Annotated in this window: 47 protein-coding genes, 2 tRNA genes and 1 pseudogene; 28 read left to right on the forward strand and 22 right to left on the reverse strand. The window is 54.0% G+C overall.

Going from position 1 to position 47,077, the window contains the following annotated elements; translation table 11 throughout:
* Positions 1–482 precede the first annotated feature (482 nt).
* The 4 genes from BUA65_RS11360 to csx15 all read left to right on the forward strand — a co-directional run bounded on the left by BUA65_RS11360 (position 483) and on the right by csx15 (position 5,738).
* Positions 483–2,522 carry a RecQ family ATP-dependent DNA helicase gene (locus tag BUA65_RS11360; RefSeq protein ID WP_072869770.1) on the forward strand — a complete coding sequence of 680 codons (2,040 nt, stop codon included), beginning with the start codon at positions 483–485 and terminating at the stop codon, positions 2,520–2,522.
* Complete coding sequence (locus BUA65_RS11365; RefSeq protein WP_072869771.1) at positions 2,519–3,802, forward strand: DNA-processing protein DprA; 1,284 nt, start codon at positions 2,519–2,521, stop codon at positions 3,800–3,802. Before BUA65_RS11360 ends, BUA65_RS11365 begins: the two co-directional genes overlap by 4 nt.
* 437 nt (positions 3,803–4,239) lie before the next feature.
* Entirely contained in the window at positions 4,240–5,358 is a 1,119-nt protein-coding gene (locus tag BUA65_RS11370; protein ID WP_072869773.1) for a Card1-like endonuclease domain-containing protein, read from the forward strand.
* Positions 5,355–5,738, forward strand: a complete 384-nt coding sequence (gene csx15, locus BUA65_RS11375; RefSeq protein WP_072869775.1) for a CRISPR-associated protein Csx15 — start codon at positions 5,355–5,357, stop codon at positions 5,736–5,738. Before BUA65_RS11370 ends, csx15 begins: the two co-directional genes overlap by 4 nt.
* A gap of 284 nt (positions 5,739–6,022) precedes the next feature.
* On the opposite strand, the gene BUA65_RS11380 is transcribed toward csx15, so the two are convergent.
* The 3 genes from BUA65_RS11380 to ade all read right to left on the reverse strand — a co-directional run bounded on the left by BUA65_RS11380 (position 6,023) and on the right by ade (position 9,019).
* Positions 6,023–6,475, reverse strand: coding sequence for an MgtC/SapB family protein (locus BUA65_RS11380; RefSeq protein ID WP_072869776.1), 453 nt, complete (start codon positions 6,473–6,475; stop codon positions 6,023–6,025).
* A 154-nt stretch (positions 6,476–6,629) separates the two neighbouring features.
* The gene (locus tag BUA65_RS11385) at positions 6,630–7,142 is read right to left on the reverse strand and encodes a DUF1640 domain-containing protein (RefSeq protein ID WP_072869778.1); all 513 of its coding nucleotides are present in this window, start codon (positions 7,140–7,142) and stop codon (positions 6,630–6,632) included.
* 71 nt (positions 7,143–7,213) lie between these two features.
* The gene (ade, locus tag BUA65_RS11390; RefSeq protein ID WP_072869780.1) at positions 7,214–9,019 is read right to left on the reverse strand and encodes an adenine deaminase; all 1,806 of its coding nucleotides are present in this window, start codon (positions 9,017–9,019) and stop codon (positions 7,214–7,216) included.
* 189 nt (positions 9,020–9,208) lie between these two features.
* Between ade and BUA65_RS11395 the strand changes: the two genes are divergently transcribed.
* Positions 9,209–9,736 carry a BON domain-containing protein gene (locus tag BUA65_RS11395; protein WP_072869781.1) on the forward strand — a complete coding sequence of 176 codons (528 nt, stop codon included), beginning with the start codon at positions 9,209–9,211 and terminating at the stop codon, positions 9,734–9,736.
* 19 nt (positions 9,737–9,755) lie between these two features.
* Here BUA65_RS11395 and BUA65_RS11400 read toward each other — a convergent pair whose 3' ends face one another.
* Entirely contained in the window at positions 9,756–10,937 is a 1,182-nt protein-coding gene (locus tag BUA65_RS11400; protein ID WP_072869783.1) for an amidase domain-containing protein, read from the reverse strand.
* A gap of 77 nt (positions 10,938–11,014) precedes the next feature.
* Entirely contained in the window at positions 11,015–11,770 is a 756-nt protein-coding gene (locus BUA65_RS11405; RefSeq protein ID WP_072869785.1) for an LCP family protein, read from the reverse strand.
* Between the two features lie 171 nt (positions 11,771–11,941).
* On the opposite strand from BUA65_RS11405, the gene hisG reads away from it, so the two are divergent.
* The 4 genes from hisG to BUA65_RS11425 all read left to right on the forward strand — a co-directional run bounded on the left by hisG (position 11,942) and on the right by BUA65_RS11425 (position 15,937).
* Positions 11,942–12,811, forward strand: coding sequence for an ATP phosphoribosyltransferase (gene hisG / locus BUA65_RS11410; protein ID WP_072869787.1), 870 nt, complete (start codon positions 11,942–11,944; stop codon positions 12,809–12,811).
* Between the two features lie 187 nt (positions 12,812–12,998).
* Positions 12,999–14,393, forward strand: coding sequence for an acetate--CoA ligase family protein (locus tag BUA65_RS11415; RefSeq protein ID WP_072869789.1), 1,395 nt, complete (start codon positions 12,999–13,001; stop codon positions 14,391–14,393).
* On the forward strand, positions 14,390–15,076 hold the full coding sequence (locus BUA65_RS11420) for an acetate--CoA ligase family protein (RefSeq protein WP_072869791.1): 687 nt from the start codon (positions 14,390–14,392) through the stop codon (positions 15,074–15,076). Before BUA65_RS11415 ends, BUA65_RS11420 begins: the two co-directional genes overlap by 4 nt.
* Before the next feature lie 165 nt (positions 15,077–15,241).
* Positions 15,242–15,937 (forward strand): rhomboid family intramembrane serine protease, encoded by a 696-nt coding sequence (locus BUA65_RS11425; protein ID WP_072869839.1) that lies wholly within the window; start codon positions 15,242–15,244, stop codon positions 15,935–15,937.
* Between the two features lie 257 nt (positions 15,938–16,194).
* Here the strand turns inward: BUA65_RS11425 and BUA65_RS11430 are convergent, their stop codons facing one another.
* A complete protein-coding gene (locus BUA65_RS11430; protein ID WP_072869792.1) occupies positions 16,195–16,737 on the reverse strand; it encodes a cell wall hydrolase in 543 nt (180 codons plus the stop codon).
* Between the two features lie 146 nt (positions 16,738–16,883).
* Positions 16,884–17,870 (reverse strand): inorganic phosphate transporter, encoded by a 987-nt coding sequence (locus BUA65_RS11435; RefSeq protein ID WP_242656316.1) that lies wholly within the window; start codon positions 17,868–17,870, stop codon positions 16,884–16,886.
* 161 nt (positions 17,871–18,031) lie between these two features.
* Here BUA65_RS11435 and BUA65_RS11440 point away from each other — a divergent pair, with 161 nt between their 5' ends.
* The gene (locus BUA65_RS11440) at positions 18,032–18,289 is read left to right on the forward strand and encodes a hypothetical protein (RefSeq protein WP_072869842.1); all 258 of its coding nucleotides are present in this window, start codon (positions 18,032–18,034) and stop codon (positions 18,287–18,289) included.
* A gap of 51 nt (positions 18,290–18,340) precedes the next feature.
* Here the strand turns inward: BUA65_RS11440 and BUA65_RS11445 are convergent, their stop codons facing one another.
* From BUA65_RS11445 to BUA65_RS11475, 7 genes are all read right to left on the reverse strand, one after another.
* On the reverse strand, positions 18,341–19,075 hold the full coding sequence (locus BUA65_RS11445) for a hypothetical protein (RefSeq protein WP_072869794.1): 735 nt from the start codon (positions 19,073–19,075) through the stop codon (positions 18,341–18,343).
* 87 nt (positions 19,076–19,162) lie between these two features.
* Positions 19,163–19,462 (reverse strand): hypothetical protein, encoded by a 300-nt coding sequence (locus tag BUA65_RS11450; protein ID WP_072869796.1) that lies wholly within the window; start codon positions 19,460–19,462, stop codon positions 19,163–19,165.
* A 4-nt stretch (positions 19,463–19,466) separates the two neighbouring features.
* Complete coding sequence (locus BUA65_RS11455) at positions 19,467–19,733, reverse strand: hypothetical protein (protein WP_072869797.1); 267 nt, start codon at positions 19,731–19,733, stop codon at positions 19,467–19,469.
* 12 nt (positions 19,734–19,745) lie between these two features.
* Positions 19,746–19,940, reverse strand: coding sequence for a hypothetical protein (locus BUA65_RS11460; protein ID WP_072869799.1), 195 nt, complete (start codon positions 19,938–19,940; stop codon positions 19,746–19,748).
* Positions 19,907–22,201 (reverse strand): dynamin family protein, encoded by a 2,295-nt coding sequence (locus BUA65_RS11465; protein ID WP_072869800.1) that lies wholly within the window; start codon positions 22,199–22,201, stop codon positions 19,907–19,909. The genes BUA65_RS11460 and BUA65_RS11465 overlap by 34 nt, the downstream gene beginning before the upstream one ends.
* 127 nt (positions 22,202–22,328) lie before the next feature.
* Positions 22,329–22,670, reverse strand: coding sequence for a hypothetical protein (locus tag BUA65_RS11470; protein WP_072869802.1), 342 nt, complete (start codon positions 22,668–22,670; stop codon positions 22,329–22,331).
* 90 nt (positions 22,671–22,760) lie between these two features.
* Positions 22,761–23,837, reverse strand: a complete 1,077-nt coding sequence (locus BUA65_RS11475; RefSeq protein ID WP_072869844.1) for a hypothetical protein — start codon at positions 23,835–23,837, stop codon at positions 22,761–22,763.
* Between the two features lie 123 nt (positions 23,838–23,960).
* Here BUA65_RS11475 and BUA65_RS11480 point away from each other — a divergent pair.
* Together BUA65_RS11480 and BUA65_RS11485 are read left to right on the forward strand one after the other, a co-directional pair.
* Positions 23,961–24,043 (forward strand) — tRNA-Leu (locus BUA65_RS11480).
* 305 nt (positions 24,044–24,348) lie between these two features.
* Positions 24,349–24,537 carry a hypothetical protein gene (locus BUA65_RS11485; protein ID WP_131821491.1) on the forward strand — a complete coding sequence of 63 codons (189 nt, stop codon included), beginning with the start codon at positions 24,349–24,351 and terminating at the stop codon, positions 24,535–24,537.
* Between the two features lie 177 nt (positions 24,538–24,714).
* Here the strand turns inward: BUA65_RS11485 and BUA65_RS11490 are convergent, their stop codons facing one another.
* The 4 genes from BUA65_RS11490 to BUA65_RS11510 all read right to left on the reverse strand — a co-directional run bounded on the left by BUA65_RS11490 (position 24,715) and on the right by BUA65_RS11510 (position 27,923).
* A complete protein-coding gene (locus BUA65_RS11490; protein WP_072869805.1) occupies positions 24,715–25,365 on the reverse strand; it encodes a class I SAM-dependent methyltransferase in 651 nt (216 codons plus the stop codon).
* Positions 25,366–25,409: 44 nt separating this feature from the next.
* Positions 25,410–26,204, reverse strand: coding sequence for a DUF169 domain-containing protein (locus tag BUA65_RS11495; RefSeq protein WP_072869806.1), 795 nt, complete (start codon positions 26,202–26,204; stop codon positions 25,410–25,412).
* A gap of 257 nt (positions 26,205–26,461) precedes the next feature.
* Complete coding sequence (locus BUA65_RS18855) at positions 26,462–26,713, reverse strand: ADP-ribosylglycohydrolase family protein (RefSeq protein WP_242656317.1); 252 nt, start codon at positions 26,711–26,713, stop codon at positions 26,462–26,464.
* A gap of 1,121 nt (positions 26,714–27,834) precedes the next feature.
* Positions 27,835–27,923 (reverse strand) — tRNA-Leu (locus tag BUA65_RS11510).
* Between the two features lie 197 nt (positions 27,924–28,120).
* Here BUA65_RS11510 and BUA65_RS11515 point away from each other — a divergent pair.
* From BUA65_RS11515 to BUA65_RS11575, 12 genes are all read left to right on the forward strand, one after another.
* On the forward strand, positions 28,121–28,717 hold the full coding sequence (locus tag BUA65_RS11515) for an RNA polymerase sigma factor (protein WP_072869809.1): 597 nt from the start codon (positions 28,121–28,123) through the stop codon (positions 28,715–28,717).
* A gap of 14 nt (positions 28,718–28,731) precedes the next feature.
* The gene (locus BUA65_RS11520) at positions 28,732–30,081 is read left to right on the forward strand and encodes a zf-HC2 domain-containing protein (protein ID WP_072869811.1); all 1,350 of its coding nucleotides are present in this window, start codon (positions 28,732–28,734) and stop codon (positions 30,079–30,081) included.
* Between the two features lie 104 nt (positions 30,082–30,185).
* Positions 30,186–30,407, forward strand: a complete 222-nt coding sequence (locus tag BUA65_RS17920; protein WP_013821630.1) for a NifU family protein — start codon at positions 30,186–30,188, stop codon at positions 30,405–30,407.
* Between the two features lie 59 nt (positions 30,408–30,466).
* A complete protein-coding gene (locus tag BUA65_RS11535; protein WP_072869814.1) occupies positions 30,467–31,300 on the forward strand; it encodes a carbon-nitrogen hydrolase family protein in 834 nt (277 codons plus the stop codon).
* Between the two features lie 36 nt (positions 31,301–31,336).
* Complete coding sequence (ychF, locus tag BUA65_RS11540) at positions 31,337–32,428, forward strand: redox-regulated ATPase YchF (protein WP_072869816.1); 1,092 nt, start codon at positions 31,337–31,339, stop codon at positions 32,426–32,428.
* A 153-nt stretch (positions 32,429–32,581) separates the two neighbouring features.
* A complete protein-coding gene (locus BUA65_RS11545; protein WP_072869818.1) occupies positions 32,582–33,475 on the forward strand; it encodes a radical SAM protein in 894 nt (297 codons plus the stop codon).
* A 165-nt stretch (positions 33,476–33,640) separates the two neighbouring features.
* Complete coding sequence (locus BUA65_RS11550; protein WP_013821634.1) at positions 33,641–33,862, forward strand: YvdQ family spore coat protein; 222 nt, start codon at positions 33,641–33,643, stop codon at positions 33,860–33,862.
* 32 nt (positions 33,863–33,894) lie between these two features.
* The gene (locus BUA65_RS11555; protein WP_072869820.1) at positions 33,895–34,197 is read left to right on the forward strand and encodes a spore coat protein; all 303 of its coding nucleotides are present in this window, start codon (positions 33,895–33,897) and stop codon (positions 34,195–34,197) included.
* A 434-nt stretch (positions 34,198–34,631) separates the two neighbouring features.
* Positions 34,632–36,179 carry an acyl-CoA carboxylase subunit beta gene (locus tag BUA65_RS11560; RefSeq protein ID WP_072869821.1) on the forward strand — a complete coding sequence of 516 codons (1,548 nt, stop codon included), beginning with the start codon at positions 34,632–34,634 and terminating at the stop codon, positions 36,177–36,179.
* A gap of 14 nt (positions 36,180–36,193) precedes the next feature.
* Positions 36,194–36,973 (forward strand): enoyl-CoA hydratase-related protein, encoded by a 780-nt coding sequence (locus BUA65_RS11565; RefSeq protein ID WP_072869823.1) that lies wholly within the window; start codon positions 36,194–36,196, stop codon positions 36,971–36,973.
* Between the two features lie 36 nt (positions 36,974–37,009).
* A complete protein-coding gene (locus BUA65_RS11570) occupies positions 37,010–38,029 on the forward strand; it encodes a hydroxymethylglutaryl-CoA lyase-like TIM-barrel protein (RefSeq protein ID WP_072869825.1) in 1,020 nt (339 codons plus the stop codon).
* 147 nt (positions 38,030–38,176) lie between these two features.
* Positions 38,177–38,806 (forward strand): ATP/GTP-binding protein, encoded by a 630-nt coding sequence (locus BUA65_RS11575; RefSeq protein WP_072869827.1) that lies wholly within the window; start codon positions 38,177–38,179, stop codon positions 38,804–38,806.
* An 86-nt stretch (positions 38,807–38,892) separates the two neighbouring features.
* Here BUA65_RS11575 and BUA65_RS11580 read toward each other — a convergent pair whose 3' ends face one another.
* Positions 38,893–41,031 carry a heavy metal translocating P-type ATPase gene (locus BUA65_RS11580; RefSeq protein ID WP_072869828.1) on the reverse strand — a complete coding sequence of 713 codons (2,139 nt, stop codon included), beginning with the start codon at positions 41,029–41,031 and terminating at the stop codon, positions 38,893–38,895.
* Positions 41,032–41,044: 13 nt separating this feature from the next.
* Positions 41,045–41,308, reverse strand: coding sequence for an ArsR/SmtB family transcription factor (locus BUA65_RS11585; RefSeq protein WP_439328941.1), 264 nt, complete (start codon positions 41,306–41,308; stop codon positions 41,045–41,047).
* A gap of 303 nt (positions 41,309–41,611) precedes the next feature.
* Here BUA65_RS11585 and BUA65_RS11590 point away from each other — a divergent pair, with 303 nt between their 5' ends.
* From BUA65_RS11590 to BUA65_RS11600, 3 genes are all read left to right on the forward strand, one after another.
* Entirely contained in the window at positions 41,612–42,988 is a 1,377-nt protein-coding gene (locus BUA65_RS11590) for a DNA recombination protein RmuC (RefSeq protein WP_072869832.1), read from the forward strand.
* A gap of 303 nt (positions 42,989–43,291) precedes the next feature.
* Entirely contained in the window at positions 43,292–44,749 is a 1,458-nt protein-coding gene (locus tag BUA65_RS11595; RefSeq protein WP_072869833.1) for an amino acid permease, read from the forward strand.
* Positions 44,750–44,960: 211 nt separating this feature from the next.
* Positions 44,961–45,734, forward strand: a complete 774-nt coding sequence (locus BUA65_RS11600; protein WP_072869835.1) for a carbohydrate deacetylase — start codon at positions 44,961–44,963, stop codon at positions 45,732–45,734.
* On the opposite strand, the gene BUA65_RS18290 is transcribed toward BUA65_RS11600, so the two are convergent.
* Together BUA65_RS18290 and BUA65_RS19350 are read right to left on the reverse strand one after the other, a co-directional pair.
* The gene (locus BUA65_RS18290) at positions 45,731–45,871 is read right to left on the reverse strand and encodes a hypothetical protein (protein ID WP_165613244.1); all 141 of its coding nucleotides are present in this window, start codon (positions 45,869–45,871) and stop codon (positions 45,731–45,733) included. The genes BUA65_RS11600 and BUA65_RS18290 overlap by 4 nt on opposite strands.
* A 47-nt stretch (positions 45,872–45,918) precedes the next feature.
* A pseudogene (locus tag BUA65_RS19350) lies at positions 45,919–46,041 on the reverse strand (methyl-accepting chemotaxis protein); the annotation flags it as partial.
* Positions 46,042–46,331: 290 nt separating this feature from the next.
* On the opposite strand from BUA65_RS19350, the gene BUA65_RS11610 reads away from it, so the two are divergent.
* Positions 46,332–46,889 (forward strand): hypothetical protein, encoded by a 558-nt coding sequence (locus BUA65_RS11610; RefSeq protein WP_072869837.1) that lies wholly within the window; start codon positions 46,332–46,334, stop codon positions 46,887–46,889.
* The last annotated feature ends 188 nt before the right edge of the window (positions 46,890–47,077 follow it).

Here is a 47,077-nt window from a genome sequence, read left to right on the forward strand (position 1 = left end):
ATTGGTGGTTTTGGGTTTTGGCATTTACACCATACCAGGATTTTTTCTTTCCCTCAAGCCCCACTACTCCTGATTACAGGAATGCTACCTATGAGTTAAATGGCAAAATCGACTAAAGGAAGGAAATCTCTTCTTATTATACTAAATTGTGTGATCTGAGTTAACAAGAGGTATTGGGTGAACTTGTTTTGACCTCTAGTGTAAGTCTTGATTTTTAAGGATTACGAATTTTGCAGGTAGCACAGGTTAAGAATAAAATTTTCCTGGTACCAGCAGGAAAGCGAACGTCTACTCGGGAAAAAATAAATATGCTGGGTCACGGTTGTTTGGTATTGGGTTCTTAGTTAGGAAAATGACGGTTTCAGTGGCTTTGCTCTTGCGAACATCTCACGTATCTTAACCCTGGACGTTTAATTAAGTTTAAGGAGCGGTAATAAAAAAATGGGGTAGATAAACAACAGGCTGAACAATTATTAAAGAGAATGCTTGGGCCGGAAGCTGGTTTTCGAGATGGCCAATGGGAAGCAATTGAGGCCATTGTTTGCAAGAAGAAGAAAACGTTAGTTGTTCAGCGCACAGGTTGGGGGAAAAGTATCGTTTACTTCCTCGCCACCAGAATGCTCAGAGATCAAGGAGCAGGTCCCGCTGTCCTGATCAGTCCTTTATTGTCGCTTATGCGCAATCAGATCGAAATGGCTGCTAAAATTGGCATCCGGGCTAAATCCATCAATAGCACAAATGAAGAAGAATGGACGGTTGTCGAGAAGGAGTTGCAAAATGGTGCCTGTGACGTACTCCTTGTTTCGCCGGAGCGACTGGCCAATCCCCGCTTTTTATCCGAAACGTTGCCCTCGATAAAGGGTGGCATCGGGTTGTTTGTGGTTGACGAAGCGCATTGCATTTCCGATTGGGGGCATGATTTCCGTCCTGATTACCGGCGGATTGTCCGGATCGTTAAAAACCTGCCGCCAAATGTTCCGGTTCTCGCCACAACGGCAACAGCAAACGAACGCGTTGTAAAGGATATCCAGGATCAGCTTGGCCCGGACCTCACCATCTTGAGGGGTCCCCTGGCACGGGCTTCTTTACGGCTGCAAAATATTCAGTTAAACGATCAGGCGGAAAGATTAGCCTGGCTTGCGGAAAATCTTCCGAAGTTGCCCGGTTCCGGGATTATTTATTGCCTGACAATAGCCGATTGCAAAAGAGTGGCCGGATGGTTGCGCACGCAAAAAATAGAGGCGTGGGAATACCATAGTAAACTTACCAATGAAGAGAGGGAGGCGCGGGAACAAAAACTTTTACAGAATCAAATCAAGGCGCTGGTAGCAACTGTAGCTTTGGGGATGGGTTTCGACAAACCAGATTTGGGTTTCGTTATCCATTATCAGCGGCCGGGGTCGTTGGTTTCTTATTATCAACAGGTAGGCCGGGCGGGGCGCGCTGTGGACAACGCTTTTGCCGTTCTCTTAAACGGGCGGGAGGACGATGAAATCCAGGATTACTTTATTAGAACAGCTTTTCCTGGTCCGGAGGAAATACGTGGGGTGCTGAGGGCTATCGAACAATCAGACCGCGGGTTGACAATACCGGCCATGTTATCCCGTTTAAATATTTCTAAGGGGAGAATTGAAAAGTGTTTGAAGTTGCTGGAGGTGGAGGGAGCGGTTGCCCGGAATGGTGGCATTTATTTCCGGACCGCAAATCCCTGGGTTCTGGATACAAAGAGAGCAGAAAAGGTTACGGGGCTTCGCTATCAGGAACTAAAGAGAATAAAGGAATTTGTCGTTACAAAAAAATGTTTAATGGAGTTTGTTGCTCGTGAATTAGACGATCCGTATGCTGGCCCTTGCGGCAAATGCGCAAATTGTCAATCCCCTTTCTTTACGAATAGTTTAAATCCTGACCTGGTATTAAGGGCCGTCGAATTTCTGCGTCGTGATTACCAGATAATTGAACCAAGGAAACAATGGCCGCCTGGCGGTATTGGAAGATGGCGGGGGCGTATTCCGGATAATCTACGAAATGAAGAAGGCCGGTGTTTGTGCATTTATGGTGATGCCGGCTGGGGTCGCCAGGTTGGAATCGATAAATACCAGAATAACCGGTTTGGCGACGAACTTGTGTCAGCAGCCGTAGATTTAATTAAAAACCGGTGGCAGCCGCAGCCGCCTCCAGCCTGGGTTACTGCTGTCCCTTCTCTGCGGCGGCCGGAGCTGGTCCGAGATTTTGCCCGAAGGTTGGCCGAAGGGCTCGGTCTGCCGTTTTATCCTGTCCTGGTTAAGGTTAAGGATACTCCTGAGCAAAAGAACATGCAGAATAGCACTCAACAGGCCCTCAATGTGGCGGACGCTTTTCGAGTAAAAGGTTCCTGTCCGGATGGACCCGTTTTGCTCGTAGACGATCTGGTGGATTCCCGCTGGACCCTGACTGTCTGCGGAGCTCTTCTCCGGGAAGCCGGCAGCGGCCCCGTTTATCCGTTTGTACTGGCGACTGCAGCTGGAGGAGGTGACCTCGAATGAATATTTCCCCTGACAGCCAGGCAATAATCCTTTTGTGTTCCAGTTTGGCCATCTCAAGGAAGGGCGAGAAAGACGAAGATGAGACGATTCCTTTTACATTGCCGGAATGGAATGTAATCGCCAGAAAATTATCCGGTTCGGTGCTGAAGTCCCCGGGGGCGTTTTTCCATGCAGATCCTGAACAATGGCAGAAATATTTGGGTCTTTCAAAGAAAGAAGTGAATCGCATCGCAAAACTTTTGTCGCGGAGCGGTCAGCTGGCGATAGAATTGGAAAGACTGGAGAGTCTGGGAATCTGGGTGGTAACCAGGGCAGATCCCCTTTATCCTTCCCGTCTAAAGGCCCTGCTTAAACAGCGCGCACCGCTGGTCCTTTTCGGGGCGGGGGATCCTGGTCTTCTTGAGGTTGAGGGAGTGGCCGTTGTCGGAGCGCGCGATGTTGATGCGGAGGGAGTCGACTTCACGAATCGCCTGGCGCAAAGATGTGCAGAGGAAGGGCTCATCGTTATTTCCGGCGGGGCGCGCGGAGTTGATCAGATAGCCCAGGATTCGGCTCTTGCTGCCGGGGGTAAAGCGGTAACTGTTCTGGCGGACAGCCTTGAAGCGCGGCTCCGCCAGCGGAAAGTGAGAGAAGCCGTCTTATCCGGGTGCCTTGTGTTATTATCTTCATATCATCCCGGCGCTCATTTTACCGTCGGTTCTGCGATGTGCCGGAACAAGTACATTTACGCCTTATCAAGATATGCCGTGGTTGTTTCCGCTTCCTTCAACAAGGGCGGTACCTGGGCAGGGGCTGCAGAAAATCTCAGGTATAAGTGGGTACCTCTTTTCGTTCGGGACGGTGAAAACATACCCGAAGGCAACCAACGTTTAATTGAGAAAGGCGGAATTCCCCTGAAGCCCCAGATGCTGGACGATGAAAGCGGGCTGCGCGCCACGCTGGAATTTTACGGCGCAAAAGCCTTTGGATACACCCGGCCGGATGCGTGTGAGGCCGTGGTAGGCGAATCTTTAGAGAAAAAAGATCCGGATCTCCAGCCGGCTGAGGAGCACGATTTGTTCGATATCGTCTGGCCCTACATAGAGAAAGAATTGGATACGCCCAAGACTGAGCAGGAACTGGCGGAAAAGCTGAAAGTTCGCCGGGGGCAAATGCAAGACTGGCTCAAGAAGGCGCAGGAACTGGGCAAAGTGCACAAAATGACCAGGCCGGTAAGATACATCAGCCCTTTGCAGTTAAAGAAAAGCAGCCAGCTGTCGCTGTTTGAGGGCATTAATTGAACACCGGAAAAAAGGAAGTGGAACAGTTTCATAGCAGCAATTTCGCCAAAGTGGATATGAAGGATTAGCAGGAAATAACCGATATGTGTCGAACACATAACCTGGTAAGACTTTCATGGTCAGGATGTGGATGTCATTAGCCCGGCAACTCCTCAAAGAATACATCAAAGTATTAAAAAGAATATTGAGAAGAAGGCCGGAAAGAAATGCTTGCGAAAGGATGGCAAAAAGCAGGGATGCAAACAGGCAGGAGTAGAATTCCCTGCTTTTTATTTCGCCTTTTTCGACACTATTCGCATTAAGCTTTGAAGGCGGATCACTTGATTAGACAGATTCAGGCATTAAGAACCGCAGAAGTAGCTGGACGCATCTCTTTCCGCGCCTATCAGAGAGGATTAAAAACGTAAAGGGAAAATTGCCGGTGGGGAGGTTGAGCGATGTCGCGTGTTATGATCGCACTGGCCAGCGAGCAACGTATGCAGAACGTCATTCCGGTATTCCAGAAGGGGCTGGGGTTCGAAAAGGTGTACCTGATCCGTTCAATCGATGCGGACCAACCGGGGTCGCACTTTGCCCGGGCCGTGTCGGACGTTAAGGAGACGTTGGAGTCCCTGGCACACGTGGAGGTCGAAGTGTGGAATCGCGCCGTCGATGCCTATGCTTTTGAGGAGACGCGCCGCGCCGCGGCTGAGGTCATAAGACGAGAATCACCCCGGGAAGCGGTGGTGAACCTTACGGGTGGAACCAAGTGTATGTCTATCGCAGCTTTCCTGGCAGCCCAGGAAAACGGTGCTAAATCTCTCTATGTGGATACCGCCAACGAGAAACTGGTCTGGTTTAAACCCGACGGCAGCGTTCAGGAAGAGCCGTTTGAGCTTGGGGGTCGTCTCACCGTACCGGTCTACTTCTACAGTAACGGCAGGCGTATCGACGGACAACGTACCCAGAGGCAGGCTCTACCCGCGGCGGCATACGAGCTGGCCCGTGAGTTGCTAAGTTTATGGCCGCAGAGTGTACCGACCCTGGAAGAGTTCGGGCGGTCCATAAGCCAGGGACAGAAGCGACTTTCGAATACCGGGCTAGACGTCCGGGTAACAGAACTATTGCAGAGATACCATTTTATCGCCGCGGCGGCGGACGGTTCGTGGGAAGTAGCCCCGCAAGGGCGGGCGGTCCTCACCGGAAAGTGGTTGGAGGCCATGGTGTATGTGTTGCTTAAAGACAGTGAGTATTTTGACGACGTGATGGTTAACGTCTGCCTTTCCGGCATTGAGAACGAGCTTGACGTTGTCGCCGTACGCAACGGGCAGCTTGCGGTCATCGAATGCAAGTCGGGGGATCTCGGAGGTCAGACGACTCTGAACAAGCTCCAGGCGATTCGAACCACATTGGGCAAATTCACCCGTGGGTTTTTTGTGACCAGCCGCACGGCGGAACAGGTAGATAGTAATTTTCGGGCCAGGGCGTCCGAGTATGGTATTCGCAGTATTATTACGGCAGAACAGTTGCTTCAAGCGGCCGACGAAATAAGAAAAGGGATGCGTGGAGCCTCGTGATTCTTCTCAACTTTTCCCACCCCTTAAGCGCGGAGCAGTTGCGACAGGTGGAGGAGCTTGCCGGGAGAAAGATAGAGCGTGTAATCGAAATCGACGCCCAGATCGATCCCCGGCAGCCCATTGTCCCCCAAGTGGTGGCCATGGCGGACCGGGCCGGGCTTACGCCGTTCGAGTGGCAGACGTTGCCGGTACTGATCAATCCACCGTCTCTGAACTTCAGCGCGGTAACGCTCCTGGCGGAGCTCCACGGGCGCTGCGGTTATTTCCCGGCCGCGGTGCGCCTGCGGCCCGTGCCCGGCTCCATACCGCCGCGTTTCGAGGTGGCCGAAATAGTGAACCTGCAGGCGGTGCGTGAGGAAGCCAGAGGGCGGCGGGGATAAAATCGGGACCTGCCAGGGAAAAAGAAAGTGCCACGTTTACATAAGCGAAGGCGCTAAACGCCTGCGGGCGGAGTCTGTGGCCAGGGGGCTGGAGCAATACCGGAATATTTTTTATGAGTAAGCTAGAACGCCCGGAAATACCCAGTAGAACGGCCATAAAAGATACGCCCCCGCCTTCATGTTACCTGTTCCACCTGACAGGGCAATACATCAAGATAAGTGGGCACTGGCAACTATTTGTGTATATTTTTTACCAGTTTCCATGCGGGGCATTACTGATGGACTCACTCCTCCCCTGAATTATCCAAGCCCCACATCTGAAGAAGGCGATTTAGTTTCAGGGTGATGTACCCTAAAGCTGCGGCCACCAGGGTGGGCACGTAAAGGCCGGCACCTATGCCCGTGCCCAGGCCGGCGGTGAGCCAGATGCTGGCGGCAGTGGTGAGGCCGCGGATGTGGTCCCGGTCCTTGAAGATAATGCCGCCGCCGATAAATCCAACACCGGTAACAATCTGGGCGGCAATGCGCGCCGGGTCTCCCGGCTGGTACGGGTTCCTGCTTGCCAGGGATGTGAACCCATAGCTGCTGATGAGAGTGAACAGGGTCGAGCCCAGGCAGACCAGGGCATGGGTGCGCACTCCGGCGGGCTTGTGGCGTATTTCCCTTTCCAGCCCGATGAGAAATCCCACTAAAAAGGCCAGCAGCAGCCTGGCAATCATTTCTTGCAGACTGAGCACCGGGGTTCACCCTTTAGATAAGTGTTTAACTGTATTATGATCGGCCTTGCCCGCCGGTTATGCGTGGATACCTTGTTTAATCCGGGGCCGGGTTGAAAAAATCAATGAAGCCTCCGGGATCATCCCCCGGAGGCTTCATTAAGATTATGGTCAATCACTGCCAGATTTTTATGGCTACACTGATGCTAACAGCCAGAGCGGCCAGCGCAATGCCGACGGTAGCCCAGAAAAACCCTTTTATTTCATGCCTTAGCGAGTTTATCTCCTGCCTTAAATTTGATTCAAAAGTTATCATTTCCTTTCTGAGGCCTTCTTCAACGGTTTTGATTTCCTTTCTGAGGCCTTCTTCGACGGTTTTGATTTCCTTTCTGAGGCCTTCTTCAACGGTTTTGATTTCTTTCCTCAGGCTTTCTTCGACGGCTTTAATTTCTTTTCTCAGGCCTTCTTCAACGGCTTTGATTTCCTTCCTCAGGTTTTCTTCAACAGCTTTGATTTCCTGCCTTAACCCGTCTTCTGTCGAGGATAATTCTTTGCGCAATTCCCGCATTTCGGCCCGCAGGTCCCGTATCTCACCCTGAACCCAGCTTCCCAGAAAGAACATCTGTCCGGCCTGGCGGTATTCCTGTTCATCGGAAGTGGCTGCTATTTCCCTCTTGACCTCTTCCACGGCTGCCACCTGCCTTTCACTTCCAGCATAGCAGGTAAGGGCGTTTCAGGCAAGGAAAAAGTAGGGCAGTATCACACCGTTTCCTCAATCACCAGATCCACAAAGCGGAAGTTCACCGTATCCACCAGGCCCCGGTTGGTTACTCGCAGCTCCGGTATGACCGGCAGGGATAAAAGGGCCATGGTCATAAAGGGGGAGACCAGGGGGCAGCCCAGTTCCTTCCAGGCTCCTTCCAGGGCGGTCACCATTTCCCGCACTTCTTCCACCGGCCGTTCGGACATCAACCCGGCTATGGGCAGGGGTAAAAGGGCCAGCACCCGGCCGTTTAGCACGGCCACCATGCCGCCACCGCATTCCGCCAGGGTGTTGGCGGCTAGAGCCATGTCGGCGTCGTCCATCCCCACCACCAGCAGGTTATGGCTGTCGTGGGCCACGGTGGAGGCTACGGCGCCACCTTTAAGATGAAAGCCCCTGACCAGGCCCAGGCCCATGTTTCCCGGCCCGCCGTGCCTTTCAATACAAGCTACTTTGGCCACATCCAGCTCCACGGAAGGCCTGATTTCCCCGTTTTCCACGGGCATCTCCACCTGCCGGTGCAGGGTGCCCACCCTGGCTTCAATTACTTCCATTACCCGTACCAGGGCTTTTTTTCCCCGGCGGGCGGTAATGGTGAAATCGCCGGCGGCCAGGGGCCGGCGCAGGTGCACCGAATGACGGGCTTTTTCAGGGTAGTTAAAGGGCGCCAGGTCAAATAACATCCGCCCTTTTTCGGCTACCACCACGCCGTCCACCATGACTCGCTCCACCTTCATGTCCGCCAGATCCTGGATGAATAAAATATCGGCACAGCGCCCTGGGGCAATGCTGCCCAGATCTCGGCTTACCCCGAAGCACTGGGCGGTATTGATGGTGGCCATCTGGATGGCACGTACCGGGTCGACTCCTTCCTGGATGGCCCTCCGCACCACGTGGTTCAGGTGACCCAGGGTAAGCAGGGTTTCCGGATGGGTATCGTCGGAAACCAGGATGGCGTAGCGGGAGTCTACCCGGTTTTCGGTGATGCTTTTTATCGTAGCCTTAACATCCTGCCAGGCCGAACCCTCTCGCATCTTGGCGTACATGCCCAGGCGCATGCGGGCCAGGGCATCTTCTGACCGGGTGGATTCATGGCAGGAAGATATGCCCGCGGCAATGTAGGCTTGAAGCCCAATTTCCGTTTCCGGAAGGGAATAATGTCCTGTGACGACCTTGTTGGCTTTCAGGGTGGCCTGTATTTCCCCGTGCACCAGGGGATCCCCCGCCAGCACCCCGGGGAAATTCATCATTTCCCCCAGGCCGGTGATCCCCGGCCAGGTCATGGCTTCACGAACTTCCGCCGGACCAATGCTGGCTCCGGCATCCTCAAAGCCCGGAGCGGCCGGGACGCAGGAGGGCATGGTGGTAAAAACTTTTAAAGGCAGCCTTGCCCCTTCTTCCATCATCAGGCGGATGCCCTCCATACCCAGGACGTTGGCGATTTCATGGGGATCCATGAAGATGCTGGTGGTGCCGCAGGGGATTACCGCCCGGGCAAACTGGGTGACGGTAACCATGCTGCTTTCCACGTGAATATGCCCGTCCAGAAAGCCCGGTACCAGGTAACAGCCCCCGGCATCGATCACCCGGGTATTCCTGCCGGTGGCATGGTCGGCCCGGCCCACCAGCACCACCCGCCCGTGTTTAACAGCCACATCCAGGCCGGCCTGGATTTCGGCGGTATGCACGTTCACCACCCGGCCGTTTTTGATCACTACATCCGCCGGTATTTTCCCCTGGGCGGCCAGGGCCAGCTCGGCGGTAATTTTCCATAGGGGACGCCGGTTTGGTTGGTAGGTCATTTTTTTTCACCTCGCAAGATGAATGGTTTCCCACTATATTTACCGTGGGAAAGGGAATAATACCTGCAGGTAAGGGGGAAAAACTGCACTTAATTTTTAGTTGGGGCAGTTTTTCCTTATAAAGGGTTTGGTGGTATTTGGAGAGCCTTACATAAACTTTATTTTTTACTGATGCAAGGAGGGGTTGTTTTGTCGTCAGAGCGGGACGAAATTTTAACACAAAGGGTGCAGGCCGTCCTGGACAGTGACGTGCGTACCAGGGAATACGGATTGAAAGCCGATGTGGTCGACGGCAAGGCCCGCATTACCGGTATCGTGGATACCCTGGCCGAGAGGGAACAGGTGCGCCGGATTGTTTCGGCCATCGAAGGCATCCGGGCGGTGGAAAACGGTGTGGCCATAAGTACCGACGGAGCCATCACCGACGATGATGTGGCCTTTGAAGTAGGTGAAGAGCTGGAGGCGGCAGGTGTCAACCGCCGTCATGTGGGGGTAAAAAGCGTTAAAGGAGTGATTTTTCTCCAAGGGCGGGTGGACAGTCCGGAAGAGATTGAATTAGCCAAAGCTGCGGCTGCCAGGGCCCGGGGGGTGAAGGAGGTGATTAGCCAGCTCAAACTGCGTCCCCCGGGTGGTTACGACGATGAGAGCCTGGAGGCTATCTTCCACCACCAGGTGAACAACGACCGGGAGGACGAGGGGGAGGCCCGGATGTTTTAAGGGGGGTAAGTCCGGCGACTTATCCCCGCTTATTTTCCCTGGCCTCTGATAGTTGCTTTGTGCCGTCATTGATTCGGAAGAGGTGGAAAACGGTCTTCTTATCCCATCCCATATCCCAGGGACAGTGGTAGCGGTCCACCGTATGGGCGTCCACCACCGGGTAACCCCGGGAGTCCGTTCCGACCACAATGGCAAAATGCTCGATGCGCCCCTTTTCCTCGTAGCCAATTACATCCCCTTTTTGCAGTTCCCGTACGGCGCCCCGGGGGAATTTGGGGTTTGGCTGGTTCAGTTCCGTGAAGGTGCCCCGGGCTATACGCCGGGCATGGCCGCTGTACAGAAGCCAGCTGGCAAAGGCCTCGGTTTGCACCCAGGCCCGGCTGCCCGAACCGCCGTTGCGGTCGTAGCGGTAGTACCAGGTGCCGTCCATGGGGAGCCTGCCCCCTTCCTGGTCCCCCAGGCACTGGGACACAAAATTGGTGCAGTCTCCGCCGTTGCCGTTGAGGTCGCGGTACCGGGGGTTGTATTTGTGGTTGTTGCCGGCCCCCCAGGCCAGGCCGGCGTAATTATCCGCGTACCGGGCTGCCCCCTCCCGGTCGAAACCCCCCTTTATGTAGTTTTGAATGGAATCAGATTTTACGGCCGTTCCTATATAAGCAGGGCCATCAGCGGGAGTGGGTTTGGGTACCAGGGTGTCATCACCCAGGCCGTCGGTGTAAAAGTCCTTACGGATAAGCCATTTGCCGTCCCTTTTTGCTAGTTCCATCCAGTGCCGGGTACCAATACCAAAGCGGTTGACGGCAGGATCGTTGGCGTAAGCGTACCCCAGCTGGAGGGTCTGGTGGACAACAAACTCAGCGGTATCTCCCCGTACGCGGGACCAGGGAATGCGTATTTCCGGTTTTGCTTCAATAATCTGCACTCCTCTTTTCCTGGCCCAGGACTGTACAAAATTCAGCTTGTGTTCCTCATGGGCCTGGGCCCAGCGCCCCAGCCTGGTTCCGGTATCGTAACAGGCCAGGACCTGGGTGGGATCGGCTCCGGTAATAATGGCCCGGGCTCGGATATCAAAAATTTGCTTCACCGTTGCTTCCAATTCCTTTTTTGAGACGGGTGGGTCGGCTGCTCTGCAATTTGAAGCTCCAAGAATGCCGGCCGTGCTGATAATTATCAGTGGTAAAAAAATTTTTCGTAATAACATAAGCCCCTCCTCCAGCTTTTAAACTTAACATTTTTCCCAGTAGCAACCCTGCCTGAAACCGTGCGGTCGTCTTGTCTTTAAGTGCAGGTCACTTCCCGCAACACCCGGTTCCAGGCGTCGGGGGATACCTCGCGGTACCTGGTGGGGCCGACAAAATAATCGCGCCCGGGGAGGGCTTGCTTGCGCAGGATTTCCGGGCCGTTTCCCTGCAGGGCTTGGTAAAGAGCCAGGATAGAACCCATACCCAGGTTTGTCTCTACTCCGCTGGTAAAAATCCACAAAAGGCGCGGGAGTTTAATCAGTACGGCTGGCTCAATCAACCTCGCCGCCAGGGTCCGGATTTCTGTCTGCAGGTCCATGCGCTGGTTGGTATACGTTCCCTCAAATACTTCCAACAGTGAAGTTTGTTTGCCCGCCATCTCCACCGGTCCCAGTGCCTCGCTGGTACGAGTCAGGGTGGCCTGGCTGATATCCACGTAGTGGTTGATGGGTATGCCGAACCGTTTTTCCAGGTAGGCCGTGGTTCCTTCCCGCCCCGTATGATGGTAAAGTTCCTCCAGTGTTACCACGCCCCTGATCTCGTGGATGCGGGTATTTATGGGGATGGAAACAATGCCCACCGGTTTCTTGCGCGGGGTGATGGCCATCAGGGTAACGGCTTTCAATTTGGGGCCGTCGGTCCAGAAAATGAGAACGTTTTCCGTAGCCGCAGTCAGGTTTTGTTTGTTTCCCAATTTGCCGGGTTGTTGTTGCGCACAGGCTTTGGGGTTTGAGAAAATAAATACTATAAACACTGCAAGAAGGGTGTACCAGAGCAACTTCCGGGAACTCATGCCCGCAACCTCCTTTGCCGTGCCAGATTTATTCTGGCACCTGGTTTTCCCTTTTATGCTTTTGCAATTTGGCTATTGACACGGGGGAGGGGCTGAGCTATACTGGATGATGGTTTTCCTGAGCAGTGCTTTAGCATATTAAAGTAAGGAAGGATTGTGGGGGTGTTTTATATGAAGTTGCGTTTGGGCTTACCAAAGGGGAGCTTGCAGGAGGCTACCTTTCATTTATTCAAAAGGGCCGGGTTTAACATAGCGGTCAAGAGTCGTTCTTACTTTCCCAGCGTTGACGATCCGGAGCTGGAAATAGTGCTGATGCGTGCGCAGGAAATCCCCCGGTATGTGCATGAGGGTGTGCTGGATGCGGGCATCAGCGGCCTGGACTGGATCATGGAAAATGAAGCCGACGTGGTGGAGGTGGCCGAGCTAATTTATTCGAAGCAAACCACCAACCCCATCCGGCTGGTGCTGGCCGTGGCCAATGATAGCGATATCCGGACGGTGGCTGATTTACAACACAAGCGCATTGCCACCGAGCTGGTCCGGGTGACCAAAAAGTTTCTTGCCAGCCACGGTGTGGAGGCTTATGTGGAGTATTCCTACGGTGCTACCGAGGTAAAGGTGCCCCGCCTGGTGGATGCCATAGCCGATCTTACGGAAACCGGTAGTTCGCTGAAAGCCAACAATTTAAGGGTAATTGCCACCATTTTGGAATCAACCCCCCGCCTCCACGCCAATAAAAAGGCCTGGGATGACCCATGGAAGAGGGAGAAGCTGGAAAACCTGGCCGTACTGCTGCAGGGGGCGCTCCGGGCCGACGCCAAGGTGGGTTTAAAGATGAATGTGCCCAGAGAAATGCTGGACAATATCCTTGCCCTGTTGCCGGCTATGAAGCACCCCACCATTTCCCAGTTGGTAAATAGCGACTGGTGTGCGGTGGAGGTAATTATGGATGAGAAAAAAGTACGGGATTTAATCCCGGCCTTAAAAAGGAACGGTGCACATGACATCATTGAGTATCCGTTGACCAAGGTTATTCCCTGAAGCGGAATAGACCAGACAAAGTTTGGAATTCCGCTGAAAACGTACATTTTCACATGTTCTCTAGACCTCTTGATTTCTAAACTTCCCCTCGGGGTGGGGAGGTTTTTTATTTACCGGCCGGCAGGTCAATCAGAAAGTTCTTAGAATTTAAACGTAACGGGAACATTTTTGTGGGGAGGGATTGCGATTGCCCGGCAATAAGCTGGAGGTGCTGGACGTTATTTTTTACCCCCGCAGTGTGGCTGTAATAGGAGTTACCGGATCGAGCGACCGGGTGGGTTACAACCTTCTGCAAAGCCTTATCCACTCAGGGTTTCAGGGCGAGATCTATCCGGTACATCCCCGGCTGGAGAGCTTGCAAGGCCTGCCGGTGTACCGTTCTCTGGAAGAAGTGCCTGAACCCGTGGATCTGGCGGTAATTGGCGTAAATCAGTATGCTACCGTGGAAGTGGTGGAGCAGTGCGGGAAAAAGGGAGTCAAAGGGGTGGTTTGCGTAGCCGGCGGCTACAGGGAAATGGGGGTGGAAGGAAAGGCCCTGGAGGAACGCCTGATTGCCGTAGCCCGGCAATATAACATGGAAGTGGTCGGTCCGAACACCCTGGGGCTGGTCAATACCCGGGCCAATTTGAACGCCACTTTTTACCCCCTCCGTTTGCTCCGGGGCAAAGTTTCGTTTATCACCCAGAGTGGTGGCGTGGGACTTACCATACTTCATAAAGCCATGGATGAGGGTCTGGGTATTAACAAGTGGGTGGGGGTGGGCAACCGCAGCACCCTGGAGTTGAGCGACTATCTGGAATACCTGGCCCGGGACGACAGCACGGCGGTCATTGGTGTTTTTGTGGAAGGCACCGATGATGCCCGGCGCCTGGTACGGGTGGCCGGGGAGGTGGCCCGGCGTAAGCCGGTGGTATTTTATAAGGTGGGTCGTTCGGATGCGGTGGACCTTGCCGCCCTTACCCATACCGGCAGCATGGCCGGCAGTTACCAAATGTACAGGCAGATACTGCAGCAGTTCGGCCTCCTGGTAGTTGATAGCGCTTTGGAAATGGTGGCTGCCTGTAAAGCCCTGGCCATGGCCCCCATTCCCCGGGGAAACGGGGTGGGGGTGGTGACCCATACGGCTGGTCCCAGTATCGTTCTGCTGGATGAACTAAACCTACGGGGCGGGGTATTCCCTCACTTTGCTGGGAGTACCATGGATAAAGTTAAAGAGGTTCTGGGTCAAAACCCCGCGGTGGTGCTCAAGAACCCCCTGGATGCGGCCGGGCGGGGCATGCAGGCAGCCGCCTTTGGCCGGCTGGTGGAAGCGGTGCTGGATGATCCGCGAATAGATCTCCTGGTGGCCATCTACTGCCTTCACCTGAACTGGCGTGGTCCCACTCCGGAACTCCTGGCCGCACAAAAGCGGAGTGGCAAACCGGTGGTGGCCCTGTACATTTCCACCGTGGAAGAAGTAAAGAAAGAAAGGGAGAGCCTCCACTCCCGGGACATCCCCGTCTACACTACTCCCGAGGAGGCGGCCTGGGGAGTCTCCGCCCTTTTACATTACGCCTTGCAACGAGGAGGGAACAGCCGGTGAACGTGGCGGAATTTTTAGCATCGGCCCGGGCTGCGGGGCGGCGGTATTTATGTGAGGACGAGGCAAAGGACATTCTGGGTAAAGCGGGAATACCCGTAACCCCCTGCTTCCTGGCCCATAATGAGGAGGAAGCGGTAGAGCGGGCCGGAGAATTGGGTTACCCAGTGGTGTTAAAAGTGCGGTCCCCTTTAATCGCCCACAAGTCGGATACAGGTGGGGTGGCTTTGAACCTTGTGGACAGCCGGCAGGTGCGCCAGGCCTACCGGGAGATCATGGGCCGGGCGGGGGCAGCAGATCCCGCGGCTGCAGTAACGGTGCAGCCCATGGCCCCTCCGGGCAGGGAAATGATTGTCGGGGTTACTACCGACCGGCAGTTCGGGCCCGTGCTCATGTGCGGGCTGGGTGGGGTGTTTGCGGAAATTTTGGGGGATGTCAGTTTTCGCTTAGTTCCCGTGAGCCACGGTGTGGCCCGGGACATGATCCGGTCTTTGCGGGGATACCGGTTGCTGGCCGGTTACCGGGGTGCCCCGCCCGCGGATGAAGAAGCCCTGGTCAACATACTGGTTAAGGTTTCCGATCTGGTTGCCAGTTATCCCCAAATCCGGGAGATGGATTTAAACCCGGTAGTTGTTTATGACCGGGGGGCGCTGGTCCTGGATGCACGGGTGGTGCTGGCAGAGTAGGATTTTTGCCGGGTTATGAAGCAGCCCGGCTTTTCTACGAATACCAATAAAATCCTTGTCAGAAATGGCCGGAAAAGTATATCCTATATTGGAGGAACGGCTCCAACCTGACGCTCTTTGCGTGTGGCAGTTTCCGGCAAAAAACAGGAGAAGAGGGTTGATTTAGTGATTCCTTTACGCGATAGTATCCGCCCGCGGCGCAGGCCCTTTGTAAACTGGCTATTAATTTTGATTAACCTGTGGGTTTTCTTTTTTAAAGAACTGGGTCTTTCCCAGGCACAGCTAAGCGAGCTTTTCTATAACCTGGGTGTTATTCCCGCCCGGGTAATCCATGCCCTCCAAACCGGGGCGCCGCTGGACCCCCTGTTGCTGCCCTTTATTACGGCTATGTTCCTGCATGGCGGGTGGGTACACCTCGGAGGCAACATGCTCTACCTCTGGATCTTCGGGGACAATGTGGAGGACCGGCTGGGCCATTTTCGTTTTCTACTCTTCTATTTGCTCTGCGGCATGGTGGGAAGCCTGGCCCATATTCTGGCCAACCCTACTTCACCCGTACCGGTTATCGGTGCCAGCGGGGCAATCGCCGGGGTTCTGGGCGGTTATTTTATTACCTTTCGCCATTCAAGGATCCTGGCTCTGGTGCCGGTGTTCTTTTTCCTCACCCTGATGGAAGTGCCGGCGGTAATTTTCTTGGCCCTGTGGTTTGTCATCCAGCTCTTTAACGGGGCAGCTTCCCTCGGCGGGGTGGTAAACCCCGTGGCCTGGTGGGCCCATGTAGGCGGTTTTGTAGCGGGAATGATCTTAATGAAGCTTTTGACTCCCCGCAGCCGTTTGCGCAACGAGTACCCCTGGTGGTAAGAGTGTCCATATAAGGCAAGTGTTCAGTAGAACCGTACTGGCGAGGGTACGGTCCTTTCCGGAGCTTACGACTTGCGAAGCGCGGTAACAGCACCCGGTGAACCCAGCACCCACTCGGATACTAGCTCTTCCCAAAACCGGATGTTTCAGATTAAAACTGAAACACCGGGGCAGCGTCATATTTGGGTGAGTGCTGGGGCCAACCGGGTTCGTTGAACATTTGCTGTATTAACAGAGGCCTGCCCGCCTCTTGTTTTTTACCGGGCAAAAACGTGGTTGCCGATTTGCGTGATTATCGGCCGGGACCAGACCCAGGTGCTGCGGGCCTTGGCCGGGTTCCAGTAGTAAAGAGCCCCGCCGGTGGGATCGTGACCACTGGCTGCTTCCCTGGCCGCGGCGATGGATTCCTGGGTGAGGGGCCGCAAATACTGGCCGTTGGTTACGGCCTCAAAGGCATCGGGTTGATAAATCACCCCCCGGATGGTGTGGGGGAAATCCCCGCTCCGGGTGCGGTTCAGGATCACAGCCCCAACTGCTACCTTGCCGATATATGGTTCGTCTGCAGCTTCACCCTCAATCACCCGGGCCATGAGGATCAGGTCGTCCCGGCTGATGCTGGATCCGCGGGATACCTGAACATCAGCCACCATCATTTTGCTCGCCCTTGAATTTCCCGCTAGCCCCAGGGCGGCATCCCCGTTGCCCGGCAATACCGCTAGGGCAAAGATCAATACCACCATGACCGCGGAAGTTGCCATGACAGCTGCTTTGTTTTCTTTAAACCAAAGAAAAAAAGCCATGGTTTCCACTCCTTTCGTCGTTTCCCCCAGGCTAGTGGCAAGTATAACGTAAGTTGATTGAACAATCAACCGTAAATTTTTCCCGGGCACATGGCTAAAATTGCAAACCATACTTTAGACCGGTCGGGGTATAGTGTCACCCCCGCTCAGGGCAATGACCAAGGGATATAAAACAGCGCCCCCAGAACGGTTGTGGCCGGCAGGGTGAAAACCCAGGCTAAAAGAATTCTGGCCACTGTGGACCAGGATACGGCCTTTGCTCCCCGGGTGAGGCCCACTCCGGTGATGGAAGAGGAAATGACATGGGTGGTGCTGACGGGTAATCCCAACAGGGTGGCCGTGAAAATCACCAGGGCCGAGCCCATATCCGCGGCAAAACCTGCGGGCGGGTCAAGATGAGTGATGCCCCTGCCCACCGTACGGATGATCCGCCAGCCGCCGCAGGACGTTCCCAGCGCCAGGGCCAGGGCCGAAAGGATCTTGACCCACAAGGGAACCACAAAGCTTTGCTGGTATCCGGTCAGGATCAAGGCCAGGGTAATTACCCCCATGGTTTTTTGCGCGTCGTTGGTGCCATGGGAAAAGGCCTGGAGGGCGGCGGTCAGGCGTTGCCAGTGTCTAAAATGACGGTTTAGACGGGAACTGGCCCGGCCCCTGGTCAGGGAAAAGACGATGGACATGACTGTAAAACCGGCGGTTACGGCCAGGAGTGGGGACAGGACCAGGGCTTGAAAAATATTGGCCAGTCCCGCCAGGTTAACTCCCATCAGGCCTGCTGCGGCCAGGGTGGCGCCGGTTAAGGCACCCACCAGGGCGTGGGAAGAACTGCTGGGCAACCCGCCAAACCAGGTAAAGAGGTTCCAAACAATGGCCGCCAGCAGGGCGGCCAAAATGGTTTTGGGATTATTGAAAAGAACGGCGGTATCAACAATGCTTTCGGCAATGGTCAGGGCTACCTCGGTAAATGTGAGTGCCCCCAGAAAGTTCATAGTGGTGGCCAGAAGGATGGCGGAGCGGGTTGTCAGGGCGCCGGTGGCCAGGGAGGTGGCTACGGCGTTGGCGGTGTCGTGGAAACCGTTAATAAAGTCAAAGGCCAGGGCCAGGCAAATAATCAGCATAAGGACTTCACACACTGGACTAGCCCCTTTGTATTTTTAGTAAAAGCATATTATCCAGAGCTTGGAGCAATTACCTCATTCTGCTCATCCTTTGAAATAAAAACTACCAGCGGGGTAAATACTAGGATAGGTCCTCATGTTCAGGGAAAGAAAGTCAAGGAGGGAGGATGGTGGTTATGCAAAAGGATATTTGTGTGGTGGGGATTTTGGTTGATGGGCGGGCAGACAGGGCGCCGGAGGTGCAGCAGGTGCTTACCAGGCACGGTTCCAGGATTTTAAGCCGGTCGGGGATTCCGGATCCCAGCCGCAGGCGGGGGATTATCACCCTGACCATGGAGGCCGATGAAAGCGAGCGCAAGACTCTGGAGCAGGATTTGCAGCAAATCGAAGGGGTAGTGGTAAAATCGGTTGCCCTGGGACCGGCGTTAACGTAAGTTTCTAAATAAAAAATCCCGGTTAAGCATGCCGGGATTTTTGGCATAGCTCTAAACTCCTGCTATGAGCATGTTCTGCCGTACCTGTTCTTCCGCGTACTTGAAAAATTCCTCCAGGTCCGCTTCCACGATATGCCGGGCCGTGGCAATAAGCCGAGCTGTCCGCTCGATGTCGATGTGGATGCGGTGTTTGTAAAACATTTGCACATCATACTTGGTTGCCAGAGTGCGGGGGGTAACCCTGGCAATTTCAATGTAGTGGGGAAAGTTGTGGATGCGCTGGTAGAGCCGGCGGGGCTCCACTCCGTATAGCGGGGCCACTTGTCGGCTGATTTTGTCGATCAGGACGGCATTGCTAAAGGCGGCGGCCAGGGCCCGGCCGTAAAAGCCACCCTCGCCGGTGATGAGTTCAATACCCATCTCCACGATGTTATGGCTTTTCCACCAGCCCATGGCCGGAGGCAGGTTGCATGCCCGGATGGTCTCCTCTACTATAGGGCGGCCCTTTTCAAAGCAGTAACCCCGTTCGTAGTGAAGGTATTTTTCGTCCCCGTAGTAATCCAGGCCCTCCGGGGTTACCCCGTGGGTCAGTACCCCCCGGGCAAAATCCCTCAGCTGGGGGTCGTCCTCCAGGGTGGCCAGCAACTCTTTCCCCCGTCCATGACTTTCTTCGCGGCCGGGGGCCAGGGCGGCAATCATATCGGGGAAAATGCTGCCTAAAACCAGAGCATCGGAAAGTTCCCCGCAGACTCTTTCCGCGAAGTAAACGTGGGTTTGAGGATACAACTTGAATACCCCCGCCGGGCAGATTGGATTGCTGGATATTCTTCTATTTCTGTATTTCGTTTTCCTACCGGAAAGGCAAATTTTCGTCTACCACCCTCTGAGGAACAAAAAACTGGCTCCGGCCAGGAGCAGGGCGAGGGCAATGGCCAGTCCCCGGATTTGCTTTTCTGCCTGGGAAAGTTCCTGTTCCAGGCGGGTGACGCGTTTTTCCAGTTCCTCCATGGCCGAGCGCCACTCCTGGTATCTATCGTGCAGGGCGGCGTTCAAACTGGTTACCTGCCCGTTGAGCTCCTTAAACCGCCTTTCGGCGGGGGTGACGATCCGCTGGCGGATGGTTTGGGCCAGGGAGTCCACCACCTCTTTTTCCTTGCCCTGTGCGGCGGCCATGGTGTTAACCCTCCTTTGCCTGCTGAATGGCATCCCGCAGGGCAGTGAGTGTAACCAGGGGGGTTTCCGTAACCCGGTTTTCCAGCTGGTTGATTAATTCCCGGGTTTCCCGGTAAAAAGCAGTTTGCTGTTCCTGCAGTTCACCTATGGCACGGGACAGCTGGTTTATCTCCTGGACGAAAGATTGCAGTAATTTTTCCCGCAGGGCCATCAGGATTTCTTTCATCAACGCCTGAATCGCTTCATCCTGGGCCGTTTGCCTGACGGACATGAAAATCCCTCCCTAAATTTGATGAATGGCCCCTTTGAGCAGGGTTAGGAAGCGGGTTATTTCCTGGTGGGAATTCTGGCGGACGATAGTTGCCACTTCTTTTTCCAAATCCGACAGCAAGTTTTGTTTGATTTCATTTCCGGTTTGATTGCTTACCTCGCGGATAATGCGCTTTAACCTTTCCTCAAGGATGCGGGCATTTTCCATAAGCGATAACCTCCCGGTTGCTTGAGTATCTGCCGGATTTCCTCCAGCTCCCGGCAATATTTCTCCAGCACCCGCCCGGTTGGGGATGATTCGTAACCCTCCATGGTTAGCAGCTCCTTTATTTGCTCGATGCGGCGCAGGAGTACTTTCTCGCCCCGTTGGGTGAGGATAAACCACTCCAGGCGGCGCAGAAACTGGTTAAAGGCGAAGTTGTGTTTATCCCTTAGAGCATCCAGGGCGGAAATGAAATGGATTTCCAGGGGCGCTGGCGGGGCCAGTTCCCGCCGCAGGAACGCCGCCATCCGCTCTTTTTCATTTCGGTTTAAGGTATCAGCAAAATTAATCACGCAAAAACAGTTCTCCCGAAGTTTTTCCGGGAAGGCCGTATGCCGGAGAAAATCCCGGTGGGCGGGGGAAAGCATATGCCGGCCGTTAAAAAAGACCAGGTGCACGTCACTTTTGTTCAGCCATCCTGCTACAGTTTTTGCGTAGCGGGTGTGCACCGAGTCTATTCCCGGAGTATCTATAAAGGTGGCCAGTTTGAACATTTCAGCGGGATGGTAGATGTCAATTCCGTCCACAAGCATGGCCTCTTCGGGGGTGACGGTCAAGTGTTTAAATTCCGCCAGTTCGCCAGGATCCGCCAGGCGAAAGGTTTTCTCCCGGGCGTGATAAAAGGAAAGGCGAACTGCCGTTACCGCCCGGATGGCCCGTTTTGCCGGTATGGAACGGGTAATGGCCGGAATGTGGCTGTTAATGCCCGCCGGGAAGGTCCGCGGGCGGAAAAGGTTTTGGGTTTGGGCCAGGAGTGTTGATAACTCTGCTATGTTCACCCTCAGAAATTTACCGCCGGTGTAGACCTCAATTTCCCTGAGATTTTTCAGGAATTGGGGGTTGTTCAGCCAGCGGTTCAGGGTGACCAGCTCTTCCCGGCATAAGAAAACTTCCCCGTCCCTTTCATCCAGAAGGAAGAGGGTTGCCTGCAAGGGGTAGTGGGCTACGGCCAGCTTTTCCGGCCCGTGGTTTAACCGGACAAGGGAGGAAGTGGTGGATTTATCCTGGGCCGGCAGCAGGACTTCCTGCATCAGGGCATTGAGAAAAGTGCTTTTCCCCGAGGAAAAGGGTCCCCAGAGGGTGATAAAGAAGCGGTCGTTGGCCATGCTTTTGGCCAGTTCCCTCAGGTGTTCCCTGGTGGGAAGCGACTGTAGAGCCGGGTCTTTTAGTAAACGCTGCAGTAAATTGAGCAGGCGCTCCTTAATCAATGAAAAATTGACTGCCTGCCACGTTTCCCTTCTCACAGCGGGGGGTAACGGTGCCGGGAGCACTTTTTGATTATACGCGGCCAGTCTTTCCCGGCTCTCCGAGCGCATTTGCTGCAATATCGCGGATAGTTGTCCGGTTTCCAGTGCGGTTCGGGCGCGTTCGTGAATATCCCAGAACATGTTGAGAAACAGCCCGTCTTCCTTGATGGAAAGCGTCCTGGCCAGCTGGCGGGGAATATGCTTGTCTTCTTCTTTGAACAACTTTTCAAGTTCCTTTAATGCCAAAGAGGCCAGCTCTGCCTCCATAAACAGCCGCAGGTTTTCGACGCTTTCTTTATTTTTAGTGTTCAGGTAGTTGACCGGTACCTCCCCGCCGAAAATTTCCCCTACAGCAGTCCGGGCAGCAACAAGAGCACTACCGTCCGGATGGCCGCAGTTGCTGTTGACCCAGAAGGAAATACGATTAAAGCTGTGGAGGAACGGGCTCCCCTTCAAGCGATACAGGAAATAACGATCCTGTTCGTCAGGGCCCCGCTGATGGAACAGGTAGAGGATAAAATCTGCCGCGGGAACGATTTTTTCAAGCAACCGGTTCTGGTTGGCGGTATCCAGCCCCGGGGTATCAATTAAGGTGCACTTTTTTAGCCAGGGGTTGGGCAGGGTGATTTCAACCCGGTTGACGCGGATGTTTTTTTGACGCAGCAGGGAGAACAGTGCTTGCCCCGATTGGCTGTGTTTAAACCTGCCGTCTGCGTACACGGAAAAAGTTTCACCGTAAGAAAAAAAGAGAGGACAGGGGGTGGCCGGCAGGATGTCCACCGGTGAAATTTCTTCCTGCAGAAGAGCGTTGATCAGAGTAGATTTTCCCGCGTTACATGCTCCAACGACAGCCAGTGTAGGTACCGGGCGGTGCAGAAGGTACCTTTCCCGCAATTCATGGATGTGATTGAGAAGAAGGGGCATTTGCCGCCGGTGTTCCGCAAAAAGTATCCTCGTCATTTTAAAACACGCTCCCCGAAAGGTCCGGCCAGTTTTCGTCCGGCCGGGGAATACCGTCCACCTGCCTATTTGCTATATATTAGCATTGGGGGACAAATATGACATTCGGGAAGGTGCGGGTAACTAATCAACCAGCAGTGGAACTACCGCTTTGTAGATTGCTGGAGTCCATTTTATGCAAAACCTCGAGGACATGTTTTGCCCGGCGGTCATGCTGTTGTATCCTGGTAAAGAACTCGATTAAAAAGCGCCGCACCTTTTCATCCCTGGCAACGGGGGGGTGACGCAGGTGCCGGATGAGTAGAATCATGGACTTTAAATGCTCCACCAGAGCCCGATCGGGATCGCCGGTTAGCTCCATGCAACGGATTTTCTGCGCGCAGGCCTGGCTTATTTCCGGCACCGTTTTTTCTTGCAGGTTTTGTAAAAAAGCGAGCAAATTAAGTACATCTGGGCTCATGTCGTTCATCATCAACACTCCTTTGTGTACGTTTTCCTGTTCTTAGGCTGGTATTTCAGATTATTTTCGGTAAAAAGTTTACGGCCCTCCAAAGTAAAGCTAGTGGATAAGGGAAGGAAGGGTAAGAAAGATTTCCAGCAGAAAGAGCAGCACGATGGCCAGTTCCAGCAGAACGGACTGCTGATTCACCAGCCGGTTGCTGAGCATGGTATAATTTTGCATTATTACCGAGAGTTTGCGTTGGATGCTTTCCACCCAGGCCCTGGTACGGAAAACGGATAAAGCGGCCCCGTACACCCGGGCATAGAAAACGTCTTCCGTTACTTTAAGGGAGTTTTGAATCCTTTCCAGGATTTCATTTATGTCAACGACCAGTTCCATTAAACGGTTCATAATGTGCCGGTAGTGTCCCAGGCGCCGCAACTGGGTAACCCTTTCGGCTTCTTCAATGTCATCGTACATTTTGCCCATTTCTTCACTGAGCAGGTTGTCGTAGTAGCGGAGTTCCAGCAGTTGTGTCAGGGCAAACTCCAGCAAGTCGGGGATGTCATGGCTGCCGGCTGCGTCGTATACCAGAGCTGAGGCCCAGGTAATGATGGTAAGATCATCCGGGCCATAGGAAAAGGAGTGCTGCAAGGTTTCCCTGCGTACCTGGGGGCTTACCGGTTCCGGTTCGGCCAGTAACAGAGGTACGGGATCCCACTCCTGGTTCCATTCCTGGAAGAAAAACAAAATATAATCTTCCTCGGCTCCCTTTAGTCCCGGGTGAATCATGGCTATACCCAGGCTTTTTATTACTTCTTCGAGCTTGTTCTGGAAAATCCCTTCTGTTATCCCTTCCATTTCCTCGTTTTCACATAAATACAGGGCCAGATCTCTGATCTCCTGATAACTGAATCCCATAGGAAGCAAAATGTGCATGCTCAGGCTGATTACGCCCAGGTCGTAAATCTTTCCGGTGAAACGAATGCGGAAATCCCGCTGGCCCAACTTGATCCATTCTTCCCCCAGTTCCACGGTTACGGGAGGATTGGGGATATGTATGGATTTCAGCCGCGCCCGGGAAAGGCGCAGCCTGGAAGTGGGTTTGGTATGGGCCAGCGTTTGTTCCACGATGTCCAGCTTGATTTCCTCCGCCACGTCGTACAAACGATAAAGCCATATAGAATTGGGCATCTCCATTCAACCCTTTCCGGTAAGATTCCGGGCGGGTTTCCCCCGCACCCGTGGCCGCGAGCTGTAAAAATTATTATACCCTTGACAGAAGAGCTTTGTAAGTCGTATAATAAAAAATGCGATGTCGGAGTGGCGGAACTGGCAGACGCGCACGTTTGAGGGGCGTGTGGGAAACCGTGCGGGTTCGAGTCCCGCCTCCGACACCACAAATTTGCCGGGAACCGGGCTTCTGTGAGGTTCGCGACACAGGGGCCTTTTGTTTTGCAGGTGTGTCGTGGGCAATTTAGTCCACGATTTCTTTTCTGCTGTGGTATTGCTCCGGTTTGTGTGTATTTTAAGCGTGGTGGCCGGGGTTTGTGAACAGTTCGCCTAAGTATTTGGTATATTTTCTGAGGTTGTGAAAAACTCGCCAGGCTAAACAGTCCATTGGCGGAAAAATTATTTTCCGCCTTGCCGGACCTTTGTAAAATTAAATTAATCCCGCTGAGGTGATCCGAAAGGGGTGGTTGAAATGCGGGAATGGATAAAGCACTTGGTGACGAGATACCTGGAAGAACCATTCTGCCAGGTCGAATTGATGCGTGCCGAGATGCTTAAAAATGATCAGGCCAAGCCGAAGCTGCGCCTGATCCGGGGCCATAAAAAATCTTACGCGCGTAATTTACCGGAGGAAAGCCATTCCCTTCCCATAAATGGCTAAAATTACATGACAAACATGATGGTACCTTATGTCTTCAACAAGAGGCCTTTTAATTCATAAACCTTTTCGCAGCCTGTTTTGCACCAGGCTTCCTTTTCTCAGGAAAGTTCAGGGGCTCGCCAATTAAGGGGAGCCCCTGAGCTTTTGGGCTGCTTGCAAAAAGGAGCCTTCACACTGCTATGCCCGCATTGCATAGTGATGTATGAATATGTCGTAGTGGGGGAAATAGGGATCTTCGATGGTTACGGGCATTATTTTTTCGGCTAACATATGGAAGTTTTCCTTAAGCCGTTCCTTCAAAAAGTCAAAGGTGGCCGGTCGTCCCGGATGGGAGACAAGGAGCTGTCCGCCAGGCCTCAGGCAGTGGCAAAAAATCTCGGCCAGAAAAGGGTGAAACTTTGGATCGTAGAGAATGTCTGAGCCAATAATCCAATCAAATTGCCGGTCTATTTTAAAATCCCGCCAGTCAGCCAGCAGGCAATCTGCTTCCTCTACGCCGTGAAGTCTGGCGTTGGCCAGGCAAAGCTGCAAAGCTTCGGGCTTGTAGTCGGAAAAAGTTACCCTGGCTCCTTTAAGTCCGCAGACCAGGCCCGGCAAACCAACCCCGGCACCTAATTCTAAAACGGTATCGCCGGAGAAGGTAATGTTTTCCCAGATGTACCGGGCCAGGCCTCTGGCTGCGGGCCAGATTTCGGCCCATAAAGGGATGTTATCCTCATCCGCGGGGTCTGTGATTAACTCTTCCACATTTTTGACCACCAAAAAGGATAGGGTTAACCCAGGCAGGAAAATAGTGATTTCTCTGGTAGGAACGTTTAAACCATGCATGTGTTCGGCCTCTTTGAGTATGGATCTTACGATTTCGTCTCAAATCACTTTGACAACTCTAGCTGGTTTCTTTCCAGCACCTGCAGCCAGTTTTCTTTTTCCAAAAAGCTGCCCTCGACATTGCTTTCCATCTGCAGGAACATCTTGAAAGGCACGGCAAAGGATAGGAGGTCCCTGTCCACATGCTTGCGTGCTGATATATCGGTCAGGCCGATTACCGCCCGGGGATATTCCGACTTGCTTTCGCCATAGGGAATGAGGAAGATGGTATGGCAGCCGGCCCCAAAAGGTGCGATGACGTTCAGCCTGCCGCCGCTCTCGTAATTGGCCAGCACAGTTAAGGCCGATAGTTGGTCGGGATTGGCCAGGAAAACGATAATGGCGGGAGTTTCTCCGGGGGTTACTTCTGCCAGAGGTTTGAATACCACGTAGGTGGTGGGAACATCAGTTATGGGCAGGGCGTCCACGAACTTCTTTGCTATTTCCGGTGATTTAAAGTAGCGCTCCCCTTCTTCCAGGGCTGGCAGGTTGCGCACCAGGTTTTTCCCTATCTCGCTGCGGCAAAAGTCCTTGTTGCCGGTGGAGATAAAGTATTCTATGCCACCGGGAAAATTAACATACTGGTTGCCGAATCCCAGTCCGACGCCACCGCCAAGGCAACCAAAGGTTTTCCGGTCAAACACCGCCGTACGTCCTCTGGCGGCAGCGGTGAACATGGCTACCACGCAACCCCAGCGCCCTTCCTTGAACTGTAGTGCACCTTCAGGTTTTTCGTTAGTTAATAGGATCGCCACCGGGGAATACTTGAGCTTCATGGCCGCGGCAATTTTACTCTGCATAATTCTCGCCCCCCAGATAAAGTTTAAAAAAGCTTCTCCGCCGGCAGGTAAATTCCTGCCTGGCTGGCGATACCTCTTTTTAGGCCATTCCTTAGACCGGTCCGGTTAGGAGTAGGGGAGCTTGTGAAAATGAGTGACCCGTTGCCGTTACTCATCTCGTCTTCCGGGCCGGCCAGGACGGGATCGACTCCGCTCTCCAGCCGCAGGATCGCCCGCCGGGTGGCACCGTCGATGTCGAAAGCCCTGCCGTAAGGTGTTCAGTAACCTTCGCGGTACCACCGGACAAACCTCTTCCCGGCGTCCGCCAGATCGTACCCGGCCTCGACCAGGCTCTGGGCTAGACACAGCGTCAAAGAAGTATCGTCCGACCACATCCCCGGGGGCTGGTGGTGAGTACCGTAGCCGGTCATCTCTTGAACCGGTTTCCCAGGCGGGCGTTCACCTGCACCGCCCCGTAGCCACAGCGGCAGGCGAACTACCGCTCCCAAAAGTAATCGCTTAAGGCGCACGCCCGCCCAAGTATTGAAAACCAGACGGCAGGTATTGGTCCGATGGTGGTGGAATAATAACCCAGGAAATGCTGGCAAGAGAACAAGCCGGTGCCGCAGTCCGCGTGTATCTCAATAACAAGCAAAAAGTCGTGGCCTTTTAATAACCAAAGTGAATTTGCATAATAACGAGGAGGACAAGAGAGATGTGTACCTTACAAGAATATCTGGACAAAAATATTAAAAAAACATGGTTGACAGAAATCAAGGAGGATTATACCAGCAATTTTCTGCTAGGCGAAGATTCACTCAAGTGCTCTTTTTACTTTCATCTCATCCTATTCCACGCCCGCGAAAGATTTCCTGCATCGCTTAAAACCAGCTCGAGCAGTGACGGAATGTTCACCAGGCGATTAAAACCATTACCGGGCACATCAAACCGGGATTTACGGCTGTATATGACGCCGACCTAACCAGATGCTTATTACTCAACAAGTTAGACCAGGCCTGGCACCGCCCTGGCGATCCCAGGGAAAAATATAATGCGTTTCAGGGGACCATTGTCTGTCTCTCAGATCTGGGATGGGTTTAAAAGTTTAGCAAAAAACATAAAAATCTCTTAGCAGGAAAATTGTAGTATCCCAGCGAAATTTATGAAAAAGCCAGAGTATTTTTTACTCTCTATTTGCGACCTTGCACTTAAATTATCCGCCGGATGCCTTTGCCTGTACCAGCGAATGAAATGCGAAAGTTTTGTCCGCCTTGACAGTGGAAGCAGTAGTACAATGGATTGGAGCGAGGCGGTTCCTTACCCCCATAATGCTCCCCATCGCCGTTGCCTCGCCCGGTGTATCACTACACCGGCTGCTGTCGGTTCCTGTCAAGGCCGAGCGAAGCGAGCCAGGCAAAATTATAGCATAACCCACTTGTCCCCTTGAGGGGTCAAAGGTAAAAATGGCCAACACGACCTACCTGCATCGAGTAATACACGAGTAATACACGAGCGGGTGTTATTAGTGGAATTCCAAATATATAGAAGGCAATAGACTATTGACATTGAAATGTTAGCAAAAATGCTGGCAGCTACCCCGTTGTTAGATAAAAAATAAAAGGCTTCCATAACTCGGAAGCCTTGATTTTCCTGGTGCCGAAGGCGGGAGTCGAACCCGCACGGGGTGTGAGCCCCACCGGATTTTGAGTCCGGCGCGTCTGCCAGTTCCACCACTTCGGCATACAGTAATTTAAATACTAGCATATCGCCGGTGAATTGTCAATGCCCCAACCTTTTCCTGTGTAATCCGTCTGTGATATTGTCAGGGTAAAATCCGTCATTTTCCGGGGGTGAGCAGGATTGGCTTTCCTTTTTATAGAAGAATATATTTCATTAGGGCAAAAGCGCCATATTTTGCCCGGTGGGAGTGAATCCTGTTGCACCCGGATGATCGGGAATTAATAGACCGTTCCGTTGCAGGCGATCTGGAAGCCTTTTCAGAACTGGTACGCCGTTATGAGAAGAAGGTTTTTACCGTTGCCTTCCGTTTTACCGGCAATTACAGCGATGCCTCCGACCTGGCTCAGGAGGTTTTTATCAGGGTTTACCAGGCTTTGCCCCGCTTCCGGGGCGAAGCCAGTTTTACTACCTGGCTTTATCGCATTACCGCCAACCTGTGCCGGGACGAATTGCGCCGGCAGAAACGCTATAAAAAAACCTCGCTGGATGAAATGGCGGTTAATCCGACCGGTCCTCTCCCTCCCATTGAAGATAGCCTTTCTCCTGACGACGTTTTGACGCGACGGGAGTTTCAGGAAATGGTGCAGGCTTGCTTGAACGAACTGCCCGAGGAGTACCGGCTGGTTCTGGTCATGCGGGAGATCCAGGGTCTTTCCTACGCTGAAATAGCTGCGGCCCTGGACATTTCCCCGGGGACGGTTAAATCCCGCCTTAGCCGTGCCCGTCAGGCCTTCCGGCAGAAAATATCCGGACGGCGGGAACTTTTTGTGTTCCGGCCACGTCTCGTTAAGTAAAGGGGGGATGACATATGCGTTGTCAGCAGATCCAGGAACTTCTCTCGGCATACCTGGACGGTGAAGTGGAACCCTCCCAGCAAGCGCAAATAAAAGCGCATTTAGAGGACTGTGCAACCTGCCGGTGCCAGTGGGAAGATTTAGTGGCCAGTGTTACACTGCTGCGCGGTCTCCCCGAGGTGTCTCCCCCGGAGTTATTTAGGGAGCAGTTGCTTCATAAGCTGGAAGGCCAGCGTCTCTACGCTCCACGGCGCAGGTTCCGGTTGGGCTGGCCTAAATTTATTGCTGCTGCAGCCATACTGGTGGTCGTCTTTTCTTTGACCTCGGTTTGGGCCGGTCATATCCTTCCGCAGAGCCTTTGGCCCTGGCAGAAGGGCCGGGATACCGCCCCATCGATAAACGTGGCTAACCGCTCCCTTAAAAAAGAGGTGAGCACCGCCCCTTCAGGGCTCCGGCCGGAAACTCTTGAACCGGGAACCGGGTCTTCTAAAGATGGGGATGGTTACGGGGAAATTCAGGCAGGAGGACAGGAAGATCGTGCCGGGACAAATTTTACACTGCGCGAAGGTGACGGAAAGGGCGGGGAGTTATCCCAGCAGGCAAATATGCGTACTGGTAGTCCTGCCGGCCGGCATCCTCAATCCGGCGGCGTCGTAAAGGAAAAAGTTCACGCTGACCCGCCCCCCGCGGCACCCCGGCAAAATGCCCCAAAATTAATGGCCTTTAGTTCGCCGGAAACAACTGCCGGGGAACAAAGTAAATGGGCCGCGGGCACCAGCCGTTCTGGTTCAAACGGAGAACTGCGGGCCAAAGCCGACGAAAAAAGCGCATTAAATGCTCCCCAGGCTGAAATGGCGCAAGAGCCTGAGGATTCCCCGGGTGGGGACGATGTCAAAACCGGTGTCAAAACCATTAAAGAGGTCGTGCTTATTCTGGAAGTACCCGATATCAGTAAAGCCAGAAAAGAAGTATTAAACCTGGTGCAAAAATATAACGCCCTGGCGGGACCGGAAGAGCCGCAAGGGCAGTCTAAAGTGGTCATCGTTATCTCCAATGAATACTGGCCAGGGTTTCAGGAAGAACTTAAGAGTTTGGGACAGGTCAAGGGACCCCGGACCAACTTCCGGAATGTCACCCTGGAATACAACGGGTTGGTAAAAAACCTGAACCTTTTAAAGGAGAAGGAAAAAGAACTCCTTTCCTCAACTGGTTCCGATTTAACAGAACTGGAGCGGGTGCAGGGCGAGATTAGAAAAATAACGGGTCAATTGCACGCCCTGTCCGAAGCCGCCCAAAAGACCACGGTGGAGCTTGTATTGTGTGCAAATTCTTCTTGCCAGCAGGACCAATTGCAGGTAAAATAGGGTAGGGCAAAACGCTGGAGAATAAGTTTTCACGGGCAAACCTATACTAGCTTTAACCATCTTTAAAAATCAGGAAAGAAAAATCAAGAAAGGGGGGGAGGGGATTGCGGGAAAAAGTTGAGGAAGTACTCAATAAAATTCGCCCTGCCCTGCAGCGGGACGGCGGCGACGTGGAACTGGTAGATGTCGGTGCCGATGGGGTGGTAAAGGTCAGGTTAAAAGGTGCCTGTGGCGGGTGACCCATGTCCACCTATACCCTGAAAATGGGGATTGAGCGGTCGCTCAAGCAGGCAATTCCGGAGGTTAAAGAAGTTATTCAAGTTTAAAGCTGTGAAAAAAGCCTCTGCACGAGCAGGGGTTTTTTCTATAAAAGGGGGTGGCCCAGGTGCAACGGTACAAGGTGGCCGTATGCCAGATGATCATACACCAGGAAAAAGAAAAAAATCTTGTTCGCGCGCGGGAAATGATTGGCCGCGCCGCGAAACGGGGGGCCAGGCTGGTGGTTCTGCCGGAAATGTTTAATTGTCCTTACGTAGCCAGACTTTTTCCCCAGTATGCAGAGAGTTACCCGGAAGGGCCCAGTTTACAAATGCTGTCCCGGACAGCCCGGGAGGAAGGGGTTTACCTGGTGGGTGGCTCCTTGCCGGAACGGGATGGGGATCAGGTTTACAACACCAGTTTTATTTTTGCTCCTGACGGACGGTTACTGGGGAAACACAGAAAGATGCATCTTTTTGATGTGGAGCTGGCCAGCGGATTAACGGTTAAGGAATCCAGCACCCTCGGTGCCGGAAATCAGGTTACGGTGATTCCCTCTGAACTGGGCGACCTGGGTGTGGCCATCTGCTATGATATCCGTTTTCCCGAGCTCATGCGGTTGATGGTGTTAAAAGGAGCCCGGGTGGTGGTGATCCCGGCGGCCTTTAACATGACTACTGGCCCGGCCCACTGGGAGCTGATTTTCCGCATGCGAGCCATTGATAACCAGGCCTATTTCATCGGGGCGTCTCCGGCCCGGGATCCCATGGCACCCTATGTGGCTTATGGTCACTCCCTGGTAGTGGATCCGTGGGGGAATGTGGTCAGCATGGCCCGGGAAGGGGAAGAGATTATCTATGCCGAGATAGATCTGGATTTGGTTGAGAAGATTCGCTCGGAACTGCCTTTGTTGCGTCACCGGCGTACGGATGTCTATGCCCTGGAGTTGCTCGCCCCGTAATCCCTCTGATAGAATAGAAAAGAATGGGGTGAGTAGATGTTAAGTTTTGGCATTGTGGGCCTGCCCATGGTGGGCAAGACAACCATCTTTAATTTGGTCACCGAAAGCGGTGTACAGACTTCAAACTTTATGACCGGCAAAACCGAGACCAATGTAGGTATAGCCCGGGTGAGGGATCCCCGGGTGGATTTTCTTTCCCGCCTGTATAACCCCCGCCGCACCATTTACGCCCAGGTACAGTGCAGCGACGTGCCCGGTCTGGTGCGGGGAGCCAGTGAGGGCAAGGGAGTGGGAAACCAGTTTCTAGAAGGTATCCGGGGGGTGGACCTGCTGGTTCATGTGCTCCGGGCCTTTGCCAACCCGGATGTTCCCCATGTGGATGGGGAAATTGATCCCCTGCGGGATCTGGAAACAGTTAGTTTGGAGCTGCTCCTGGCCGATATGGAGTTGCTGGAAAAGCGTATTGGCCGAATTAAATCCGGTAAAAAGATTAATAAAGAGGGCGCCTTGGAACTGGAAGTATTGGAAAAGTGCCTGGCTGCTCTGGAAAACGAGGTGCCTTTGCACCGGGTGGAGCTTACCGGAGAAGAAAGGGCGGTACTGCGCCACTATAATTTTTTAACCGAAAAACCCGTGATTCTGGTAGTGAATACCGATGAAGAGCAATTTAAATCGCGACGGTATTCAGGGCGGGAGGCCCTGGAGGAGGCGGCATCGGCTCGGGGGCTAAAAATCATTGAAATTTGCGGTCAGTTGGAGATGGAAATCAGCCAGCTGTCGCCGGAAGACCGGGAACTGTTCATGGCTGATCTGGGGGTCAAGGAACTTGGCTCGGACCGGTTGGTACGTACCGCTTACGAGGAATTGGGTTTAATTTCCTTCTTTACCGTTGGGGAGGATGAAGTCAAGGCCTGGACCATTCGCAAGGGTATCGATGCCAAAAAAGCTGCCGGTAAAATCCATTCCGATATAGAGCGGGGGTTTATCCGGGCGGAAGTGGTGGCTTTTAATGACCTCTACCAGCTGGGTTCCATGGCTAAGGTCAAGGAAAAAGGTCTGGCCCGCCTGGAAGGCAAGGACTACATTGTTCAGGATGGGGACATTATCAACTTCCGGTTTAACGTGTAAGGTAAAAACGCAAACCTCCTCCGGACTATTTCTTTAAAAAACTATCCCCGGCAGTCCGGCAGGAGGTTTGTCTTTTTATTATCCCAGTGTCCGAATTGTCTCCTTCCGGTTCGGGGGTATAATAGGAGAAATTGGCAATTGGGGGGTTGAGCTATGGGTTACCGCGATCTTTTTCCGGACGAACTGGCGGCCCGGGTGGAAAAGGCGGTGGAGCTCCTGGCTGACTGCACGGTTTGCGCACAGTACTGTCACGTCAACCGGTTGGAGGGAGAGAGGGGGTTTTGCCGGGGTGGCCGGCTGGCGGCGGTGAGCAGTTGGGGACCCCATTTTGGGGAAGAGGATGTCCTGGTGGGACGGCATGGTTCGGGGACCATTTTTTTCGCCCACTGCAACCTGGCCTGCCGCTTTTGCCAGAACTGTGACATAAGCCAGTACGGCGAAGGCAGCGAACTGACTGCCCGGGAACTGGCCGCTGCCATGCTGGAATTGCAGGACATGGGCTGCCATAACATTAACTTGGTCTCCCCCAGCCACTATGTGCCGCAAATACTGGAGGCCTTGTATATTGCTGCGGGCGATGGCTTAAATCTACCCCTGGTTTACAACACCGGTGGATATGACGCCCTGCACACTTTAAAGTTACTGGACGGGGTAGTAGATATTTACATGCCCGACATCAAGTTTGGCGATGACGAGATTGGTGAGCGCTATACCCGGGCGGTCAACTATTTTACGGTGGCCAAACAGGCGGTTAAGGAAATGCACCGCCAGGTAGGGGACCTGGTGGTGGATGAGCGGGGCATTGCCGTGCGGGGGCTTTTGGTGCGTCACCTGGTCATGCCCGGAGACCTCGCCCGTACCGGGGAGGTGATGAAATTCCTGGCCGGGGAAATATCCCCCAACACCTTTGTAAATATCATGGATCAATATTACCCGGCCCACGAAGCCCGCCGTTATCCGGAACTTTCCCGACGGATTACCCGGGAGGAGTTTCGCCGGGCGGTGGAAATTGCCCGGGAGTGCGGCCTGCGACGGATTTACGCGTAAAATATGAAAATCCTCTTCACCGCTTAAGCGGCGGTCGTTCCTGATGCGGCAAGGGGTCCGGAACGACCGTCCTTTTTTATTATGGGGTTTGACAACAGTGTTTTAAAAAGGTGGTATAAAATACTTTTCCTGTGAAATACTAGGCCGCGAGAGGAGGTGGAACAAATGCATCACTGGCGGATGACCGAAATGGAGAAGCTTCACATTATGGAGCAGTTAAGGGCTGAGGAACTGTGCACCAAGAAAGCCCGCTTTTACCTCAATCAGACCAGGGACCCGGCCATCCAGGGCCTGCTGCAGCAGTGCATTGACAAAGGGCAGCGGCATATCAGCACCCTGAACAACCTGCTCCAGGATGCCGGATTGCCGCGCATGGCGCAACACTAATTTCCAATTTCCATACATAGGAGGTGTTAGCAATGCAGTTTTCCGACCGGGATATCCTAGCCGATATGCTTACCGGAGCCAAGATGATCTCCACGGGCTACCACATGGCCGTGCTGGAAGCGGCCAATGACCGGGTGCGGAACACCCTTATCCATATCAACAATGAGGAAATGAACACCCAAAAGCAGATCTTTGATCTGATGCACTCCCGGGGCTGGTACCCTCTCGATCCTGTTTTCACGGGTACGCCTATGGGACCGGAAGCTACCAACATCCGTGGGCCCGAGGGTCCTATGGGGAGAATGGCCCCTGGAATGGGTCCCGCGCAAATGTAAACCGGTTCGGGACTCCCGTAAACGAATACGGCCAAAGCTACAGCGGGTACCTATAGTTAAAAACAAGAAAGGGAAGACCGGGGATAAAGGGGCCCGGTCTTTTTCCTTCTGCCGGTCGCCAGCTTTGTATCGTGTAAACAATCAAAAACAGTGGCCGGAAGGTTGCTTAAGAATGCGGGTTGAAAGGGGGATGGTGTAAACCGTAGGAACAATACTTTGCCGGAAGGCTACCATATGTATAAAGCGGCAAGTTGCTGGTAGGCTTGCTTTTCCTGCATCTGGGGAAGAGTTTTTTACGTTTCAGGAGCCAAAACGTGCACCCCGCAGCCCTTTTGCAATGCCGGAATCCATGAAAATGGCCAGTATTGAAGTAAAAACAGCTTATGAAAGCTGGTAGACAGGTGATAGCAGGAGGAATGTGAGGAGATGAGAGCATGGATGGCGTGGATTTAAAAAGCCTGGATGCGGAACTGGTGGAAAAGGAGTCACGCATAAAAACCGGCGGGGCACCCAAATATCACCGGAGCAATGCCGAGAAGGGCAAACTCTTTGCCAGGGACAGGCTAAAACTTCTCCTGGATCCCGGCGCCTCTTTCTGCGAGGACGGCCTGTTTGCCAATAACCTGGCGGAAGACCTTCCCGCCGACGGAGTGATCACCGGTATAGGCAAGATCCACGGGCGCACCGTCTGTGTGATGGCCAATGATTCCACGGTGAAGGCCGGCTCCTGGGGTTGGCGCACGGTAGAAAAGATCCTGCGCATCCAGGAGACGGCCATGGATATGAAGGTCCCCATGATCTATCTTGTCGACTCTGCCGGGGCCCGCATTACCGACCAGGTGGAGATGTTTCCCGGTCGCCGGGGTGCCGGAGCCATCTTTTACAACGAAGTGAAAATGTCGGGCATGGTGCCGCAGATTTGCCTGCTCTTCGGTCCCTCTGCTGCGGGTGGGGCCTATATCCCGGCTTTTTGCGACGTGGTTTTCATGGTGGAGGGCAATGCCAGCATGTACCTGGGCTCCCCCCGCATGGTCGAGATGGTCATTGGGGAGAAGACCACGCTGGAGGACCTGGGGGGCGCCCGCATGCACTGCACGGTCAGCGGCTGCGGTGACCTGCTCTGTAAAACGGAAGCGGAAGCCATTGAAGCCTGCCGCCGCTACCTGACCTATATGCCCCAGAACTATTTGGGCCGGCCGCCCATGGCCATGGAAGAGCCTCCCATAGAAGGACGGGATATCGCCGATATTGTACCGGCTCGGGAAAGCGAGCCCTTTGACATGTACGAGGTAATTGACCGGCTAATTGACCGGGGTACCTGGTTTGAAATAAAGAAACTGTTTGCTCCGGAGCTGATTACCGGCCTCTGCCGCATTGGCGGCCGGGTGGTGGGCTTGCTGGCCAACCAGCCCCGGGAAAAGGGGGGCGTGCTCTTTGTAGACTCGGCCGATAAGGGTGCCCGGTTCGTTACCCTTTGCGACGCCTTTAATATTCCCTTGCTTTTCCTTGCCGACGTCCCGGGATTCATGGTCGGCGGATATGTGGAGCGACAGGGCATCATCCGCCACGGGGCCAAAATGATTTCCGCCGTTTCCGAGGCCACGGTGCCCAAAATTTCGGTCATTGTACGCAAGGCCTACGGTGCAGGCCTGTACGCCATGTGCGGCCCGGCCTTTGAACCCGACTGCTGTATGGCCCTGCCCAGCGCCCAGGTGGCCGTGATGGGGCCCCAGGCGGCAGTAAAGGCCGTTTACGAGAACAAGATCAATGCCCTGCCTCCGGAGGAAAGACCGGCTTTCATCCAGCAAAAACAACGGGAATATCTTAAGGATGTGGACATTTACCGGCTGGCTTCGGAACTGGTGGTGGATCATATTGTGCGGCCCGGGGATTTACGGGCGGAATTGATCGCCCGCTTCAATCTTTATGAATCGAAAAGACAGCATTTTTCCGAGCGCAAGCATCCGGTTTATCCGGTATAGGGGAGGTCGGGGAAATGAATTACGAAACCATCAAGGTAGAGCGGGGGCAAATCGGGATCATTTTCTTTAACCGGCCCCAGGCCCTGAATGCCCTGAGCACGCAGATGGCCCGGGAACTGGTGGCGGCTCTGGAGGAGCTGGAACTGGACGACCAGGTGTTTGCGGCGGTACTTACGGCCGAGGGAGACCGGGCGTTTTGTGTGGGGGCAGATTTAAAAGAAAGAAAGAACATGACCAAAGCGGAGGTGAAGAAACAAAGGACCCTGTTTATCAAAGCCTTTGAAGCGGTGGTCATGTTTCCCAAGCCCCTGGTGGCGGCGGTGAACGGCTATGCCCTGGGCGGGGGGTGCGAATTCGCCCTGGGTTGCGATTTTATCATCGCCTCGGAAAAGGCATTCTTTGGCCTGCCGGAAGTAAGCCTGGCCGTTATTCCGGCTGGGGGAGGGACCCAGCTGCTGCCGCGGGTCATTGGACGCGCTAAAGCCAAGGAACTCATTTTTACCGGGCGGCGCATATCCGCGGCTGAGGCCTACCGGCTGGGCATGGTCAACTATGTGGTCCCGGCGGAAAACCTGATGGCCAGGACCATGGAGATTATGCAGGAAATAGTCCAGAACGGCCCCATTGCCCTGCAGCAGGCCAAACGGGCCATCAATTTGGGGTTGGAGCTGGATCTGCATACCGCCTTTGCCCTGGAGGCGGAATGCTACAACGTTTGCCTGGCTACGGAAGACAGGGACGAGGGCCTGCGCGCCTTCAATGAAAAGAGGAAGCCGGTGTACAGGAACAGGTAATTCCTCAAGCATTGATAAGATTGAGGAGGAATGGGTATGGCGGAGTTAAAATATCCTAAAAAGGTGGTTCTGGGCGAAATCACCGTGCGGGATGGCTTCCAGCACGAAGAAAAATTCATCCCCACCCTGGCCAAACTGTGGGTGCTGGAGCAGTTGATTCTGGCCGGTTTTAAACGTTTAGAGGTAACCAATTTCGGTAACCCCCGGGGAATGCCCCAGTTTGCCGATGCGGAGGAGCTTTTCAAGCTCATCCGCACCAGCAAAAAGGTGCAGGATAAACTGCCCGGGGTGGAACTGACGGCCGTAACCATCCGGGAAAAGGCGGTGGACCGGGCCATTCGCGCGCGGCAGGAGGGTTACGGTCCGGACCGTATTCTCATGATGGTGTCCACTTCCGAGCCCCATCAGATTAAGAACTCCGGCCTGGACCACAAGGCCTACTGGGCGGAAGTGGAGCGCTGCATTAAAAAAGCCCACGATGCGGGGATGAAATTTAACGGCACCGTGAGCACCATCTGGGGATGTCCCATTGAAGGGCCTACGGACATGAAGGCGGCTATCGAGGTAACCAGGCGCTTTCTGGAGCTAGGGGCCGACGATATTGAGCATGCGGACCATGACGGTTCCGCCCCGCCCAACAGGGTGTACGAGTATTTTTCCATGGTTCTGGATGCTTTTCCCAACCCGGACCTGCACATTGCCCACTTCCATGTGACCCGGGGTTGGGGACTGGCCAATGTGCTGGCCGCCCTGTTGGCCGGCATCAACCATTTTGAAAGTACCATGGGCGGTATTGGAGGCCAGCCGGCCAACTTTGTCGACGGCGTCCCCGTCGCCGGTACCGGTTCATATTACTACCAGGATCCCAACATTGTTGGCTTGGTCTGCACCGAGGATATGGTGGTGATGATGGACGAGATGGGCATTGACACGGGGGTTGATGTGGACCGGGTGCTGGAAATCGGGCGCATGGTGGAAAAAATTGTCGGCAGGCGGCTGCGCAGCGAATGCATCCGTACCGGCCGCATTCCCAAAGGGCCCACGGGGCATAAGTAAACAACGGGGTTTGACCATTAAAGGCCCCTCGCGCCGGGCTGGCGGAAGGGGTCTTTTTTATCTTATGCATTTTACCGGCAAAAGGAAACCTGTGGTCCTCCGGCGAATGTTTAAAGTACGAACATTGGAGAAGGGAGGAGTGAGAATATGGCCGAGGGTAAAAAGACCAGAAAGATTGCCATTCTTGGTGGTCCGGGTACGGGTAAAACAACGTTGTGTAAACAGTTAGATGTGGATTACAGCATGGCCGGTTATATAAGTGACGTTTGCCTGGAATTTGCCCGCTCATACATTGCCTGGTACGGGGTGCCCAGGAGCATTTTTGAACAGTTTCTGCTATACGAGGGGCAAAAGCGCCGGGAAGAGGAGCTTTCCTACTGCGACATTATTTTCTGCGACAACGCCACCATTTTGAATTACGTGTACGGCTTGTTGAGCTGTGATTTCAAGAACCCGAAGGAAGTTTACGCCTTGATGAAACTATACGAGTGGGCCATGCGCGACCTGCCCGAGTATGACATCTTTTACGTGCCCCGGGAGTTTGATGTGGAAAAAGACGGCATCAGGTACCAGGACAGTGATTTTGCTGTAGTCGTGGATGCCAAGATAAAAAATTTCCTGGACATCATGAATGTACCCTACACCATAGTAAAAGGGGACCTGGAAACCAGGGTAAAGACGGTTAAGGAAAAAATCGGGTTTGTGGAAAAGCGCAAGCGCTGTGCTGACATCCATGAGGTGGCTTTACGGAACGAAAATGGAAGCTGTTCGGTTTAATGACTACTCGATGGAAAGGGCGGCCGCCCGTTCCGGAACGACCGCCGCCCAATTATTTATGTTCGTACAGGTCCGGCGCCCTGGGCCTAGGCCTTGATGGCCCGGCCATGCCTGACCGGTTGTGCCTTTTGCTCCACCGGCAAGGAAGGGGCTTGAGCCCGCGTGGCATTGAGGGTGGCCAGCAGGGCGACCCCCACGTCGGCAAAGACGGCCTCCCAGATGGTGGCCAGCCCCAGGGTTCCCAGGCCAAGGAAGAAGGCTTTCATGCCCAGGGCCAGGATGATGTTTTGTTTGACAATTGTCCTGGTGTGACGGGCAATTTCCATGGCCGTGGCCAGTTTGGAGGGAGCATCCTCCATGAGCACCACGTCGGCGGCTTCAATGGCCGCATCGGAACCCAGCCCACCCATGGCCACCCCCACATCGGCCCTGGCAATGACGGGGGCATCGTTGATACCATCACCGACAAAGGCCAGCTTCTGCCGGGCAGGCAGGTTGGCCTTAAGTTCTTCCACCCGTTGTACCTTGTCCTCCGGCAGGAGCTGGGCGTAATACTGATCCATGCCCAGCATTTCGGCCACCCGGTGGGCAGTCCTTTCCTCATCGCCGGTTAACATGATCACGTTCTTTACTCCCAGGGCTTTCAGCCTGGCAATGGCCTGGCGGGCATCGGGTTTAATTTCGTCGTTAATGACGATGTACCCGGCCAGGGTTTTATCAATGGCTACAAATACCGTGTTGTCTTCTACGCAAGAGATGCCATGGGAAATCCCCTCCCGGTTCAGGAGACGGTTCCCCCCAACCAGAACGTTTTTACCCGCGACCCGTGCCAGGATCCCGTGCCCCGGGATTTCCCGGTAGTCGCTCACCCTGTCCGGGGGAATTTCCCGACCCCAGGCCTGCCGGATGGACTGGGCCACGGGGTGGGTGGAGTAGGCTTCGGCCGCCGCAGCGTAAGCCAGCACTTCCTCCGGTTGGAAGCCGTTTTGAGCTACCACTCGGCTGACCTGGAAAACCCCTCGGGTGAGGGTTCCTGTCTTATCAAAGACCACCGTATGCAGGTTGGCCAGTGCGTCCAGGTAATTGGCCCCCTTGACCAGAATGCCCTGGCAGGAGGCCCGGCCGATGCTGCCAAAATAGGACAGGGGTATGGAAATGACCAGTGCACACGGGCAGGAAATGACCAGGAAAATCAGTGCCCGGTAGAGCCATTGGGACAAGGTGGCACCGGGAACCACCAGCGGGGGTATAAAGGCCAGCGCAAGGGCTCCCAGCACCACTGCCGGGGTATAGTAGCGGGCAAAGGTGGTGATGAACTTTTCTACGGGGGCCTTTCTGGCCGCGGCATTTTCCACCAGTTCCAGGATCCGGGCTACGGAGGAGTCCTTAAAAGGCCTGGTTACCTTTATGGTCAGAAGGCCCTGGCCGTTGATCATGCCGGCCAGGACTCTTTCTCCCCTTTCCACCTTGCGTGGTACGGATTCTCCCGTCAGCGCCGAGGTATCTACGAAGGACACTCCTTCCAGAACCTCGCCATCCAGGGGCACCCTTTCGCCCGGGCGGACCACAATGATCTGGCCCGTTACCACTTCCTCCGGTTTTACCTGCCTGGTTTCGCCGTTCACCAGCAAATTGGCGTAATGAGGACGGATATCCAGAAGGGCGGCTATCGAGCGGCGGGATCGATTAACGGCCCTTTCCTGGAAGTACTCCCCGATGGAATAAAAGAGCATTACCGCCACCGCTTCGGGCAACTGGTGAATGGCTATGGCCCCGAGGGTGGCCAGGCTCATGAGGAAATTCTCGTCAAAAACTTTTCCGCGTCCGAGATTTTTCAGGGCTTGCCAGAGGATTTCCCTGCCCGCCAGCAGGTAGGCGGTAAGCAGGACCAGGTACTCGGCCCAGGAGTAAGGGGTCTGGTGCAAAGGTTCCTGGAAGAGAAAGCCAATAACCAGAAGGACGCCCGAGATGCCGGTTATGAGAAGGTTTCTTTTACCGTTTGTATTTTCTCCTGCCTGTTTGGCTTCACTGGATTTCACCAGCTTTACTTCGGGTTTAACGCGGTAAATAGCCTCCTGGGCCCGCCTTGCCAGTTCCGGGGGCAGCTCCAGAGTGCGGTTGGCAAAGTTGATGGCAACATGTTCCAGCCCCTTAATCTGTTGCAATTCGTGTTCTATTTTGGCTGCGCAACTGGGGCAGTCCAGACCAACCAGGGTGTAGCGCATGGACATACTCCTTTCACCGCTCTTCCGCAAAGTGCGCCTGGGCTTCACGGATCAGGTTGACGATATGGTCGTCATCCAGGGAATAATAGACCATTTTCCCTTCCCGGCGGTACTTCACCAGACGCATTGCCTTCAGCAGCCGGAGGTGGTGGGAAACGGCAGGCAAACTCATTTCCAGGATTTCCGCCAGATCGCATACACAAAGTTCCCTGTAGGACAGGAGGTAGAGGATCTTGGTGCGGGTTTCGTCTCCCAGCACCTTAAAAAGTTCGGACAAACCGGCTACTTCCAGCACTTTGCCCTTGAGATCTTCGATTGCAGTGGATACACAAAAGGTATCACAGACGTCGTTATTGGGATAATATCTGGTCGTATGAATTACCCCCTTTAAGTGAGGATTAAATGATTAAGTAATTACTTAATTGAATTATATTTTAATTGCTCACCCCTGTCAACCTGCTAAAAGTGTTTTAGATAACCACTTTTGGGACCTGCAGATGCATGTCCGCAGCTTGTTACTTACCCTGCCCGGACTGGAGTAAAATGGGGGTATTCGGTGGAAAGGAGGGACCTAAAGGACATGCTTGAAGCTTTGTACCTGCTGGCAGGGTTAACTGCCGGGGTGCTGGCCGGTTGGCTGTTGGCCGGCATCCGTATACGAGCCCTGTCGGCTGAGGTTGTGGCCGCCCGGAGCAAGGCGATGGCGGCGGAAGGCATTAATGCCGAGCTGCGCCAGCAGCTAAACCAGATGCAGCAAGAATTAAATGATCTCCACCTGCAGGTGGTCCGGGAACACCAGGCCCGGGTTAGGGCGGAAACTTCCCTGGAAGAGGCCAGAAATAGCCTTACCGAGCAGAAAAAACTTCTTGCCGAAGCCACCCAGCGCCTCAGCGATACCTTCAAAGCCCTCTCTGCCGAAGCTTTAAAAAGCAACAATCAGGCTTTTATCGAATTGGCCCGCCAGGTGCTGGAAGGCGTGGTTGTGGAAGCGCGGGGGGATCTCCAAAAGCGGCAGGAAGCCATCGATGCCCTTATTAAGCCCCTGAAAGAAGAGCTCGCCCGGTATGAGGCCCAGGTGCGGGCCATGGAAAATGCCCGCCAGGAAGCTTATGGAAGCTTAAAAAGGCAGTTGCAGGAGCTCAGCCAGACCCAGCAGTTGCTGCACAGGGAGACGAGCAACCTGGTAAACGCCTTAAAAGCCCCCCAGGTGCGGGGGAGATGGGGAGAAATAACCCTGCGCCGGGTGGTGGAAGTGGCGGGCATGTCCCCGTACTGCGACTTTGTGGAACAGGTTTCGGTGGAGACGGAAGAGGGGAGGCTGCGTCCCGACCTGGTGGTAAAGCTTCCGGGGGGCAGGACGGTGGTGGTGGATGCAAAGGTCCCGTTAAAGGCCTACATGGAAGCCACCGAATCTACCGATGAAAACGCGTGGCGCCAGGCCATGCAAAGACATGCCCAGGCCGTGCGGGCACACATGCAGTCCCTGGGTTCCAAGGCCTACTGGAGCCAGTTTACGCCCGGCCCCGATTTCGTAGTTCTTTTCCTGCCGGGGGAATCCTTTTTCAGTGCCGCCGTGGAGCAGGACCGGCGGTTAATTGAAGATGCCCTGGCCAGCCGTGTGCTGCTGGCCACCCCCACCACTTTAATTGCCCTTTTACGTACGGTGGCCTTGAGCTGGCAACAGCATCAAATGGCCGAAAACGCCCGGCAAATTGCCGAGGCGGGCATGGAGCTCTACGAGCGGGTGTGCAAGTTTGCCGGACACCTGGCTAAAATAAAGGATGGCCTGCAGAAGGCCACCCAGTCTTTTAACAATGCCGTCGGTTCCTGGGAGAGCCGGGTGGTGCCGGGGGCCAGGCGCTTAAAAGAACTGGGAGCCGCCATGCCGGGCAAGGAACTTTTACCCTTAAGCCAGGTGGAAATCGCGCTGCGGGAATTGCCCCCGGAACGGGAGTAGGGCGTGAGGAGCAGCCGTGCTTGAATTCCTGCAGGGTGCCGTCCCGCCTGTTCTGCGAGCAAAACGCGGGTGGAACACGGTACAAGTGGGGGTGCAGCCGCGTGCTGCTCACCGAACCTGTTTTGTCAGCGTTCCATGAAACTTAGAAATTTCTGTTCTGGAAATTCGCTTTTCGTTTCGTCCTGTTAAACGGCACGGAACCGGGTTTTTTTATTTTTCCGGGAGGTGTTTACGTTGCAGGTCGGTTTATGATAGCCCGGAACTGGTCCGGTTAAAATAACCTAAAAAGGGCAGGTGAACATTTTGACCGGAAAAAACCTGCAGCAGTTTTGCACAGAACTCGGGGCAGATGAGGGGGCTTCGGCGGAACTGGCCGTGGATCTAAAACTGGCCGCTGGTACAGAGGCGGTACGGATGGGAGTGGCCGCTAGGGAGATAGGCACACTGGAAATCATTATGATTGGCCTGGCCGGCGTCATTGGTGCCGGTATCTTTGTGGCCAGCGGGATTCCCGTACGCATAGCCGGGCCGGCTGCAGTTCTATCTTATCTGGCTGGTGCTCTGGTGGTTATACCGGTAATGCTCTACCTGGCCGAAATGGAGGCTGCATGGCCTTCCACAGGGGCTTTTAGCGACTACGCAAACCGCTATCTGGGTCCCCTGATGGGTTTTGTCACCGGCTGGATGTACTGGTCTTCAGGTGTGCTGGGTATGGCTACGGAAGTTACGGCTTCCGCTCTGCTGATGCACTGGTGGCTGCCCGGATGGCCGCTGTGGCTATTCAGCCTGTTTTTTTCCCTGTTAATCACCGGTATTAACCTGCTGGATATCCGCGGGTTTACCCGTATTGAAGGGTTGTTTTCGGGCATAAAAATAATGGCCTTATTTCTATTCATTCTGGTCGGCTTGACCGTTTTATCCGGACTGTGGCCCGGTCTGGCGCCGGTTGGAACTGTCAATTATTTTGCCTACGGAGGATTTTTCCCCCAGGGTGTAAAAGGAGTTTTTGCCTCTCTCCTGCTGGTTATATTTGCCTATTCAGGTATTCAGGTGGTGTGTATGACGGCGGCACAGGCCACCAATCCCAGGCATACCATACCCCGGGCCGTCATAGGTACCGGCCTGACAGTGACCTTTTTATATACCGGTGCCATTTTCGTGCTGGTCGGTCTTTTGCCCTGGTTCACCGTTCCGGTCGCTTCCAGTCCCTTTGTCACGGTTCTCGAAAGGTTGCGCATCCCCTTTGGGAGTCACCTGTTAAACGCCATCATAATCACGGCTGTACTTTCCAGTATGAATACCACCATGTTTGGAGTGACCAGAATGCTTAAGTCCCTGGCCGAAAGGCATGAGGCTCCCCGATTTTTATTAAAAACAGACCGGCGGGGCATACCTACCCGGGCGCTGGCCGCCAGTAGTATTTTCTTAAGCATTGCCGTCATTCTGGCTTACTTACTCCCACAAAAGGTTTTTCTCTATGTGGCCAGTGCCACCGGCTTTATTTCCCTTTTCAACTGGGCGGTGATAACTATTACCTATATCCGCTTCCGCCAGAAGTTACCCCGGTTCAAGGCGCCTTTTACCGTACCGGGTTATCCCTACCTGCCCTATACATCTCTGTTACTTCTGCTGGTTGTGGTGGCTTCGGTCCCCCTAGCCCGCGGCCAGATCCCTGGAATGGTTAGTGGATTGTTGCTGGCCATCGCATACGCAATGGTATTTTTCCTTTTTGTCAGACGGCGCTATAAAGCGACCGCATAAATAAGAGCAGCGCAGAACTCGCCTTAAACAGGCCTGAAAATCCGGCTTGTCAAGCGTGAATGAAGCTATCAGGTAAAAGCTCGTCAGTGCCTATGGATTGACGCTCTCTAAATTTATTGGCGGGAGGATTCATTAAGGTACAGAACGGTGCGTTTGCAAATGTTTGCAAATACGCTATCCTGTGCTCTGAAATGCAGGAGGGACAAGGGCTGTGTTGCTCATCGTCAACGCCGACGACTTCGGTTATACGGTGGGAGTAAACCGGGGGATTATTAAAGCCATGGAATGCGGGGTGGTCACCAGTACCAGCATGATGGCCAACCAGCCGGGTACCGGGGATGCTCTGGCTGTTTTATGCCGGGGTAGGCTAAAGGTCACTGGGGTACACCTTTGCTTGACGGCGGGCAGGCCCCTGTGCGACCCGGCAGCCGTACCTTCACTGGTAGATGGCCGGGGATGGTTTAAAAAAAGGGACGCCCTTTTCGCGGGGCCCTTAAACGCAGAGGAAGTGAGGCGAGAATTCCTGGCCCAGGTGGAAAAGGTCATGACGGCAGGGGTATGGATAAGCCACCTGGATACACACCATCATGTCCACACACATCCCGTAATATTGGAAGCCCTGCTGGATGTGGCCCGGCGCTACGGGCTGCCTGTGCGGAGCCTGGACACTTCCATGCGCCAGAGGCTTATCCGGCAAGGTGTGCCTACTACCGATTACTTTTGCGGCGACTGGTTTGGTGAGCAGGTTTCCGGGGAATCGTTTCGCCGGTTAGTTACTACCGGGCTGCAGAGCAGTGCCGTCGTAATGGAGTTGATGACCCATCCCGGTATAGTGGATGAAGAACTGAGGCAGCGGAGCAGCTACACCTGGCAGCGGGAGAGGGAACTGGCCATACTCTGTGACCCGGGCACCAAGGAATGGCTGTTCGATCAGGGAGTCAAACTGGGGAGTTATCTAGATCTGGCAGGTTTCCCCCCTGGTTAGAGTTTGCCGGCCACTTCATGAAGGTGGGAGCCGGTTTGCTGCAGTTTCTCCACCATTTCAGCTATCTTTTCCATTGTCCTCGCCTGCTCCTGGGTTATGGCGCTATTTTTTTCAATGGCGGCGGTAAACCCCTTCAATGGAATTCTTGAACTGGTTTAAAATCTTCTCTATCTCTTCTGGCGCTGCTTTCTTCGGCCAGCTTGCGTACTTCCTGGGCTACTACCACGGCAAATCCCCGCCCCACCTGGCCGGCCCGGGTCGCTTCAATGGCGGCGTTCAATCCCAGGAGCTTGGTTTGGTCGGCCACATTCTGGAAGTAATTCGGCAAAAATTAAACTTTCCTTGCCGGGGTCCGAAAAAATTTCGTGTAACTTGAAATAACAAAGGCGGCCGGTGATCCCGCAATAAGGAAAACAAGGGATACCGCCGCCCGGGTGGGCCATGCGAGACCTGCTCATATGACATCTTTTAAGTGTCCCATGAGTTTTAAGCGGAAAAAGACGGCATCAGAAAATTTCCCGTCTTAAGTTTCGCGGACACAAGTGTGTCCTTTCCTCCTGCTATCCTGAGGCAAAAACAAGCAGGGAGGAGGATACCGTGAAAAGGAAGGGTGTTGTGCTCGCACTGGTGGTGCTATGTGTCCTGGGGTTGCTGGCTGCGGTTGGCTCTGGGGAGAGGGCCAGGAAAACCAGGAACCTGGAGGATTACCTGAAGAGCATGATGCCGGTCATTGACGAGACGGAGAAGCTTGCCGCAACGTGGGACGAACTGCGCCAGCAATCAGCCGCCGGGCGCATCAGCGACCTCGAGTTTGGCGCGCGGGTTCTCAATGACCTGATGCCCAGGACACGCGACCTCGCCGAAAGGGCGGAGGCCCTTTCCGCAGACGTGGCCCCGGAACTGAGGGATGCCCACGAAGAGCTGATCAACGCGCTCAACCTGAATTTGCAGGCGTTCTCCGAAGTTGTGGCAGCCGTTGACACCGGGGACTATTCAAGAATCACTTCGGCGAACAGGCTTTTGTCCGATGCCCGAGCTGCGGAGCGCCGCTACGTGCAGAAGCTCGACGAACTGGCAGCAGAGTATGGTATCAAGCTCGGGGGTGTCAATTCTCACTTTAATTTAGCCCAACCCCTGCCCATTTTCGCAGACTAAACAATCTGCAACTATTTCCGATACCAGAATAATCTGCAACTGCTTCGCATATTGTTTTGGTATTTCAGGTCAGTCAGTCCGTCTATTCACCAGAATATGACAACCAGTGATTGACCCCTTTTCTTCCGGCTGTGGAACAGGTAGAATATTTGCTGGAAGTGACCGCCATGCAGCAGATATTTTACACG

The organism is Desulfofundulus thermosubterraneus DSM 16057 (assembly GCF_900142025.1).
Classification (GTDB): Bacteria; Bacillota; Desulfotomaculia; order Desulfotomaculales; family Desulfovirgulaceae; genus Desulfofundulus; species Desulfofundulus thermosubterraneus.

Excerpts from the sequence above, each read along its gene's own strand:
- BUA65_RS11490 (WP_072869805.1), bottom strand. The coding sequence starts at position 25,365 with ATGCATGGTTTAAACGTTCCTACCAGAGAAATCACTATTTTCCTGCCT.
- BUA65_RS11570 (WP_072869825.1), top strand. The coding sequence starts at position 37,010 with ATGGCGGAGTTAAAATATCCTAAAAAGGTGGTTCTGGGCGAAATCACC.
- BUA65_RS11565 (WP_072869823.1), top strand. The coding sequence starts at position 36,194 with ATGAATTACGAAACCATCAAGGTAGAGCGGGGGCAAATCGGGATCATT.
- BUA65_RS11495 (WP_072869806.1), bottom strand. The coding sequence starts at position 26,204 with ATGCAGAGTAAAATTGCCGCGGCCATGAAGCTCAAGTATTCCCCGGTG.
- BUA65_RS11555 (WP_072869820.1), top strand. The coding sequence starts at position 33,895 with ATGCAGTTTTCCGACCGGGATATCCTAGCCGATATGCTTACCGGAGCC.
- BUA65_RS11440 (WP_072869842.1), top strand. The coding sequence starts at position 18,032 with ATGCAAAAGGATATTTGTGTGGTGGGGATTTTGGTTGATGGGCGGGCA.
- BUA65_RS11590 (WP_072869832.1), top strand. The coding sequence starts at position 41,612 with ATGCTTGAAGCTTTGTACCTGCTGGCAGGGTTAACTGCCGGGGTGCTG.
- ychF (WP_072869816.1), top strand. The coding sequence starts at position 31,337 with ATGTTAAGTTTTGGCATTGTGGGCCTGCCCATGGTGGGCAAGACAACC.
- BUA65_RS11450 (WP_072869796.1), bottom strand. The coding sequence starts at position 19,462 with ATGGCCGCCGCACAGGGCAAGGAAAAAGAGGTGGTGGACTCCCTGGCC.
- BUA65_RS11560 (WP_072869821.1), top strand. The coding sequence starts at position 34,632 with ATGGATGGCGTGGATTTAAAAAGCCTGGATGCGGAACTGGTGGAAAAG.
- BUA65_RS11430 (WP_072869792.1), bottom strand. The coding sequence starts at position 16,737 with ATGGCTTTTTTTCTTTGGTTTAAAGAAAACAAAGCAGCTGTCATGGCA.
- ade (WP_072869780.1), bottom strand. The coding sequence starts at position 9,019 with ATGACCTACCAACCAAACCGGCGTCCCCTATGGAAAATTACCGCCGAG.
- BUA65_RS11460 (WP_072869799.1), bottom strand. The coding sequence starts at position 19,940 with ATGGAAAATGCCCGCATCCTTGAGGAAAGGTTAAAGCGCATTATCCGC.
- BUA65_RS11485 (WP_131821491.1), top strand. The coding sequence starts at position 24,349 with ATGCGGGAATGGATAAAGCACTTGGTGACGAGATACCTGGAAGAACCA.
- BUA65_RS11550 (WP_013821634.1), top strand. The coding sequence starts at position 33,641 with ATGCATCACTGGCGGATGACCGAAATGGAGAAGCTTCACATTATGGAG.
- BUA65_RS11575 (WP_072869827.1), top strand. The coding sequence starts at position 38,177 with ATGGCCGAGGGTAAAAAGACCAGAAAGATTGCCATTCTTGGTGGTCCG.
- BUA65_RS11465 (WP_072869800.1), bottom strand. The coding sequence starts at position 22,201 with ATGACGAGGATACTTTTTGCGGAACACCGGCGGCAAATGCCCCTTCTT.
- BUA65_RS11370 (WP_072869773.1), top strand. The coding sequence starts at position 4,240 with ATGTCGCGTGTTATGATCGCACTGGCCAGCGAGCAACGTATGCAGAAC.
- BUA65_RS11405 (WP_072869785.1), bottom strand. The coding sequence starts at position 11,770 with ATGAGTTCCCGGAAGTTGCTCTGGTACACCCTTCTTGCAGTGTTTATA.
- BUA65_RS11455 (WP_072869797.1), bottom strand. The coding sequence starts at position 19,733 with ATGTCCGTCAGGCAAACGGCCCAGGATGAAGCGATTCAGGCGTTGATG.
- hisG (WP_072869787.1), top strand. The coding sequence starts at position 11,942 with ATGAAGTTGCGTTTGGGCTTACCAAAGGGGAGCTTGCAGGAGGCTACC.
- BUA65_RS11365 (WP_072869771.1), top strand. The coding sequence starts at position 2,519 with ATGAATATTTCCCCTGACAGCCAGGCAATAATCCTTTTGTGTTCCAGT.
- BUA65_RS11360 (WP_072869770.1), top strand. The coding sequence starts at position 483 with ATGCTTGGGCCGGAAGCTGGTTTTCGAGATGGCCAATGGGAAGCAATT.
- BUA65_RS11470 (WP_072869802.1), bottom strand. The coding sequence starts at position 22,670 with ATGAACGACATGAGCCCAGATGTACTTAATTTGCTCGCTTTTTTACAA.
- BUA65_RS11545 (WP_072869818.1), top strand. The coding sequence starts at position 32,582 with ATGGGTTACCGCGATCTTTTTCCGGACGAACTGGCGGCCCGGGTGGAA.
- BUA65_RS11520 (WP_072869811.1), top strand. The coding sequence starts at position 28,732 with ATGCGTTGTCAGCAGATCCAGGAACTTCTCTCGGCATACCTGGACGGT.
- BUA65_RS11475 (WP_072869844.1), bottom strand. The coding sequence starts at position 23,837 with ATGCCCAATTCTATATGGCTTTATCGTTTGTACGACGTGGCGGAGGAA.
- BUA65_RS11400 (WP_072869783.1), bottom strand. The coding sequence starts at position 10,937 with ATGTTATTACGAAAAATTTTTTTACCACTGATAATTATCAGCACGGCC.
- BUA65_RS11580 (WP_072869828.1), bottom strand. The coding sequence starts at position 41,031 with ATGCGCTACACCCTGGTTGGTCTGGACTGCCCCAGTTGCGCAGCCAAA.